This window comes from Maribrevibacterium harenarium (assembly GCF_006385675.1).
In the GTDB taxonomy this organism is placed as follows: Bacteria; Pseudomonadota; Gammaproteobacteria; order Pseudomonadales; family Marinomonadaceae; genus Marinomonas; species Marinomonas harenarium.
Genome location: NZ_VFRR01000008.1, coordinates 1 through 57,671, shown reverse-complemented (window position 1 = coordinate 57,671; position 57,671 = coordinate 1). Strand labels below are relative to the sequence as shown.

46 protein-coding genes and 1 tRNA gene (1 of these 47 running past the window's edge) are annotated in these 57,671 nt (G+C 48.9%); 23 read left to right on the top strand and 24 right to left on the bottom strand.

The genetic code is table 11. From position 1 onward, the window contains the following. The 4 genes from FJM67_RS06255 to FJM67_RS06240 form a co-directional block, all read right to left on the bottom strand. Nucleotides 1–1,069 carry the 5' portion of an ABC transporter ATP-binding protein gene (locus FJM67_RS06255; RefSeq protein ID WP_140587936.1) on the bottom strand. It extends 41 nt beyond the left edge of the window, so the window shows 1,069 of its 1,110 coding nt (coding positions 1–1,069); the start codon lies at nt 1,067–1,069; its stop codon lies beyond the left edge, outside the window. Between the two features lie 55 nt (nt 1,070–1,124). Then, a complete protein-coding gene (locus FJM67_RS06250) occupies nt 1,125–2,006 on the bottom strand; it encodes a carbohydrate ABC transporter permease (protein ID WP_140587935.1) in 882 nt (293 codons plus the stop codon). Further along, entirely contained in the window at nt 1,999–2,928 is a 930-nt protein-coding gene (locus FJM67_RS06245) for a carbohydrate ABC transporter permease (RefSeq protein ID WP_140587934.1), read from the bottom strand. Before FJM67_RS06245 ends, FJM67_RS06250 begins: the two co-directional genes overlap by 8 nt. 67 nt (nt 2,929–2,995) lie before the next feature. Continuing rightward, on the bottom strand, nt 2,996–4,243 hold the full coding sequence (locus tag FJM67_RS06240; RefSeq protein ID WP_140587933.1) for an ABC transporter substrate-binding protein: 1,248 nt from the start codon (nt 4,241–4,243) through the stop codon (nt 2,996–2,998). Between the two features lie 552 nt (nt 4,244–4,795). Here FJM67_RS06240 and FJM67_RS06235 point away from each other — a divergent pair. Beyond that, nucleotides 4,796–6,520: a putative bifunctional diguanylate cyclase/phosphodiesterase gene (locus FJM67_RS06235; protein WP_140587932.1), complete on the top strand. Its 1,725-nt coding sequence runs from the start codon at nt 4,796–4,798 to the stop codon at nt 6,518–6,520. Here the strand turns inward: FJM67_RS06235 and FJM67_RS06230 are convergent. Together FJM67_RS06230 and FJM67_RS06225 are read right to left on the bottom strand one after the other, a co-directional pair. Beyond that, nucleotides 6,506–7,954, bottom strand: a complete 1,449-nt coding sequence (locus FJM67_RS06230; protein WP_140587931.1) for an ATP-binding protein — start codon at nt 7,952–7,954, stop codon at nt 6,506–6,508. The genes FJM67_RS06235 and FJM67_RS06230 overlap by 15 nt on opposite strands. Next, on the bottom strand, nt 7,941–8,690 hold the full coding sequence (locus FJM67_RS06225) for a response regulator (protein ID WP_140587929.1): 750 nt from the start codon (nt 8,688–8,690) through the stop codon (nt 7,941–7,943). The genes FJM67_RS06230 and FJM67_RS06225 overlap by 14 nt, the downstream gene beginning before the upstream one ends. A gap of 192 nt (nt 8,691–8,882) precedes the next feature. Between FJM67_RS06225 and FJM67_RS06220 the strand changes: the two genes are divergently transcribed. The 7 genes from FJM67_RS06220 (at nt 8,883) to FJM67_RS06190 (ending at nt 17,966) form a co-directional block, all read left to right on the top strand. Continuing rightward, a complete protein-coding gene (locus FJM67_RS06220) occupies nt 8,883–9,854 on the top strand; it encodes a carbohydrate kinase family protein (RefSeq protein WP_140587927.1) in 972 nt (323 codons plus the stop codon). Between the two features lie 463 nt (nt 9,855–10,317). Next, nucleotides 10,318–11,679, top strand: a complete 1,362-nt coding sequence (locus tag FJM67_RS06215; protein WP_140587925.1) for an ABC transporter substrate-binding protein — start codon at nt 10,318–10,320, stop codon at nt 11,677–11,679. A 124-nt stretch (nt 11,680–11,803) separates the two neighbouring features. After that, nucleotides 11,804–12,814, top strand: a complete 1,011-nt coding sequence (locus FJM67_RS06210) for a carbohydrate ABC transporter permease (protein ID WP_140587924.1) — start codon at nt 11,804–11,806, stop codon at nt 12,812–12,814. Between the two features lie 2 nt (nt 12,815–12,816). Beyond that, on the top strand, nt 12,817–13,956 hold the full coding sequence (locus FJM67_RS06205) for a carbohydrate ABC transporter permease (RefSeq protein ID WP_140587922.1): 1,140 nt from the start codon (nt 12,817–12,819) through the stop codon (nt 13,954–13,956). A gap of 64 nt (nt 13,957–14,020) precedes the next feature. Further along, nucleotides 14,021–15,115 carry an ABC transporter ATP-binding protein gene (locus FJM67_RS06200; protein ID WP_140587920.1) on the top strand — a complete coding sequence of 365 codons (1,095 nt, stop codon included), beginning with the start codon at nt 14,021–14,023 and terminating at the stop codon, nt 15,113–15,115. Nucleotides 15,116–15,179: 64 nt separating this feature from the next. Further along, on the top strand, nt 15,180–16,799 hold the full coding sequence (locus tag FJM67_RS06195) for an alpha-glucosidase family protein (protein ID WP_140587918.1): 1,620 nt from the start codon (nt 15,180–15,182) through the stop codon (nt 16,797–16,799). A 93-nt stretch (nt 16,800–16,892) separates the two neighbouring features. Next, nucleotides 16,893–17,966, top strand: a complete 1,074-nt coding sequence (locus FJM67_RS06190; RefSeq protein WP_140587916.1) for a LacI family DNA-binding transcriptional regulator — start codon at nt 16,893–16,895, stop codon at nt 17,964–17,966. Here the strand turns inward: FJM67_RS06190 and FJM67_RS06185 are convergent. The 12 genes from FJM67_RS06185 to FJM67_RS06130 form a co-directional block, all read right to left on the bottom strand. Beyond that, nucleotides 17,947–18,621 (bottom strand): 3'-5' exonuclease, encoded by a 675-nt coding sequence (locus FJM67_RS06185; protein ID WP_140587914.1) that lies wholly within the window; start codon nt 18,619–18,621, stop codon nt 17,947–17,949. The genes FJM67_RS06190 and FJM67_RS06185 overlap by 20 nt on opposite strands. Further along, entirely contained in the window at nt 18,621–20,477 is a 1,857-nt protein-coding gene (locus FJM67_RS06180; RefSeq protein WP_140587912.1) for a DUF294 nucleotidyltransferase-like domain-containing protein, read from the bottom strand. Before FJM67_RS06180 ends, FJM67_RS06185 begins: the two co-directional genes overlap by 1 nt. An 11-nt stretch (nt 20,478–20,488) precedes the next feature. Then, nucleotides 20,489–21,091, bottom strand: a complete 603-nt coding sequence (locus FJM67_RS06175) for a TMEM165/GDT1 family protein (protein ID WP_456237910.1) — start codon at nt 21,089–21,091, stop codon at nt 20,489–20,491. A gap of 238 nt (nt 21,092–21,329) precedes the next feature. Beyond that, nucleotides 21,330–22,913: a BCCT family transporter gene (locus tag FJM67_RS06170; RefSeq protein ID WP_140587910.1), complete on the bottom strand. Its 1,584-nt coding sequence runs from the start codon at nt 22,911–22,913 to the stop codon at nt 21,330–21,332. A gap of 272 nt (nt 22,914–23,185) precedes the next feature. Next, complete coding sequence (gene hemW / locus FJM67_RS06165; RefSeq protein WP_140587908.1) at nt 23,186–24,361, bottom strand: radical SAM family heme chaperone HemW; 1,176 nt, start codon at nt 24,359–24,361, stop codon at nt 23,186–23,188. Continuing rightward, complete coding sequence (rdgB, locus tag FJM67_RS06160) at nt 24,358–24,966, bottom strand: RdgB/HAM1 family non-canonical purine NTP pyrophosphatase (protein ID WP_140587906.1); 609 nt, start codon at nt 24,964–24,966, stop codon at nt 24,358–24,360. Before rdgB ends, hemW begins: the two co-directional genes overlap by 4 nt. Before the next feature lie 9 nt (nt 24,967–24,975). After that, nucleotides 24,976–25,410 carry a DUF4426 domain-containing protein gene (locus FJM67_RS06155; protein WP_140587903.1) on the bottom strand — a complete coding sequence of 145 codons (435 nt, stop codon included), beginning with the start codon at nt 25,408–25,410 and terminating at the stop codon, nt 24,976–24,978. 14 nt (nt 25,411–25,424) lie between these two features. Further along, nucleotides 25,425–26,015 (bottom strand): methionine biosynthesis protein MetW, encoded by a 591-nt coding sequence (gene metW / locus FJM67_RS06150; protein WP_140587901.1) that lies wholly within the window; start codon nt 26,013–26,015, stop codon nt 25,425–25,427. After that, a complete protein-coding gene (gene metX, locus FJM67_RS06145) occupies nt 26,008–27,168 on the bottom strand; it encodes a homoserine O-succinyltransferase MetX (RefSeq protein ID WP_140587899.1) in 1,161 nt (386 codons plus the stop codon). Before metX ends, metW begins: the two co-directional genes overlap by 8 nt. Nucleotides 27,169–27,340: 172 nt before the next feature. After that, the gene (locus FJM67_RS06140; RefSeq protein ID WP_235889998.1) at nt 27,341–29,191 is read right to left on the bottom strand and encodes a methyl-accepting chemotaxis protein; all 1,851 of its coding nucleotides are present in this window, start codon (nt 29,189–29,191) and stop codon (nt 27,341–27,343) included. Between the two features lie 210 nt (nt 29,192–29,401). Continuing rightward, nucleotides 29,402–30,001, bottom strand: coding sequence for a 16S rRNA (guanine(966)-N(2))-methyltransferase RsmD (rsmD, locus tag FJM67_RS06135; protein WP_140587895.1), 600 nt, complete (start codon nt 29,999–30,001; stop codon nt 29,402–29,404). Next, on the bottom strand, nt 29,998–31,245 hold the full coding sequence (locus FJM67_RS06130) for a hypothetical protein (RefSeq protein WP_140587893.1): 1,248 nt from the start codon (nt 31,243–31,245) through the stop codon (nt 29,998–30,000). The genes rsmD and FJM67_RS06130 overlap by 4 nt, the downstream gene beginning before the upstream one ends. A gap of 168 nt (nt 31,246–31,413) precedes the next feature. Here FJM67_RS06130 and ftsY point away from each other — a divergent pair, with 168 nt between their 5' ends. The 4 genes from ftsY (at nt 31,414) to rpoH (ending at nt 35,456) form a co-directional block, all read left to right on the top strand. Then, a complete protein-coding gene (gene ftsY, locus FJM67_RS06125; RefSeq protein WP_140587892.1) occupies nt 31,414–32,745 on the top strand; it encodes a signal recognition particle-docking protein FtsY in 1,332 nt (443 codons plus the stop codon). Between the two features lie 37 nt (nt 32,746–32,782). After that, nucleotides 32,783–33,454 carry a cell division ATP-binding protein FtsE gene (gene ftsE / locus FJM67_RS06120; RefSeq protein WP_140587890.1) on the top strand — a complete coding sequence of 224 codons (672 nt, stop codon included), beginning with the start codon at nt 32,783–32,785 and terminating at the stop codon, nt 33,452–33,454. Further along, nucleotides 33,454–34,458 carry a permease-like cell division protein FtsX gene (ftsX, locus tag FJM67_RS06115; protein ID WP_235889997.1) on the top strand — a complete coding sequence of 335 codons (1,005 nt, stop codon included), beginning with the start codon at nt 33,454–33,456 and terminating at the stop codon, nt 34,456–34,458. Before ftsE ends, ftsX begins: the two co-directional genes overlap by 1 nt. 131 nt (nt 34,459–34,589) lie before the next feature. Then, nucleotides 34,590–35,456, top strand: coding sequence for an RNA polymerase sigma factor RpoH (gene rpoH, locus FJM67_RS06110; RefSeq protein ID WP_140587886.1), 867 nt, complete (start codon nt 34,590–34,592; stop codon nt 35,454–35,456). Between the two features lie 48 nt (nt 35,457–35,504). Here rpoH and FJM67_RS06105 read toward each other — a convergent pair whose 3' ends face one another. The 5 genes from FJM67_RS06105 to metK form a co-directional block, all read right to left on the bottom strand. Next, nucleotides 35,505–36,368 (bottom strand): energy transducer TonB, encoded by an 864-nt coding sequence (locus tag FJM67_RS06105; RefSeq protein WP_140587884.1) that lies wholly within the window; start codon nt 36,366–36,368, stop codon nt 35,505–35,507. Between the two features lie 3 nt (nt 36,369–36,371). Next, nucleotides 36,372–37,325 carry a glutathione synthase gene (gene gshB, locus FJM67_RS06100; RefSeq protein ID WP_140587882.1) on the bottom strand — a complete coding sequence of 318 codons (954 nt, stop codon included), beginning with the start codon at nt 37,323–37,325 and terminating at the stop codon, nt 36,372–36,374. A gap of 154 nt (nt 37,326–37,479) precedes the next feature. Next, on the bottom strand, nt 37,480–39,006 hold the full coding sequence (locus FJM67_RS06095) for a TolC family outer membrane protein (RefSeq protein WP_235889996.1): 1,527 nt from the start codon (nt 39,004–39,006) through the stop codon (nt 37,480–37,482). A gap of 124 nt (nt 39,007–39,130) precedes the next feature. After that, nucleotides 39,131–39,871, bottom strand: coding sequence for a 16S rRNA (uracil(1498)-N(3))-methyltransferase (locus FJM67_RS06090; protein ID WP_140587880.1), 741 nt, complete (start codon nt 39,869–39,871; stop codon nt 39,131–39,133). 51 nt (nt 39,872–39,922) lie between these two features. Next, complete coding sequence (metK, locus tag FJM67_RS06085) at nt 39,923–41,086, bottom strand: methionine adenosyltransferase (protein ID WP_140587878.1); 1,164 nt, start codon at nt 41,084–41,086, stop codon at nt 39,923–39,925. 367 nt (nt 41,087–41,453) lie between these two features. On the opposite strand from metK, the gene tkt reads away from it, so the two are divergent. The 11 genes from tkt (at nt 41,454) to serA (ending at nt 55,222) form a co-directional block, all read left to right on the top strand. Continuing rightward, nucleotides 41,454–43,454 carry a transketolase gene (gene tkt / locus FJM67_RS06080; protein ID WP_140587876.1) on the top strand — a complete coding sequence of 667 codons (2,001 nt, stop codon included), beginning with the start codon at nt 41,454–41,456 and terminating at the stop codon, nt 43,452–43,454. Nucleotides 43,455–43,541: 87 nt separating this feature from the next. Beyond that, the gene (locus FJM67_RS06075) at nt 43,542–44,561 is read left to right on the top strand and encodes a type I glyceraldehyde-3-phosphate dehydrogenase (RefSeq protein ID WP_140587874.1); all 1,020 of its coding nucleotides are present in this window, start codon (nt 43,542–43,544) and stop codon (nt 44,559–44,561) included. 40 nt (nt 44,562–44,601) lie between these two features. Then, a complete protein-coding gene (locus FJM67_RS06070; RefSeq protein ID WP_140587872.1) occupies nt 44,602–45,765 on the top strand; it encodes a phosphoglycerate kinase in 1,164 nt (387 codons plus the stop codon). A 246-nt stretch (nt 45,766–46,011) separates the two neighbouring features. Further along, nucleotides 46,012–47,079, top strand: coding sequence for a class II fructose-bisphosphate aldolase (fba, locus tag FJM67_RS06065; RefSeq protein WP_140587870.1), 1,068 nt, complete (start codon nt 46,012–46,014; stop codon nt 47,077–47,079). A gap of 103 nt (nt 47,080–47,182) precedes the next feature. Continuing rightward, a tRNA-Leu gene (locus FJM67_RS06060) sits at nt 47,183–47,267 on the top strand. Nucleotides 47,268–47,379: 112 nt separating this feature from the next. Further along, a complete protein-coding gene (locus FJM67_RS06055) occupies nt 47,380–48,483 on the top strand; it encodes a type 1 periplasmic-binding domain-containing protein (protein ID WP_140587868.1) in 1,104 nt (367 codons plus the stop codon). Further along, complete coding sequence (locus FJM67_RS06050; RefSeq protein ID WP_140587866.1) at nt 48,471–51,035, top strand: PAS domain-containing protein; 2,565 nt, start codon at nt 48,471–48,473, stop codon at nt 51,033–51,035. Before FJM67_RS06055 ends, FJM67_RS06050 begins: the two co-directional genes overlap by 13 nt. 8 nt (nt 51,036–51,043) lie before the next feature. Next, complete coding sequence (gene mtnN / locus FJM67_RS06045) at nt 51,044–51,736, top strand: 5'-methylthioadenosine/S-adenosylhomocysteine nucleosidase (protein ID WP_140587864.1); 693 nt, start codon at nt 51,044–51,046, stop codon at nt 51,734–51,736. Nucleotides 51,737–51,739: 3 nt separating this feature from the next. Beyond that, a complete protein-coding gene (locus FJM67_RS06040) occupies nt 51,740–52,675 on the top strand; it encodes a hypothetical protein (RefSeq protein ID WP_140587862.1) in 936 nt (311 codons plus the stop codon). A 78-nt stretch (nt 52,676–52,753) separates the two neighbouring features. Beyond that, entirely contained in the window at nt 52,754–53,848 is a 1,095-nt protein-coding gene (gene trmA, locus FJM67_RS06035; RefSeq protein WP_140587861.1) for a tRNA (uridine(54)-C5)-methyltransferase TrmA, read from the top strand. 144 nt (nt 53,849–53,992) lie between these two features. Beyond that, complete coding sequence (gene serA / locus FJM67_RS06030; protein WP_140587860.1) at nt 53,993–55,222, top strand: phosphoglycerate dehydrogenase; 1,230 nt, start codon at nt 53,993–53,995, stop codon at nt 55,220–55,222. Nucleotides 55,223–55,279: 57 nt separating this feature from the next. Here the strand turns inward: serA and FJM67_RS06025 are convergent, their stop codons facing one another. Next, nucleotides 55,280–57,244 carry a methyl-accepting chemotaxis protein gene (locus FJM67_RS06025; protein ID WP_235889995.1) on the bottom strand — a complete coding sequence of 655 codons (1,965 nt, stop codon included), beginning with the start codon at nt 57,242–57,244 and terminating at the stop codon, nt 55,280–55,282. Between the last annotated feature and the right edge of the window lie 427 nt (nt 57,245–57,671).

The window sequence follows — 57,671 nt, the reverse complement described above, 5'->3', positions numbered from 1 at the left end:
CGGCTTTTGAGGTATCAAACATCAATTCGATCACTTTACCCGGTGCTGCTGGGTAAGCGGGGTTACAGCGACAGTTCACTTCCGCATCTTGGATACGGGTGATGACCATGGTGTCGGCACCCATTGGTTCGGTCACTTCCACTTCCACATTGGCGGTAGTGACGAACTCTGCCCCTTCTTTATGGGGTTGTGGCTCGGTGATCATCTCTGGACGTAGACCCAAGAGAATCGATTTACCCACATAGGCGGCCAATTTTTCGGCTTTCGGGAATGGCACAACCGTTGGTGCCGCCGCTTGCAGTTCAAGCGCGTAAGAACCGTTTTGCTCTACCACTTTCGCCGGTACGAAGTTCATCGCCGGTGACCCCATGAAGCCTGCAACGAAGAGGTTGGCTGGGTTGTCGTAGATTTCCTGTGGTGTGCCCAGTTGCTGTACTTCACCGTCTTTCATTACCGCAATACGATCAGCCAAGGTCATGGCTTCGATCTGGTCGTGGGTTACATAGACGATGGTGGTTCCCAGTTTCTGGTGCAACTTCTTGATTTCTGTACGCATTTCTACCCGTAGCTTGGCGTCAAGGTTGGATAGGGGCTCATCGAACAAGTACATTTTTGGGCGGCGAGCTAGGGCGCGCCCCATGGCCACACGTTGACGTTGACCACCAGACAGTTGCGCGGGTTTACGTTTTAGTAGGTGACCGATTTGCAACATGTCGGCCACCCGTTGCACTTCTGCTTCACGCTCTTCTTTGGGCACTTTACGCATTTCCAAACCGAAAGAGATGTTTTCGGCCACGGTCATGTTTGGGTACAGAGCGTAAGACTGGAACACCATGGCGATATCCCGGTCTTTCGGGCTTGCGAAGGTCACGTCTTTATCACCGATAAGGATTCGACCTTCAGAGACGTCTTCTAGACCGGCGATGGAATTCATCAGGGTGGACTTACCGCAACCGGAAGGCCCCACTAGGATAAGGAACTCACCCGCCGCGATGGAAATATTAATGCCTTTGAGGATTTCAGTTTGGCCGTAGCGTTTTTTTACATTATCAATCGTTAAACTTGCCATGATCTTTCTCCAAATTCTGTAGCACGGCCCGCCGGTGTTGTGGCGGGCTCGAGGATTAACCTTTAACGGAGCCCGCAGTTAGACCGCGAACGAAGTATTTACCTGCCAATACGTAAACCACCAAGGTTGGTAGAGCGGCGATGATGGCGGCTGCCATATCCACGTTGTACTGCTTACCGCCGAAGCTGGTGTTGACTAGGTTGTTAAGGGCTACCGTCACGGGTTGGGTGTCGAAGCCAGAGAACGCCACGCCAAATAGGAAGTCATTCCAAATTTGGGTGAACTGCCAAATGACGGTTACTACGATGATGGGTGTAGAAACCGGCAAAATAATGCGCCAGAAGATGGTGAAGAACCCAGCCCCATCCAAACGGGCGGCTTTTACTAACTCACCAGGGATCGACTGGTAGAAGTTACGGAAGAATAGGGTGGTGAATGCCACACCGTAAACCACGTGAACGAACACCAGACCGGTAGTGGTGTTAGCGATACCTAACCAACCCAAGGTACGCGCCATAGGTAGCAAGATCACTTGGAATGGAATGAAACAGCCTACCAGTAGCGCCGCGAAGAAAAGGTCACTGCCCTTAAATTTCCAATGGGAAATGACATAACCGTTTAGCGCCCCCAGCAAGGTTGAAATAGCAACCGCTGGCAACACGATTTGGAACGAGTTCATAAAGTAAGGGCCAATCCCCTCACACTGACCACCGGTACAGGCGCTGGACCAAGCTTTGCTCCAAGCATCTAGGTTTAGGCTGCCGGGTAAAGAAAGCAAAGTACCGGTACGAATCTCTTCCACATCCTTTAAGGACGTAAGCAACATTACCAAGAATGGCGCTAGGTAAATAAAGGCAACCGATAATAGCGTGGCATACAGGGCAACACGCAACACTTTGTCGAGTGTTGAGGTTTGGCGTTTTGCAACATTACTCATGACGCTCACCTCGCAATTCAGAGTACAAGTAAGGAACCAAGATGGCTAACACACAGCCCAACATCACCATGGCAGACGCTGCACCTAAGCCGATTTGGCTACGAGTAAAGGCGTGGGCGTACATGAAGTTCGCCGGTAGATCAGAAGAGTATCCGGGGCCACCGTTGGTCAAGGCTGCCACTAGGTCGAAGCTCTTGATGGCAATGTGAGACAAGATCACCAAAGCGCTGAAAAACACCGGTTTTAGGGATGGCAAAATAATGCGGCGGTAAGTAGTGAAGATGCTCGCGCCGTCCAGTTGCGCGGCTTTGATCATCTCACCATCGACACCACGAAGGCCGGCTAGGAACAGCGCCATAACGAAGCCAGATGCCTGCCAAACAGCGGCGATAACCAAACAGTACACCACCATGTCAGGGTCGGTGAGCCAGTCAAATTTGAAGTCTTCGAAGCCCAACTCGATCATCATTTTTTCGATACCGTTAGTTGGGTTCAAAAGCCACTTCCATGCGGTACCAGTAACGATGAAAGAAATCGCCATCGGGTAAAGGTAAATAGTGCGGATCGCGCCTTCGACACGAATTTTCTGATCCAAAAAGATGGCTAACATAACGCCAAGGAACAAACAGATCAGAATAAACAGACCACCGAACACGCCCAAGTTAGATAGGGCAACCATCCAGCGATCATTGTTAAACAGTTTTTCGTACTGATCGAAACCAACAAATTTATAAGTTGGCAGCATACGAGAGTTAGTAAACGACAGTACGGCGGTCCATATCATATAGCCGTAGATACACACGATTGTCGTCACGACAGTCGGTGCCATTACTAATTTGGGCATCCAGTCAGCCAAACTCAGGCGTGCAGGACGACCAGCCGGAGTCGCTGCGGACTCAGCTTTGGCAGCGTTATTGTTCATAATGGGTGCTCTACTAAAAGTCGGGGAGAGGTGAGGCCAGCATGGCTGGCCTCGGTATTAACAAGGATTACATGCTGGCTTTAACAGCGCGAGCTAGCTTATCAACCGCCTGTTCAGCTGTCATAGCGTCATCGTTGAAGTAGTTAGTGACTACGTCATAGATAGCGCCTTGAACCATTGAGTTCACTGCCATGCCGTGAGCCATACTTGGTACTAGGCCACCGGTAGTGGAGCTAGCCAAGAACGCGTCCATAGACGAGTGCGCACAAGAGTCAAACTTGTCGCGCGGCATGTTTAGACGAGCAGGGATAGAACCTTTGTTCAGGTTGAATGTTTCTTGGAACTCAGGCTCTAGAATCAAGCGAGCAAGGTCTTGCTGAGCTTTTTGGGCATCAGCGCCATCAACTTGGAACATCGCCAAAGAGTCGATGTTGAAGGTGAAAGATTCGCTGGTGCCTGGTGCTGGGTAACAAACGTAATCAACACCGGCTTTTTTACCTGCGGCGGTGAATTCACCTTTCGCCCAGTCACCCATGATTTGCATTGCTGCATCACCATTGATAACCATCGAAGTCGCCACGTTCCAGTCACGGCCAGAGAAGCCAGCGTCTACGTAGTCACGCATTTTCTTGAAAGTAGAGAACACATCAACCATGTCGGCACTGCGTAGGGTTTGCTCGTCTAGACCAACAAACGCCGCACTGTAGAATTGTGGGCCTTTTGCCAATGCGATGGCTTCAAATAGGGTAGCGTCTTGCCAAGCCTGACCACCGTGAGCAAGTGGTGTAAAACCAGCCGCTTTGATTTTTGGTGCTACTTCAAGGAATTGTTCCCAAGTCGTTGGGATGCCAACGCCAGCTTTTTTGAATACTTCTGGGTTAGCCCACATCCAGTTCACACGGTGAACGTTTACTGGAGCTGCTACATAGTGACCGTCGTACTTCATCACGTCGCTAACCACTTGTGGTAGTACAACGTCCCAGTCGCCTTGTTTAGCAACAGCGTCAAGATTGGTTAGGAAGCCTAGATCGCCCCACTCTTGGATGGTTGGGCCTTTGATTTGAGCACTGGCAGGAGGGTTGCCAGCAATAGCGCGGGATTTCAGAACAGTCATGGCAGACTCACCGCCACCACCTGCAACAGCAAAGTCTTTCCAAGTGTGACCTTCTTCTTCCATCAAGCCTTTTAGTACGTTGATAGAAGCGGCTTCACCACCAGATGTCCACCAGTGTAGTACTTCTACTTCACCAGCGTGGGCAGTGGCTGCAGCTACAGAGATCGCAAGTGTGGATAAACCGAATGCAATTTTTTTCATGATAGTAACCCTTGTTATTGTTATTTCGTCTAGGAAAACGCTTCGAGCTTTTGCTCATTTCAGTCACATTTAAGACCATCAAAATCTAGCAAAGACCTAACAACAAGGGGGTAAAGTAGAGCAACCTATTGTAACGAAGTCTTGCAGAACGTGCTTTTGTCGTCCTGCGTTAGTAGTTTAATAAAGCTAACTAGATGATTTTGAATAACTTTATACAACGGGATTGGGTGGTGAAAGTTAAGGCTTTGTTGCAAAAATAGGCCGGAGTTGAGAGCAAACAGGTTTGATAAAACGCAAGTTGGGCTAGTGTTGCCTCGATAAAACAGGAAAGATGCTCTACATTGTTCATCAATTACGAAAAATAACTAAACATCTGATCAGAGTTTGCTCGAAGTCAATTAGGGTAGTCGCTTCTGTAAGACAATAGCCGATCCCATGGGTTTTAGAGCATGTTGGGTTGGTCATGACTTGTGGCTTTGATAGATCAGCACGTATTTATGGTTGTGTCCCTAGAGCGATGTGGCTTTGGTTGGCACGTTTCGGAGAACACCGATGGAAAAGCATTTGATCTCCCTCTTAGTAGTGGAGAGTGATCGGCAAGGTAGCCTAGAACTTCCTAGTATTTTAGAGCAAGCCCGCCACACCCAGTTCAACCTTACTTACGTCAGTCAATTTGATGGGGCTGTCCGTCATCTTTTATCTAACCGTTACGATGCGGTGTTGCTGGATTATCAATTAGGTACTTACTCTGGCACAGATTTTCTCAAACATGCTCAGATGGTGGGTAGTGATGCTCCGATTATTCTTGTCGCTACGGGCGACGCTACTTTGCTTAGTGAGAATGATCTTTCCTTAGCAGCGGCCTTGCGCCAGCTCGGGGCAGCGGACGTGATTTTTAGGCAAGAACTGACACCAGCGTTACTAGAGCGCAGTATCCGCCACGCTCTTGAACAGCGCCAATCTCAACGTCAAATCGCTCACTTGCTCAAACGGGATGCCCTAACTGGCCTCGGCAATCGCTTGATCTTTGAAGAACATGCCCAGTTGGCAATCGAGCGCGCCCGCCGCAACGGCACCAACTTGGCGGTGATGTTTGTCGATCTCGATCGTTTTAAGAATATCAACGATACCTTAGGCCACCATATTGGCGACCTGCTACTGACCTTGTTGGGTAAACGGCTAGAAAGTGCTCTGCGCAAAAGTGATGTAATCGCTCGTATTGGGGGTGATGAATTTACCATTTTGCTTGATAACATTGATGTGGAAGCAATCGATATTCTGGCCCACAAAGTGTTGCATATCGTGTCCCGTCCGGCGGAGTTAGAGACACATACCTTGGAAATGGTAGCCAGTGTCGGCATTGCAATTTATCCGCAACATGGTAGTTCCGTCATGGAGTTGATGCAAAAAGCGGATATGGCATTGCATGAGTGTAAATCCCAGCAAAATTGCTCCTATCAAGTGTTTACGGATGAACTAGAGCGTCAACTACAGCACAGTTTGTCACTGGAACAAGCGATTCTGCGCGGACTAGAACAGCACGAGTTCGCTTTGCATTATCAGCCACAGATTCATATGCCTACTGGCAAGCTTATAGGCGTGGAAGCCTTGATTCGTTGGCCCCAAGCCGATGGTTCCATGTTGATGCCGGGGGATTTTATTCCTGATGCAGTACGCAATGGTTTGATCGTTCCGATTAGTTTATGGGTGTTACAGGAAGCCTGCCGACAGCAAACGTCCTGGGCTCGGCAAGGGCTGGATATTTGCGTTTCGGTCAATATCTCGCCAAAACATTTGCGCCACCCAGACTTCGAGCAGCAAGTCATTGAAGTACTTAATGATTACGATGTGCAGCCGGGTGGATTAGAGTTAGAGCTGACGGAAGAAGCTTTTGTCGAAGCGGGCATGACCACCAGTTTTGCCTTGCAGTCTTTGCGCCAGCGCGGAGTTCGTATTGCCATCGATGACTTTGGTACCGGCTATTCTTCCATGCGTTATCTCAAAGTCTTGCCCATTGACCGTATCAAGATCGACCGCGGCTTTATTTCTGGACAGCGGGGCAACCCATGCATATCTGACCCAACTATTACTCAAGCGGTGATCTTTTTAGCCACGGGGTTGGGCATGGAAATCATGGCAGAAGGTATCGAAACCACACAGCAGGCGGATGAGCTAGTAGCGCAGGGGTGTGAGTTGGGGCAGGGTTACTTCTATGCCAAACCTATGAATAGCGACCAACTACGGGAATTGCTGGTGGAACACTTAGTGGCGTGGTAGCCACAAACGAGCTTCTAAACCACCCTCTGGACGATTCAACAGACTTACCTCGCCACCGTGTGCTCGGGCGATATTACGGGCGATACTCAATCCTAATCCCATACCACTACGGTGAGGGGAGCGTTCAGGATCGAGTCGAGTGTAGGGCTGGAATACCTTGTCCAGCTTTTCCACCGGGATGCCGGGGCCGTGATCACATACGCGAATTAATAATTCGTTCTCGTTGTCTTCGATAAACAGATCCACCCGTTGACCGTAATAGAGTCCATTATCGATCAGGTTGCCAAGGCAACGTTTCAACGCCAGAGGCTTGCCGACAAACGGGCTTTGCATCTCTCCGAAGACTCGTACCCGGTAACCGGTTAGATTAGCGCCATGCTGCATATCTTTAATCATGCGCATCGCGTCTACTTCGACACGATTTTCGTGGATATCGGTCTCTTTCACACTCTGCAATGCCCCTTTCACCAGCATGTCTAGATCTTCTAGATCCCGTACCATGGCATCGCGCATGTCGTCATCATCCAACATCTCGGCCCGTAGTCGCAGGCGTGTAATAGGCGTCTTCAAATCATGTGAAATCGAAGCAAATAGCCGTTCCCGATCATTTAAATAGCGCTGGATACGGGACTGCATATCGTTAAAGGCATGGGCCGTGTGACGTACTTCTAAGGCACCATCTTCCGGCAGGGGTTTCCAACCCCCTTGGCCAAAGCGTTCAGCGGCTTTTGCCAGTAGTCCTAGTGGGCGGGTTACTCGACGTAATACCAATAGCGTCAGTAGTAGCACTGTTACAATTGAGATCACCATGGTGAACACGCGATCTTGGCTGAGTACCGAATTCCCCTCCAAGAAATAAGGGTCTGGCATGAGGCTAGCGAGGTAAAGCCAATCGGTGCTATTGATCGGGATTTGAATGACAACGATTGGCGGGGTCAGTGGTTTCACCAATAGGCTATGGTGGCCCCAACGCTCCGGTAAATCCACTAACCGGGTATGGTTGTTGATAACATGCAAATCGTCCGGGCTGGAAAAGGCAATCAGGCCATTGGTAATGCCCAACTGGCGTGCGAGGGTAGCGTGGATTTCCTCTTTGACAATGTCTTGCAGTGGCGAGGGCTCGATGGGGTTAATGCGAATTTCTTCTTTGTTTAGAGTGACAAAGAAGCGGGTGCCCCCCATATCTTGTAGCTGATCAATGACGATATGACGGTAGCTTTGTGGCAAAGAAGAGAAATAGCTTACCGTTGCGGCAATGCGAAACGCCATATGCTTGGACACCTCACGCACGGTTTCTTCGGTGTCGGATTCAAGCTGTCGTAGCCAGATGCTAGCACTGATCAGTTGGGCGCTGGCGACACCAAAGGTCATGATCAATAGGATCTGACCGGTTAGAGAACTGGCCCAGCGCCGTATCCGCTTACCCAGCGGCATAATCCGTGCTTTCCACTGAGGCGGTGAAAATATAACCCTTGCCCCGTACTGTCTTGATCAACTGGGGGTGTTTGGCATCTTCCCGCAGTCGCTGGCGTAGGCGACTCACATGCACGTCGATAAAGCGATCTAGGGGAGTGCTGTCGCGCCCACGGGTATTTTCAGCAATATATTCCCGGGACAGTATTTCCCCTGGTGACGTAACGAATAGCATCAGAAGGGCGTAGTCCGCACCTGAAAGGGGCTCTTTTTCGGCGCCATTGATGAGTAACTCTCGGGTCAGTGTATCCACTACAAATTCGTTGAAGCGCAGATAGCGTGCTTGGCTACTTGGTTCACTTGCAGGAGCAGCGGGTTCGGTGTGTTCCATACGGCGATGGATGGCTTTTATTCTGGCAAGCAACTCCCGCGGGTTAAAAGGCTTCGCCAAGTAATCATCAGCACCGATTTCTAAGCCGATAATACGGTCCATCTCATCAGAATTAGCGGTCAGCATAATGACTGGCACCTGTGATATGGCACGAATCGAGCGGCATACAGAAAAGCCGTCATCCCCTGGCAGCATAATGTCGAGAATCACCAGATCCACATCATCCTGAGTGGGGAAGTCCCGCATAAACTCCTCGCCAGAGGCGGCGGCACGAACAAGATAATTGTGTTTCTCTAGGTATGACTTGAGCAGGGTGCGAATTTCATCGTCATCATCGACTACGTAAATGCACTTGTTTTTCGTCATCAATCATTCTCAGTTTGGAAAGCCATAAGCTAATGTTAACGGAGTCTATCAATATTAACGGCTTTAACCAATTTATGGATGATAGCGAAAGGTAATTCCTGACCCTTTAATTAAATAAATTGAGTTGATTTATTTCTTGGTGTCTGCATACTTTTTGCCCAGCTCTAATAACAGTAACAACGAGAAAGCATTATGACAGCGAAAGTGATGGCCTTTGGCGAGGCCTTAATCGATTTTTTATCTAACGGTGCCGTCGCCCCAGGTGAAACCGAAACCTTTACCAAATTCCCTGGTGGGGCTCCTGCCAATGTTGCCGTTGCGGTAGCCCGTTTAGGGGGTGACAGCCATTTCGCTGGCCAAGTAGGAGATGATGCCTTCGGCCACTTCCTCAAGTCCTCTCTAGAGGGCTACGGTGTTAAGACCGATAGCATGTTACTTACTAAAGCGGCGAAAACGGCTCTGGCTTTTGTCAGCCTCGATCAAACCGGCGAGCGCAGCTTCGAGTTCTACCGTAACCCGTCTGCCGATATGTTGTTTCGTCGGGAAGATTTTCAGTCTGAATGGTTCTATGCCCCACAGGGCGTGTTTCACACCTGTTCTAATACGCTGACCGATGAGCACATCGCTGGGGCGACCCAAATGGGGATTGCTATGGCGAAACAGGCCAGCTGGATCGTCAGTGTGGATGTGAATTTGCGCATTAATTTGTGGCCGGATCATAAAGTTAATGTCGAGCGCGTAATTGACTGGATGCAGTCAGCGGATGTGGTCAAAGCCAGCCTAGAAGAGCTGTCGGTATTAAGTGCGGATCCGTTGGCATTGATACAGGAGTCTTTGGCGGAGGGGGTATCCTTATTTATCCTGACCGATGGAGGTAATCCGGTGCGCTTCTTTACTACGGCTGGCGAAGGCCAAGTGGTTGCACCTAAGGTCGAAGTAAAAGACACCACCGCTGCTGGTGATGCCTTTGTCGGTGGTTTGCTGTACCAATTGGCAGAGCAAGGGGGTACCCGAGCTGCCCTAGAGCAGTTTGAGCAACACGAGCTGGAGCAGATTATTCGCTTTGCCGTGGCCTGTGGCGCTGACTCGGTGACTAAGCTGGGTGCCTACCCTTCATTGCCCACGCTAGAAGATGCCCAGCGACGCCTAGCTAGCTTTAGTTGAGTTGCTCCTTAGTACTTGAAGCACTATTCAATTAAGTCATAAGAAACGCCATTCTTAAAACGATTAAGAATGGCGTTTTCTTTTCTTCTTAAGCTGATTGCAATTTTTACAGATGACTCATGAGCTGCTAGCGCTTTTTCGACAAATTCCTGAATTGTGCAAATTTTGACTAAATGCTGTCTATTTTTGCTCTATTCTTATACCTAACTCCCTGAAATTACGATCAAAAATTATCTTCATCGTTATTTTCCCTGCAATTCTCTTATTAGTAGTACGAAATTTGTACTAGAATATTTTTTAAATTAAGAAAAATTTAAGGGCTAGACATCCTTGATTAGGTCTAATTGTTTGACAATAATTTAATTCCTTCTTAATCCTTAAAGAAGAAAATTTAACCAGTTTTAATTCCTGACTGATAATAACAATAACGGGCGATCGATACGAAAGCCGGTAAGGAGTAATCATGAAAAAGTCTCTTCTGTCAGCCGCAATCGCACTGACCCTTTCTGCTAACTATGCAGTAGCTGATAACCATGGTGGCTTGATGTTTGAGCCGGGCAAAGATGCCCGTTTCCACTGGGCCAGCTACGAAGCTCTCAAATCTTCTAATCTAAAAGGCCAGACGATTTCAGTATTCGGTCCTTGGATGGGTTCAGAGAAAGAACACTTCGAAAACGTGATCAAGTACTTCGAGAAAGCAACTGGCGCGAAAGTAGAATACGCAGGTTCTGATTCCTTCGAGCAGCAGATCGTGATCGATGCTCAGGCCGGTAGTGCCCCCAACATTGCTATTTTCCCACAGCCTGGTTTGGCTGCTGACTTAGCGTCTAAAGGCTTCTTGGCGCCGCTAGACGACAAAGTAGAAGCCGCGATCAAAAGTGACTATGCCGCAGGCCAGTCATGGGTAGATTTGGCGACTTTCGATAACCAAAACGGTCAAAAAGACTTATACGGTGTGTTTTATCGCGCTGACCTTAAGTCCCTCGTTTGGTATTCGCCAGAAAACTTTGAAGACGCTGGCTACGAAGTGCCACAAACCATGGAGCAGCTCAAGGCACTAACCCAACAGATCGTTGCTGACGGTGGTACACCCTGGTGTATCGGTTTAGGTTCTGGGGCGGCGACAGGTTGGCCAGCGACGGATTGGGTTGAGGACATGATGCTGCGTCTATACCCAGCTTCAGTCTACGATCAGTGGGTATCCAACGAGGTGAAGTTTAATGACCCTAAAGTGGTTGCTGCCATCGAAGAGTTTGGTTGGTTCTCACGTAATGATGCATACGTAGATGGTGGTGCAGCAGCGGTTGCTGCGACGGACTTCCGTGACAGTCCAAAAGGATTGTTTGCGTCTCCACCAAAATGTTACATGCACCGTCAGGCTTCCTTCATCCCTGCCTTCTTCCCAGATGGTGTGGAAGTGGGTCTAGATGCGGATTTCTTCTACTTCCCATCTTACGAGTCGAAAGACTTGGGTAACCCAGTATTGGGTGCAGGTACATTGGCAACCATTACTAATGACTCGAAAGGTGCTCGTGCCTTCATCGACTTCTTGCGTTCACCGATTGCCCACGAGTTGTGGATGGCGCAAACCGGTTTCTTGTCTGCTCACGCACAAGTGAACCCAGAGCTTTACGTCACTGAAACAGCGCGTAAACAAGGTGAAATCCTACGTTACGCGACTACCTTCCGCTTCGATGGCTCGGACCTAATGCCAGGTAAGATCGGTGCAGGTTCATTCTGGACTGGCATGGTGGATTACTCCGGTGGTAAGTCAGCTCAGGAAGTGGGTGATAGCATTCAGAAAACTTGGGATGCATTGAAATAACCCCCGTTGTGATCGGGCAGTCGAGCCTGACTGCCCTTAGCTATCTGTGTTTACCCGCCGTTCGCGGCGGGCTCTCCTTGATGGTACTTAGTACTGCAAATAACTTTTTATAGGTGGAAAGACGATGGGACAGCTCGCTTCAGCGTTAGTCACCATGATCCTTGGCGTGTTAGCCTGTGCAGCCTACTTCTATGGCTCCAATGCTTTGTTGGATTGGCTATTTCCAGGTAAGAATCGCCCTGCGGAGCAAATCGCCCGTAACCTACGTATCGCCAATCGTATTCGCCCCTGGCTGTTTGTTGGGCCGGCGGTATTGGTGTTGACCTTCTATTTATTTTACCCGGTGATCGACTCTTTCATCTTGTCGTTCCATGGTCGTACCGGTGAAGAATTCGTTGGCCTAGCCAACTACCAGTGGCTATTTGGGAGCGACGAGTTTTATGAGTCCTTCCGCAACAACATGTTGTGGTTAATTGTGGTGCCAACCGCAGCGACTTTCTTTGGCTTAGTGATCGCTTCCATGACCGACCGTATTTGGTGGGGCAATATCGCCAAGAGTCTCATCTTTATGCCGATGGCCATCTCTTTTATCGGTGCGTCGGTTATCTGGAAGTTTATCTATGACTACCGTAGTGGTGATGATCCACAAATTGGTTTGCTAAATGCGCTGGTGGTGTTCTTCGGCGGTGAGCCACAGGCGTGGATCACGATTCCTTTTTGGAACAACTTCTTCTTGATGGTTATTTTGGTTTGGATTCAAACTGGCTTCGCCATGGTGATTCTATCCGCTGCGTTGCGTGGTATCCCAGATGAAACCATCGAAGCCGCTGTGCTAGATGGTGCCAATGGCGTGCAAATCTTCTTCAAAATTATGGTGCCGCAGATTTGGGGTACGATTGCGGTGGTATGGACCACGATTACCATCTTGGTACTCAAGGTATTCGATATCGTGTTAGCCATGACCAATGGCCAATGGGGTACGCAAGTACTTGCTAATCAAATGTTTGACTGGATGTTCCGCGGCGGCGGTGACTTTGGCCGCGGTGCAGTAATCGCCATCGTGATCATGGTGTTGGTCGTGCCGATCATGGTGTGGAACATCAAACGCGCTAATGCAGAAATGGAGGGTCGCTAATCATGGTGACATCAAAGAAAGGCTCAGCATTAACGCTGGTGATGCACGCCTCGGTGCTGTTTTTAGTGATTCTATGGACGATTCCGACAGCAGGTTTGTTTATCTCTTCGATTCGCGACAAAGACCAGTTGTCGGTCTCAGGTTGGTGGACGGCACTGGCGACCTCTGAACAACGTTTGGTAGAGCGGGCGTTGGACCCAACTCACCAGCAATTCGAGGATGGTCGCTGGGTGATTAAGGGAAATTTACTCCCTGAGAGCGATGGTGAAATTGTGCGCTTTGGGGTGAGCTCGCTGGAGCCAGAAGCCTATGCTGTGGGTGAGCTAGTAGATCGCAAAGACAAACAAATTCAAGTGTTTGCCAACGGTGACTACACCATCAGTTCTGACCAGGAAATGAGCGGTCGTCGCGGTGATCGTATCTTCTTTACGGCCGAGATTCCGCCGCGTTTTACGCTAGATAACTATCGGGAAGTATTAAGTTCTGAGGGATTAGGGCAGTCCTTCATCAACTCGCTAACGGTGACCATTCCGGCGACCATTATTCCGATCTTGATTGCTGCCTTTGCCGCCTATGCTTTGGCATGGATGAAGTTCCCTGGTCGAGCACTTTTGATCGCTGGCGTAGTAGGCTTGTTGGTTGTGCCTCTACAAATGTCGTTGATCCCGCTATTGAAAACCTACAACTTGGTGGGTGAGTTCTTCGGGGTGGGATCAAAAACCTATGTGGGGATTTGGTTGGCTCACACGGGCTTTGGTTTGCCATTGGCGGTGTATTTACTGCGTAACTATATCGCCGGTTTACCGGGGGAAATTATCGAGTCTGCCCGTGTGGATGGTGCTTCGGATTTCGATATTTTCCGCAAAATTATTCTGCCATTGTCGTTCCCAGCGTTGGCTTCCTTTGCCATCTTCCAATTCTTGTGGGTGTGGAATGACTTATTGGTGGCCATGGTGTTCTTGGGTAATAACGAGGAACACCTAGTACTGACCGGGCGCTTGCGGGAATTGCTAGGCTCGCGGGGTGGCAACTGGGAAATCCTAACCGCATCGGCGTTTATTACCATCATAGTGCCCTTGTGTGTGTTCTTTGGCTTGCAGCGTTACTTGGTGCGTGGCTTGTTAGCCGGTTCCGTGAAATAACCTTCAGCAGCATAACAATAGGGGAGCAAGGTATGCTCCCCAGAGAAAAGATTGAGGCGACAACATGGCAGATTTAAAGCTAACGAATGTAAAAAAAGTCTACGCAAACCAAGTAGAGGTAATGCGAGACATTAACTTGGATATTAAAAAGGGCGAATTTATCGTCTTCGTCGGGCCGTCTGGCTGTGGTAAATCCACTTTGCTGCGTATGATTTCTGGTCTAGAAGAAATCTCTGGCGGTACTTTGGAAATTGATGGGCAAGTGGTGAATGACATCCCACCTTCCCTACGTGGCATTGCCATGGTGTTCCAAAGCTATGCCCTGTACCCGCATATGACGGTGTACGACAACATGGCATTTAGCTTGCAGATTGCCAAAGTAGAAAAAGGGGAAATCGATAAGCAAGTGCGCCGTGCGGCAGAAATGCTGCAATTGACTCCTTATCTAGATCGTTTGCCGAAGGCCCTATCCGGTGGTCAGCGTCAGCGGGTAGCCATTGGTCGCGCCATTGTACGTCGTCCGAAAGTGTTTCTGTTCGACGAGCCATTATCGAACTTGGATGCGGCGTTGCGGGTGGCAACTCGTATGGAGATCGCCAACCTAAAAGAAAGTATGCCGGATTCCACTATGATCTATGTAACCCACGATCAGGTGGAAGCCATGACCTTGGCAGACCGAATTGTATTGCTGTCTGCCGGTAACATTGAACAAGTAGGCTCGCCATTAGAATTATACGAACGTCCGCAAAATGTCTTTGTGGCGAAATTTATCGGCTCACCGGCTATGAATATTCTGCCTTGTACCATTTTGGCACCGGGAGCGCAGACACGCATTGCTCTTGCCAATGGACATCAGGTCAGTGTCCCTATTGATGTGCCAGCGGCAGATCAGGGCAAAGCTGGCTTCTTTGGGGTACGTCCAGAGCATTTGTTATTGGCTCAGGCAGAGGATGAAGTCCTATTGGAAGGCGAAGTGTCTTTTGTGGAATCCCTAGGAGAAGCAACCTTGCTGTATGTGCAAGTTCCAGGCGTTGAGGACATGGTGATCGCCAAACAAACCGGCACCTTGGCTATTCACAAAGGGGAGCATGTACGCCTTTGTGCCCAGCCAGAAAAATTACATCTATTTAATGAACAAGAGCACGCTTACCGTCAGTAAGGTGCGCCCCATTATTTACCTACTGGTCTACCGGTAGGCGTTGAGAGAACTTTGGAGAATGGTGATGAGTACCAATCTAAACTGGTGGAAGGGTGGCATTATTTATCAAATCTACCCACGCAGCTTCATGGATGCGAATGGTGATGGCATTGGTGATCTAGCTGGTATCACCAGCAAATTGGATTATGTGGCTTCCCTTGGAGTCGATGCGATCTGGTTATCGCCTATCTTTACGTCACCTATGAAAGACTTCGGCTACGATGTGTCGGATTACTGTGATGTCGATCCTATGTTCGGCACCTTAGCAGACTTTAAAGCCCTGACCGACCGTGCCCATGAATTAGGCTTAAAGGTGATGATTGATCAGGTGATCAGCCATACTTCTGATCAGCATCCTTGGTTTGAAGAAAGCCGTCAGGATAAAACCAACCCGAAAGCCGATTGGTACGTGTGGGCGGATCCGAAACCAGACGGTTCACCACCAAACAACTGGTTGTCGATTTTCGGCGGTAGTGCTTGGAAATGGGATAGTCGCCGTTTGCAGTACTATTTGCACAACTTCTTGGAGTCTCAGCCGGATTTAAACTTCCACAATGCAGAAGTGCGTCAAGCCAATTTGGATAACATGCGTTTCTGGCTCGACCTTGGTGTGGATGGTTTCCGTTTGGATACGGTGAACTTCTATTTCCATAGCCAAGGCTTGGAAGACAACCCACCGGTACCACCTGGTGAGCCGAAGACCATGGGCGCACCCCATGATAACCCCTACACTTATCAGCGCCATGTGTACGATTTAAGCCGTCCTGAAAACTTAGACTTCCTCAAAGATTTGCGTAAGTTGATGGATGAGTACCCAGGTACGACCACCGTGGGCGAAATCGGCGATGACTTCCCCTTACAGCGTATGGCGGAGTACACCTCCGGTGGTGATAAGCTGCATATGGCTTATACCTTCGACTTACTCAATAAGCCCCATTCACCAGAGTACATTCGTAATGTATTACAGAATATGAATGATATCGTCGGTGATGGCTGGCCTTGCTGGGCGTTGTCGAACCACGACGTAGTGCGTTCTCGCACCCGTTGGGGCGAAGGGGAAGACCCAATTGCTTACCCGTTAATCGCGACGGCACTGATTTTGTCATTGCGTGGTAGCGTGTGTTTGTATCAAGGGGAAGAGCTAGGCTTGCCGGAAGCGGATGTACCATTCGAGCGTATTCAAGACCCTTACGGTATTCCCCTTTGGCCAGTATTTAAAGGTCGCGATGGCTGCCGTACCCCCATGGTGTGGCACAACGGCGAGCAAGGGGGTTTTTCTGCCATTGAGCCTTGGCTACCAGTAGATAGTCGTCATTTGGCGCTAAGTGTGGCGGAACAAGAAGCCAACCCAGAAGCGCTATTGCATAAAATGCGTCGCCTGATTGGCTGGCGTCAGCAGCAGCCAACCTTGGTAAACGGAGACCTATCCTTAGTCGATGTGGGTAACGCAGAATTAGTTGCCTATGTGCGGGAGTATCAGGGTGAGCGTATCCTGGTGGTATTGAATATGACCGGCACTGAGTTACAAGGTCAGGTATCTTTGCCTGTGGCAGAAGTACTTGAAGGCCACGGATTTAGCTGTACATTAGCGGATTCCGTACTCACCTTACCGGCGTATCAGGCGTGTTTTGCTAAATTGGCTTAAACACCATAGATAGCGCTAGTTGAGTCATATTCGCGGGCAGTGCTTCGGCGGGATGCTGAAGGGCTGCCATGCTTTTGTAGAAGAAGATTGCGTATGACCAAACAGATCAAAAAACTCACTTTAAAAGATGTGGCAGAACGGTTGCAGGTGTCCACGGCGACTATTTCCAATGCCTTTAACCGCCCCGACCAGCTTTCTGCCACCTTGCGTGAGAACATTCTCAAGGAATGTGAGGCCATTGGTTACTACGGTCCGAATGCCGCTGCCCGTAGTTTACGTACCGGGCGTACCGGCATCGTTGGCATTGTCTTGTCGGATGAGCTCAGCTATTCCCTGAGTGATCCGGTGGCCAACCAATTTCTTAAAGGCATGGCAGAAGTGTTGGAGCAAAATGACTATAACATGCTGCTCCTTTCCCCCCATGATGCCGACCAAAACGTGCAAGTACGTATGCAGTCCTCCATGGTGGATGGCTTTATCGTTTACGGTCATAAACCCCAACAATGTCGTAACCGTAATGCCCCTTGGTTAGATCCACATCGCAATGTCATCATTGTCGATAGTGCGATTTCTGGCGCGCCAGCAGTTAACGTGGAAAACCGCAAAGGGGCTTATATTATCGCTAAGCACGCGCTAGCCCATCAGCCAGAAAGCGTGGCGATTCTTGGCCTAGCGCTGCTGGAAACCGATCGAGTATGTCGTATTCGTGATGATGAGCTGTTTGATGCGGCGGCCTCAATTTCCATTCAGCGTTTAGAAGGCTATCGACAGGCTCTGGAGGAATCCAATATGAGCGTACCGCCGGAGCGTATTTGGAATATTCCCCACAACAACCATAAGCTTGCCTATCAAGCGGCACGGGAAGCGTTGACTATGGCGGAACGCCCCCAATTGCTGCTGTGCATGAGTGATCGTATCGCTATTGCTGCGGCACAGGCCGCCTTACATATGGGCATCGCCGTACCCGAAGAATTGCAAGTAGTGGGCTTTGATGGTATTCCTGAAAGTGAAACCTTTCATCCGTCCATCACCACTATTTACCAGCAAACGGTCGCCAAAGGTCGTGTCGCAGCACAGATGTTTCTGGGGCTACGTACCCCAGAAGATGTGGAATTGGAAACGGAGCTGGTGATTCGTGAAAGCTGTCCTATAGCCAATAATCGCTAATGGGTGCTTGCGGATCTAAATGGTAGGCCACCTGAGCTTGGAATAACTCCGCGCAAGCAATCGCATCCATTAGGGCATGGTGGGCGCGGTAGCGTGGCAAACTGTAGCGCAAACGACTGGCTTCTAACCGCACCGAGGTACGCCGTCCAAACCGTTGCCACCAAGGTCGATAAAACTTTTGTTGCTCGATATCCATGGTGTCAATCATGGGGAAGTAAGTCGGAGAGCCAAATACTCGCTCACTGGCTCTGGCGAGAAACAGCCGCTCGATATGGTGAAAATGGGCGACCACGACTTTGCCTGCTAACAAGGGCAAAAGCTCGTCCATTACTGTATGTAGTGGTGGCGCTTTAGCCAAATCAGAGTGGGTGATCTCGTGAATCGCAACGGATTCCGACGAGAGATGACTTTTCGGCTTGGTTAACCAGTAGCGACTACTATTCAGTTGAATCCCCGATAGCGTGAAATCTACCAGCCCAACACTGACAATATCGTCGTTATCAAAATCGAGCCCGGTGGTCTCTATATCAAGCGCTACCAAAGGGCACTCAGCTAGCGGTGTATCCGCCGCTGGGCCTTCCGTCGGTAACCAAGGCTTTGGTTGCTCGCTACGATTAAGATACTGAAACTTCTCTGTATTACTAAACCAAGCCATCAATTACCCTTACCTGGGTAGCGGTATTTAAGGAAGTCCTGTTGCCGCGCCACGATGACAAAGGCATCACGTAAATGTCGCCGTTCGAACTCCGACAAGCTCTCCGGATCAACCTTGTTGTCTGGCTCTTCGCCCGCCGCCAATTGCTCCGCCTGATGGCGGATGCGCACCATGCCGATCATCTCTAAGGCGAGAATCAGATCACGGGCCCGACCTTTCGGCAGAATCTCAGCGGCTTCAATATCCGCCAAGCGTTCAAAGGAATTCAATTTGCTAGAACCCAATCCTAAAGAATGCACTCGCACCAGATCGATAATGGGGGCGATCCCTCGGCTTTTTAGGTTGAAGGTGCGCATTTGCTTACCTTCGCCATCGAGCACGAATTGGCGGAAGAAACCCAAAGGAGGGGTGCGTTTATTGGCATTTCGAGCTAAAGCAGATAGGAAGCCCTTTTGCTGCTGGGCCTGGCGACAAATATAGCCGTGTAGCTGCTTCGCTAACGTTAGGTCCCCGTAAATGCCGCGGATATCGAAGAAAATCGATACATGTAGCAGGGCTTCGGCGCGGGGTTCATTCATCCATTGATTGAAGAGGGCTTGCCACTCTTTTAGGGTTAAACGCCATTTTGGCGTCATTGCCATAAATTCGCCGGTACAAAGTGGGTAGCCACACTCGTCTAGGCCTTTGCAAACAAACTCCGACAATTTGGCGAAATACTCACCATGCTTGGCCTTGTCATAGCTATTGTGCAGGATGAGGGCGTTATCTTGGTCAGTATTAATGGTTTGTTCTTCCCGGGCTTGGGAGCCAAGTGCCAGAAAGCAATAGGGGATGGGTGCTGGCCCCAATTCCTGTTCTGCTAATTCCAGCAGGCGTCGAGTAAAGGCCACACCAATATGGGACATGGCATTGCCGATCATTTGCGTATTGGCATCAGCGCTCACTAGTTGGACGAAGGCTTGGGGTACCCGCTTGCTGATACGCTGCAACCCCGCCACATCATATTGCTTGTGGATATCACTGATCAGGAACACCGAGCTATTGCTTTCCCGTTGTACCAAATCGCCAGTACTGAGTACCCCTGCCACTTGCCCGTCACGTAGTACCGGTAGGTGGTGAATATTGGCCGACATCATTTTCAGCACTGCTTCGGAGGCATAATCTCCTGCATCAATGGTGATAGGATCAGGTGTCATAATGGTATGAACCGGATGGTGATAATCCAGCCCTTTCGCTACTACACGGTTGCGTAAATCCCGATCGGTCAACACGCCGACTAACTTGTCATCAGCGGTAATGAGCAAAGAAGAAACTCGCTCCTGGGACATAATATTGGCGGCAGTAAGAATATCTACATGCTGTTCTGCCGTAATCGGAGGGCGACGTAATAAGGTGTGAATCGGACAAGTCATCAGTGACAAATCCGATGCTTGGCTAGCCATGGCCGCTTTCAGGCGCGCTTCTCGGGATAGTTCAAAGAAGTCGGAAAAGGCATCCACTTCATTGTAGTAATGCAAGAACCAGCGGGACGGTATGCAATACACCAAGGTGTCTTCCACCGCCATCATGGACAAGGTAGAGCGCCCACCCCGTAGCAGTGAGGAGTAGCCGAACACTTCCCCTTCCTGCATCCGATGGGACAATTTACCATCCTTATTGCGGGATTCTACCGCGCCACTACGAATGAAGAATAGAGCGGTGTTGCGCTCATCCGGCGCAATCACCACCTGCCCCTTGCGCAGATACTGAATCTCAATATCGCGCACCATATCATTGAGTTGGGAGTCTTCCTGTAAATAGGAAAACGGCTCATATTCACATAAGGTATCGCGTATTTCGATCAGTTCCGTGTCCATAATGATGACCTCTAAAAACTAGGAAAGACGATGGCGGCTATCCCTAACAATACAAATAAAATACAGGCAGCAAGACGAGTTTTGTCAGGGTTAATGCGTTCCATCAGCCATTGTCCGGCATAAACGACGGGAACATTGGCCAGCAGCATACCGATGGTGGAGCCCAAGGTCACCGCAGTGATCGCTTGATACTTCGCCCCCAAGATCACAGTCGCGATTTGGGTTTTGTCACCGATTTCTGCCATAAAGAATAGGATAAAGGTAGCAATGAATGCGCCGGATTTCATTACGCTATTGTCATCGCTATCGTCTTTATCCGGGATAAGAATCCATAAACCGACGGCAATAAAACTTGCTCCAATCAGCCAATGAATCCAAGTAGGGGGGAGCCAATCGGCCACCCAGGCACCGAGCCAAGCAGAGGCTAAATGGTTGGCGATAGTGGCAAGTAAAATACCGAGCACGATTTGGCCTTTGGCGGCGAAACGAGCCGCAAGAAACAAGGCCAACAACTGGGTTTTATCGCCCATTTCGGCAAGTGCAACAGTGGAGATTGACGTTAAGATGGCTTCCATCAGCAGTTCCTTCGGTGGGCGATCAACAAAAGACAACATGCCCGTGCCCACCAGAGACAGGATGTTGTCTTAAGTCTCATCAATCCCAGCGCGGTGCGCGTGGACTCCTCTACCATGGGCATGGGGCCCAATTATGTTGACAGAGGATCACCAAGATAGGGCTTACGCCACAAGGTGAAGATTACTCCCTTAAGAGTGGGTGTGATGGTAATACACAACGGGTCACGCGACAACAAAAGCAGCCGCAAATGGCCACTTTTGTGTCGCGTTTACCGGATTAGCGGACGAATTTCAGATCCGACTGCAAGCCTTTCCAGAGACTGATACACATGACCAGCATCAGCAGAGTGAACGGCAAGCCGATGGTAATCGCAGCGGCTTGAATCGCGGTTAAGGCTTCAGCGCCCCCACCGATGAGCAAGGCCACGGCAATAATACCTTCTAACACGGCCCAAAATACCCGTTGCGCCATTGGCGCGTCGGTTTTGCCACCGGCGGTAATGCCATCGATGACCAAGGAGCCAGAGTCAGACGAGGTGACAAAGAACACTAATACCAACACAATGCCAACAAATGAAATTAACGAGGTCAGCGGTAACTGCTCAAACATCTGGAACATCGCCAAAGAAGCGTCGCTGATACCATTTGCTAAGGCACCCACACCGTTTTCAACCTGCTCGATTGCAGAGCCACCGAAGATCGCCATCCATACCAAGGATACGAGAGTTGGCACCAATAGCACCGCGATAATAAATTCACGCACTGTACGACCACGGGAGACGCGGGCGATAAACATACCGACAAATGGCGACCAAGAAATCCACCAAGCCCAGTAGAATACCGTCCAGCCATGGTAGAAGGTTTGGTCTTCTCGACCGACCCAATTACTTAGAGGAATAATGTTTTCCACATAGCCGAGGAAGAAGGTTCCAATGGCACCAAAGATAGCGCCCGTGTGACCGACAACGAGAATAAAGACCGCAAGCAACGCCGCTATCAACATATTGATATTGGAAAGCAGTTTCACCCCACCATCTAAGCCTCGCGCTACTGAAAAAATAGCGACACCAGTAACTACCGCAATGACGATAATTTGAGTCATTAAGGTATTGGGAATCCCAAACAGAAAATGCAGGCCGGAAGTGGCTTGCTGGGCACCAAAGCCGAGGGACGTTGCCAGACCGAAAATGGTCGCAATCACAGCGAGAATATCGACAAAATGACCTAAGACGCCCCATACGCGCTCACCGAATAGAGGGTAAAACGCCGAGCGTATGGTCAATGGCAGCCCTTTGTTGTAAGCGAAGAAGGCCAAAGCTAGGGCCACGACACCGTAAATCGCCCAAGGATGTAAGCCCCAGTGGAACATGGTAGCGCCCATGGCGAGTTTCTCCGCCGCTGGGGTGTTGGCCTCCACATTGAGTGGCGTGCCGTACCAGCCCGTGTAGTAAGCAACCGGCTCTGCCACACTCCAGAACATCAAGCCGATACCCATACCGGCAGCAAACAACATGGCGAACCAAGTGATGGTGGAGTGTTCTGGCTTAGCTTCGGTGCCGCCAAGGCGAATCTTACCCATTGGCAAAAAGATCAGTGCCAGACAAAACAACACGAAGAAGTTACCGGCAATCATAAAGAACCAGTCGAAGTTGTTGATTGACCAGCCTCGGGCAGACATCAACAGGTCTTTGGCATCACCAGGGAAAGCGATGGAACCGATAACAAAAGCGAAGATAATTGCCGCGCTAATACCGAATACAAGGTTGTGTACATCTAGACCAAGAAACTGGACATTGTCTTGCCCAGCTTGATAGGAGGTGCTGTATTCGTCACGGCCCTTGTGCGGGGTGTTTGCACTCATTTGCGTTCTCCATAAACAATCGAAGTGACGCAATTGGAATAAATACAGGAGTGCAGCAAGCGGCACTGTCGGCGTATTGTGATTTATTCCAATTGCAGTTGAAATAGGGTGACTTATGGTCACCAATCAAAATACGTAACAGCGCCCGCAGCGCCATCTAAATGGCGGTAGAAATTCGCGAGATGAAACGAAAACTAACTCTGAGTTAACGCCAGAGTCCGTAAAATATTGACAGAAATAGGGTTTCAGGTCAAAAAAAGTTTCAAGTCTAACTAATTTTCTGGCAGGAACAGTTCCAATAACTCGTTTAAAAACAGTTTGCCTTTAGGGGTAGTTTGCACAATGTGTTGTTGCCAAGCGTCCAGCTCTAACCAACCTTGTGCCAGTGCTTGTTCGCAGCCGGCGAGTAAGACCGGAGCGTATTGAGGCTCGGCATAGCGCAAGTATTCCTGTAGTGGAAAAGCTTCGAACAGGCGCAGGCGATTCATCATAAATTCCAACGGTAGATCTTCAGTAGCAATCGCTTCGGTCGTTGCCAAAGATGCTGGGATGGCATTCAGATAATGGTTCGGATGGCGGGTCTTACGGGTACGTAGAATACGACCATCGCCAAGGGTTACTTTTCCATGTGCTCCGGCACCGATGCCCAAATAGTCACCAAAGCGCCAGTAATTGAGATTATGTTGGGCCTGATAGCCAACTTTGGCGTTGGCAGAAATTTCATATTGGTGATAACCGTTTGCTTCCAGCAGGGCAAGGCCTTCATCCTGAATATCCCACAGGGTATTGTCTTCCGGTAAGGTCGGCGGGCGGCGGTAGAACTCGGTATTGGGCTCAATGGTTAACTGATACCAAGACAAATGTTCCGGTGCTAAATCAATGGCTTGCTGCAAATCTGCCAATGCCATAGCCAAGCTTTGTCCCGGTAGTCCATGCATCAAATCAATATTGATATTATCGAAACCAGCTAAGCGAGACTTTTCCACAGCCCCAATGGCTTCTGCCGGGTTGTGGATTCTTCCTAGGGTTTTCAACAGGTTAGCCTGATAACTTTGGGTGCCGATGGAAAGGCGATTGATGCCCGCTTGACGAAAGTGGCGAAACTTCTCTTGTTCAAAGGTACCAGGGTTCGCTTCCATGGTGATTTCAGCGTTATCGACCCAGGTGAGTTTTTCTCTTAACGCATCCATCAGGCGATAGTAAAAGTCAGCGCTCATCAGACTGGGGGTGCCGCCACCGATAAAAGCGGTTTGAATTGCTCGACCTTGTACATATGGCAGGTCACAGTCTAAATCCGCGAAAAGTTGCGTGAGATAAGCATCTTCTGGCAGCTCGCCGGCTTCATGAAAACGGTCTGCTTGGTGGGAGTTGAAGTCACAATAGGGACACTTACGTACACACCAAGGCAGATGAATATAAAGACTTAGGGGAGGGAGGGCAGCACTCATGGAATGATATGCTGCTCACGGAAAAGTGCGATTAACTGCTGTAACGCCTTGGCCCGGTGGCTGAGTTGGTTTTTAATTTCTTTTGGCAAACTGGCTGCGCTGCAATCGGTTTCTGGCACATAGAAAATCGGGTCATAGCCAAAACCTTCGTTACCGGCTGCATCCTCTAAGATACGACCTTCCCACACGCCGTGGGCTATGATGGGTGTTGGATCGCTGGCATGACGCACATAAGCCAACACGCAATGGAAACGAGCAGTACGCTCATGGCTGGGTACTCCAGCGAGCTTTTCAAGCAGTAGGGCATTGTTAGCCCCGTTATTGCCATGTTCCCCAGCAAAGCGGGCCGAGTAAATTCCCGGCGCGCCATTGAGATAATCCACTGCGATACCGGAATCATCGGCGATAGCGGGCAAATCAGTATGGCTACTGGCGTGGCGCGCTTTGAGAATGGCGTTTTCAATAAAGCTCAGGCCAGTTTCGTCGGCGTCGCTTACCTGCCAATCCCCTTGGGGTTTGATAACCAAACCGTAGTCGGCAAATAGTTGGTTAAACTCGTTAATTTTGCCGGCATTATTGCTGGCAAGCACAATTGTTTGGCTCATAAGTCTGGCTTAGTCTGTGTATACGTGACGTTGAAATTCTACTTGCATGGGGGTGGCATCAGCATTGAGCTTGGCGGAGACCGAGAATTTTAGAATTTCATCGTTAGTTTTGGTGAACGGGGCAATGTAGTAAATCGCGTTCCCTTCTTCGATAGTGGTAAATTCCAGTTTTACCCGTTGCCCAATCAGATTGGTCACTGTCGCCGTGACGATAGCTGCTTGGGGCGCCGGTGTTTCACCTGCTACGTCTTTGGTAACCGCAACGTTCAATAACCCAGTACCTTTGCTGCGTACAAAACCATATTGGCTAGCTATGTTGGGCTGAAGAAAGGTCGACTCAAAGGTATTGTAATGGAGTTGATACTGACCAAAACGAGTGACTTGCTCACTGGCTTGGGTTACGCCAGCCAAAAGACTCACAACAATAAGAAAAAGACGCATCATAAACACCTCGCAAATTATCGGGTAACGTGAAATACGGCGGTTTCACTCAGCAAATTCGGCATAAGGCGAGTCCACCAGTGATCCTGCAATTTACCATCCACTGCCGCCCACTTAACGATTTTAATACCTTTAGCATGACATAAATCGCGGAAGTCATCGAAGGTACAAAAGTGAATATTGGGGGTGTCGTACCAGTTATACGGTAGGAACTCAGAAACAGGCATACGCCCATGTAAACCAAGATGCATACGGTTACGCCAATGGCCGAAGTTCGGGAAAGTAATAATGGCTTCTTTGCCTACCCGTAACATTTCATCCAGTAGCAGGTCAGGCCGGCGGAATTGCTGTAACGCATGGGCCATAACTACCAGATCAAAGCTTTGATCATCAAAATTATGTAGACCTTGGTCCAAGTCTTGTTCAAGTACCGGAACGCCTTTCTCCACGCAGCCCTGAATGCCTGCGGCATCAATTTCTAAACCGTAGCCAGTCACTTGTTTGTGGCGCATCAAATGATCTAACAAGGCTCCATCACCACAGCCTAAATCCAATACTTTAATATTGGCTTGAATCCAGCGATTGATAAATTCCAAGTCACTACGCATGGCTATTCTCCTGAGTTACTGGGCTCACCCGTTGTAAGAAACCACGTAGCGCATCCATGTATCTTGGGATGGGGAAAAGAAAGGCATCATGTCCTTCCACCGCTTCAATTTTGGCGTAAGACACCCGTTTCCCTGCTTTAACTAGCGCATTGACGATTTCTTCACTACGTTGAGGAGAAAAACGCCAGTCGGTGGTAAAGGAAACCAGTAAGAAATCACATTGGGCCGGAGCCAGCGCCTTGGCCAAATCATGGTCATGGTCAGCCGCTGGATCGAAGTAGTCTAGGGCTTTGGTCATCAACATATAAGTATTGGCATCGAAGCGTTTGGTGAAGGCTTCCCCTTGATAGCGCAGGTAACTTTCTACTTCAAATTCAATATCATAGTGGTACTGAAATTGGTCATGGCGCATCTGGCGACCAAATTTATTGCCCATGGAGTCGTCGGACAAGTAGGTAATATGCCCAAGCATGCGTGCCAAGCCCAAGCCATTGGTCGGGATGGTGTCATGATCCATATAATCCCCGTCGAAGAAATCTGGGTCACGGCGAATGGACTGACGTGCGACTTCATTAAAGGCGATATTTTGGGTCGATAGTTTGGGAGCAGAGGCAATAATTGCCGCAGCCCGTAACCGTTGTGGGTAACGAATACTCCAAGACAATACCTGCATACCGCCTAAACTGCCGCCGATAATAGCGGCGAACTGCTGTACACCGAGGCGGTCCGCTAGGCGCGCTTGACTTTCAACCCAATCTTCCACCGTAACCATGGGGAATTTCGCCCCCCATACTTTGCCCGTTGCTGGGTTGATACTGGTTGGACCGGTACTGCCGCAACAACCACCTAAGTTATTTAAACTAATAACAAAAAAGTGATTGGTGTCGATCGGTTTACCGGGGCCAATCGCGCTATCCCACCAACCCGGTTTACGGTCAGCCATGGTGTGGTAGCCAGCGGCATGATGATCGCCACTCAACGCATGACAGATGAGAACAGCGTTACTGGCGTCCCGATTGAGCTGCCCGTAGGTCTCGTAAACCAGTTGGTAATTTGCCAGTGTTTGGCCGCAGGCGAGCGCGAGAGGCTCGTTAAATTCAGCAACCTGTGGGGTAACAAGACCCACGGAATCAACAGGTATGGTGTCCGGCATAGTGAAACTGTGTCCTAAGAAATCAGGTGACCCCAAGTGTGCGGGAAGGCCGTTTAAGGTGCTTATCAAAATGAAACGACAGTCTAGCGCCTGACCGCATGGGCTTCAAGTAAGCAAACGCCCTTTCACCTAGCGGTGAAAGGGCGTATTCGGTGTCTTGAAAGCGCTGACTTTATAGACGGAAAATGCGGGTTTTATCCGCTAAGCTATCGGTCATATTGTGAATGGACTGGGCTTTATCCACGATCACTTCAATGGAGTGAGTATCTTCACTCAACTGGTGGGCAATACGTTCCATTTCCGTGCTCATTTGTACCGCAGTGGCTGCCACATCCTGAATGGCTCCTGCCATGGAGTTGGCGGCGCTGGAACTGGTTTGCGCATTATGTTCTATGGTGCGCATGGCTTCTTCCGCTTGACCACCATTTTCTTCAATCAGATGCAAACGCTGCTGACCCTGCTGCATCGTTGCTATGGCATTCTGGGTGGAATTTTGAATGGTGCTGACAATCTCCGTAATGCGGGAAGTGGCATCCACGGTTTTTTCGGCTAAGGAGCGCACTTCATCGGCGACCACGGAGAAGCCACGACCTGCTTCACCGGCACGGGCGGCTTCGATGGCGGCGTTCAGAGCCAATAGATTGGTTTGATTGGCCAAATCGTTGATCATGCCGATTACATTGTCGATGTCGGCAGAAAGGGTACCAAGCTCGTCTAGCTGTTGGCTGGTGCGATTCACGGCTTCGACTGTGCCACTGAGGTTCTCTAATACCGCGCGAATCGTGCCGGCACCGGCCTTAGCAGAGTTGTAGGTTTCGCTAGAATGTTGCTGTAATTCTGCCGTAGTGGCAGACAAGGTCGTGATGCGGCTGGAAATATCATCGGTGGCAACCGCCAACGAATTGGTACGGGAACTCACCGAGCGGTTGTTAGTGGCAATACTACCAATTGCACCGTTAAGTTCATCCACCATAGTGGAGACATGGGTGGAAGTTGATACCACATCGTGTAATACCCCATGTAAGCCGCTGGTCATGGCGTTAAGGGATTTGCCCAAGGCGTCGAACTCGTCATTACGTCGTTCATTTACATGGGCTTTGGCGGTCATATCCCCATCTTTAACTTTCGTTAAATCGGCGATAACTTGGGAAAGAGTATGACGTGCACTGCGTCCGACACTGATCATCAAGATCGCCGCAATGACAGTCACCGCAATGCTCACGATAATAAGTGAAGCGTAAGCCTGTTGGGTTTGCTGTTCCGCGGCAGCTTGGGCGGCCAGAATATCTTGCTCAAGCAGATTGCTCAGTTGTGTCTGTTGTTCATCAAAGCTCGCCTTGGCGACACCATATTGTTGCTCGGCCAGTTCCAGTAGGGCAAAGGCTTCAGGGTAAGCTTGGATTTTTTCTAGGTATGCCGTAGCTGACTGACCAATGGTGTCATTGAAACCAAAGTTGTCGACTCGCACCATAAAACGTTCATAGCTGGCCATCAGTGGCGCTAAGTTTTCTTCCGTGGGCTGTTGTAGATAATTCGCCTCTTCTTTGCGCACATTGACAAATTCCCGGCGTAATAAGGTCAGGGTTTCTACCGCAGCGCTCAGTTCATTCCCGAGCCGGGTGATATCCCCTTGTAGACCAAATTCGCTGGTGAAGCCAACGGTATGGCGCTGTTCGGTGAGAAAAATCAGCGCACCGATATATTCAGCCAGAGCGGTGCTCACATGCTCCACGGCCGCTTGTAGATTTGCCTGTGGAATGCTGGCTCCGTTTTCATCTAAGCGACTAATAAAACGGTCACGATCTTGGGCTAATTGGGTTAAATAGGCGGTAAAACCCTCTTCATTAAGATTACGTAGGGTATCGGCGTATTCCAGCACACCGATGCTGACCTGCTCGGTAGTCGATTGCAGATTGGCATAGTTACGTAGTAACCGGGAGGCGTCCTGTTGCGCATTCATACTATTGATGGCAACCACGGTGACTAGAGCAAAACCGAAAATAGCGCAAAGTAGTAAACTCATGAGCTTTGCGCGAAAGGTGAAATTCCCCAGCATAAAAACCTCGAATAAAAGGACAAAAAAGGGTGTATCCAAAATCCACACTAGATGAACACAGTCTGCAATTAGCGCGCCAGCTAAATAATTGTAAAAGCACCATATTTGTGACCTAAGTGGTCATAAGTTGAACTGATATGGTGCTCGTGGTGGTGTTTTTGCCCTTTTCTGGGGCGCTTATGGCTGGCGTTGGTAGAGGCTATAAGTCAATTGTCCTGCCCGCTTTTCTTTGCGGCACAGCCAACTTGCTGGCAGTGGGGGTAATTCCGCTTCACTTTCACGTTCAAGATAGATATAAGCATTATCGTTTAGCCAAGCGTCGTTAAGCAGAGGCAAGACCTGATTCAGCCAGTCATGACGAAACGGCGGGTCCAAGAACACGACATCGAACTTGGATGCTGGCGCAGATTGTAAAAAGGTGACCGCGCTGGTGTGATGGACCTCGGCATGGTTCGCACCTAACGTGGTTAAGTTGGCTTTAATTTGTTTTGCCACTATGGGGCTGGCATCAACAAAACTGCACCAAGCCGCTTCCCTTGATAAGGCTTCAAGACCGAGCGCTCCTGAGCCACAGAACAGGTCAAGACAGCGAGCGCCGGGAATTTCAAAATTCAACCAGTTAAATAGGGTTTCCCTGACTCGATCTGGAGTCGGGCGTAACCCTTCCAACAAAGGTACGGGCAACTGTCGTGAGCGCCATTGTCCGCCAATGATACGTAACTTTGAGGCCCCTGAGGCAGACTTGGTATTGCCCGTTTTAGCAGAACGTTTTGTCATTGAAAAACCTGTACCTGTTGCAGTGAGTCTAAAGTTACCAATTGAGTAATATGCCGCTGATAAGTTGCTTGATCCAATGAGGTTAGGGCACTCACTAATTCATTGGCAATTGCCTCGTAACCCGTCAGACGACTTAATTCTAACATGCTTGTTCCCCACCATGCGGGGTCTTGACTATGTTGCTCTAGGCTCAATTGCAGTTGTTCTTTGAGACGGTTAAACGCATCCCTATCCGTGAGGCTGGGTAATTTATCCTTATCGATCCAACGTTGATATAGGGTTGGATCATATTCTTGTCCGGCAGGAATCAAGACCCGCCATTGAATAGTAGGAGCTACCGGCGCTAACACGAGTTGCCAAGTGGCAATGTCGGCTTGCAGCGTTAGTTTCTGCTGTTGCAGAGCGTCTGCTATCCAGATTTGCAATGCTAACCATTGTTCAGGTGTGGTCAGTGGCGGCAGCATAATGGCGCCGAGGGACTGCTGCCAGTGTCCTGTACCGAGTTCCACCGTACTTGCAGACAGCGGCGATTTGGATTGTGTCGTTGTTTCTAATATGGGGGCGACAACAAAAGCTTGGACGAGTGCTTGGGCGATCTGCTCCTTTCGCTCTGCCGGAACCGCACCGGCAATGACTATTCGTTCGAGGCTATGACACAGCTGTGATAGTGCTTGTTGCAAGTCGTCCACGGAAATAACTGGAATAGATGGGGAGGAGCCTAGCAAGAGTTCTAATTGTTGGGCGGCAGTATCTTGTGGTCGCTGTTGTTGCCATTGGCTTAGGGAGCGAGGTTTGATTTGTGCCTGTTGCCACCAAGTGGTCAGAGTTTTCATGGCGCCATTAAAGTAGTCCTCACGGCTACTAACCGTAATGGTAAACCGTTGCCGTTCATTATTGTGTTGGCTAGTCACCTTGGTGGCGACAGCGGTGAGGCGCTGGTTGAGGGTGGCGGTACTCAATGGCAAGCTATCTTTTAACAACAGAGCTAATAGAGCTTCAGTGACTAAACCTTGGTCTGGCGCGTTAAATTCAAGGCTGATGACCATTTTGTCGCCTTCTTGCCAATCGGCATGTTCTAGCCAAATCAGGTTGACGCCTGACTCGGTTTGCCAGCGCGACAGCTCAGGAATCAGCAGCCGAGGTGTCGGTGCCGTCATATTTAAGAGCCAAATTGCCAAGGTAGAAGCGACCATGATCACCGCCAATACGGGGCGGCTAAAAAGGGGGCGGTCTGTTTTTAACATAGTAAGTCCTGACTAAGTGGGCGTAGTCGCAGAATTTTTCGGCAATATCGGGGCTTCTTGCCCCTTAGAATGATGCTAAAATCATCACCTTTGACACGTCTGCGTGCTCTAATACATGGTGTTTTGGGCACATCTGTCCCCGTTTTCGTATAACCAAGAGACATTTTGATGGAACTTGTAAATCAGTTTATTACTTATCTAACACCGTATTTCGGTGATTATGCGCGTTTCGCTCCGATTGCCATCGGTGTCATTCTAGCAATCCTTGCTTTTGCGATTAAGCGTAAAGTGATCAAAAGCATGGATAATGATATCCGTAATGGCAAACCAACGTCTGCACCCAAGGTGGCGGAGGCTCCTACAGCCTCAGACGAGCAAACTGATGCAGAAACTCGGGTTGAGCCGTCTGCTGTTGCTAAGGTCAATTCGTCTGCAGAGACTCAAACTGTCGCTGCCGTACCATCGGAGCCAGTGGAAGAAAGCAAGCCGCAAGCTCAGCCTACCGCGGAAAGTCCATCCCCAGCACAAACGGTTCAAGAATCACCACGCCAAGAACCAGTCGCACCAGCGAAACCGACGTTATCTTGGTCACAGCGAATTAAAGCTGGCTTGTCCCGCACTCGCAGTGGTCTAGGCGATGGTTTGTCCAGTTTGTTACTGGGTAGTAAAAAAGTCGATGATGATCTGTTGGAAGAACTAGAAACCCAGCTGTTAATGGCCGATGTAGGGATGGATGCGACCCAGGCTTTGGTTACAGGCATTACCGATAAGCTGGGGCGTAAGGAGCTAAAAGACAGCAATGCGGTAATGGCTTCTCTTAAAGCGGATATGCGCGCTATTTTAGTAGATTCAGAACAACCACTATCCCTTGAGAAATCCGACGGCCCATTCGTAATCCTTATGGTGGGTGTCAATGGTGTGGGTAAAACCACCACCATTGGTAAGTTAGCGAAAAAATACCAAGCGGAAGGCAAAAGCGTCTTGTTAGCGGCAGGAGATACCTTCCGAGCAGCCGCAGTTGAACAGCTTCAGGTTTGGGGTGAACGCAATCAGGTGCCAGTGATTGCGCAACACACAGGGGCGGATTCGGCGTCCGTTATCTATGATGCGATCGAGTCGGCCAAGGCACGTGGCATTGATGTCGTTATCGCGGATACCGCTGGACGCTTGCAGAATAAAACCAATCTTATGAATGAGTTGGAAAAAGTCGTGCGAGTAATGAAAAAGCTCGATGTGACTGCCCCCCATGAGGTGATGTTGGTGTTGGATGCCGGTACTGGGCAGAACGCTTTATCTCAGGCTAAGCTGTTTACCGAAGCGGTTGGTGTCAGTGGTATCACCCTAACCAAACTGGATGGTACGGCCAAAGGCGGGATCATTTTTGCCATCGCAAAACAGTTTGGTTTGCCGATTCGTTATATCGGTGTAGGGGAGCAAGCGGAAGACTTACGTCCCTTCAATGCACAGGAATTTGTTGACGCCTTGTTCGATAGTGAGTAACAGTTGATATCAGCGTCGGCACGCTTAGGAGCGTCAGGTGGAAATCGAGTTTCAACAGGTCGGTAAAAAATACGAAAGTGGTCAAGAAGCCTTGTCGCAGGTGAGTTTTCATTTGCAGCAGGGGGAAATGGCTTTTTTAACTGGCCACTCAGGTGCAGGTAAGAGCACCCTAATGAAACTCATCATGATGATCGAGCGTCAAAGCTACGGCAAAATTCTGATTGATGGCGTGGATTTACGCACTCTCGGTGCGGGCTCCATTCCCTACCATCGCCGGCGAGTTGGTGTAGTGTTCCAAAATCACCAGTTATTGTTTGATCGCAGCGTCTTTCACAATGTGGCGTTGCCATTGATGATCAGCGGCGCTGAGCCTGAGCAAATTGCCAAGCGTGTGCGTGCCGCCCTGGATAAAGTGGGACTACTCGGCAAAGAGAAATTTAACCCGCAAGCCTTGTCTGGCGGGGAACAGCAGCGGGTAGGCATTGCCCGGGCGGTTGTTAACCGTCCTCAACTGCTATTAGCAGACGAGCCCACCGGCAACCTAGACCCGAAACTCTCTGCCGAGATTATGAATCTGTTTCAAGAGTTTCATCGTCTTGGTACGACCGTGATGGTGGCCACCCACGATTTGGCCTTAGTGGCACGGATGCGTCACCGGGTGCTGACTCTGAATAAAGGTCGTATTGTGAATGATGGAGGATTTGGCTGATGTCCAAACTCTCCCCCCGTGGTGCAACCCGTCAATCGATGGTGCAGAGCAAAAATAAATTAAAGGATAGCCAGCCATTCTCTTTGGCTCAGCATCTGCGCCACCACCAGTCGGTATTAATGGAGAGTTTTGCTCGCCTTACCTTATACCCCTTGGCTACGGTAATGACGGTGCTCGTGATCGCCATCGCATTGTCACTGCCAGGCGCTTTGTTTGTGCTGTTAAAAAATGTGGAATCCATAACGGATCGCTGGGAGCAGCAATCGGTGATTGGTTTGTATTTGTTTTCCAGCCTCGAAGATACGGAAGCCTTGGCTCTGTCCCATCAGCTATCTAGTCGCGCCGATGTGGAACGTGTCGATTACATCTCCAAAGAAGAAGGTTTGCGTTATTTCGAGCAATCCAGTGGTTATGAAGACATCCTTTCGGCGTTACCAGAAAATCCGCTACCCATTGTATTGCAGGTGATTCCGAAAGCAGTGGTGTCATTGGAAACGCTGCCAGGGTTGGAAACCCTTCGAGCCGATTTAGAGGCGCTACCTCAAGTGGAGTACGCCCAGTTAGATGCCCAATGGTTGCAGCGGCTTGCTTCCATATTGGCATTTGGACAGCGCTTCATTTACGGTGTTTCGGCGCTTTTGCTCGTCGCAGTGTTCCTTATCGTGGGTAATACCATTCGTACTGCCGTGGAAAGTCGTCGGGATGAAGTGATGGTACTCAAGCTGGTTGGTGCCACCAATGCTTACATTCGTCGCCCATTTTTATACATGGGGCTTTGGTTTGGGGTGCTGGGTGGATTGTGTGCCTCGGTTGGTATCGTGCTCTTTTCTTGGTGGATTAGCCAACCTGCGGAGCGTTTGATCGCCTTGTATCAAGCAGATTTCGAGCTACTCGGTTTCAATCTTAATAACATCTTGGTGTGTATCTTTATTAGTGCCATTGCTGGCGTGATTGGTGCTTGGATTTCCGTTGGCAAGCATATAAGAGATATGGAATTGCAATAAAATATGGCTAAAATAATGTCGCGAGGTTGACACAAACGGGAAAACTCTCCACATTTGTGTCACACATAGGTTACGCAAACTTGCTAGTATTTTTGCCATACTTTCCAAGAACAGTTAGAGGTACGATAGAGATGGGTAAAGCTCTCCAACCAATTGACATGATGATCCCAGGTCAGAACCTGGAATCTTATGTGCAGGCGGTGAGTACAATTCCAATTTTGTCCGCCGAAGAAGAGCAGGCGCTGGCAGAACGTCTTTATTACCAAGGAGACCTAGAGGCCGCTCGGGCTCTTGTCATGTCTCACTTACGCTTTGTTGTCCATATAGCGAAAAGCTACTCCGGCTACGGTTTGAACCAAGGGGACCTGATTCAAGAAGGTAACGTCGGTTTGATGAAGGCGGTAAAACGCTTCAATCCTGAAGTCGGTGTGCGTCTCGTTTCTTTCGCTGTTCACTGGATCAAAGCGGAAATTCACGAATTTATTCTGAAGAACTGGCGTATCGTTAAAGTCGCCACGACCAAAGCGCAGCGTAAGATGTTCTTTAATTTGCGCAGTGCTAAAAAGAGCCTGTCTTGGTTAAGCAACTCCGAAGTCGAGTCGGTTGCTAGTGATCTTGGTGTTTCTCCTGAAGTCGTGCGTCAGATGGAAGGGCGTATGAGCTCCACTGATATGGCATTCGACGCAGGCGCGGACGATGACGATGACAGCGCTTTTCAGGCGCCAGCTAACTACCTAGAAGATAATCGCTATGATCCAGCTATGTTGTTGGAGAATGGTAACTGGGAGGCTGACTCTAACCGCCGCCTTGAAGAAGCGATGCTAGCGTTAGATGAGCGCAGTCGTGATATTCTGGTGAAACGTTGGTTGAACGAGCCAAAAGCTACCTTGCACGATCTAGCGGCGGAATACGGCGTATCCGCAGAGCGTATTCGTCAGTTAGAAAAGAATGCGATGAAAAAGATACGTGTTGCTATGGGTGAAGAGCAGTTCCAGTAATATCTGTCTTTGATACTAGAAAGGCGTGCTGTTTCCAGTACGCCTTTTTTATTTGCTGCGCAGTTGGTCCCCCGGCACAAATTGCCAAGTACGGATAATTTCCAAACGATCCACTTCTTTCTTTAGCTCGTTAGGAAAAGCATCAAACGGCTCGGCTAGGCGTACGATGCGCATGGCGGCATCATCTAAAATACGCACACCAGAGCTTTGTAGCACTTCGATATCTTCCACATAGCCGTTGGGGCGAATCAATACGGCTAGGCGAAGCTGCCCATAAATATGATTGCGTTTGGCTTCTGCCGGGTAGTGAATATTACCAATCCGTTCAATGCGTCGTCGCCAATCATCTAAATACTGAGCGTCCAGTGCTGATTTTGCCGACACAGAGGTTAAGCGACGGATACGTGGGCGTTTGGCATAAGCTTGGCGCTGTTGATCCAGTAAGGCTTCTAGGGAAGCAATATCCGTAGTGAGCTGGCTCGGTATTTGTGTTTCGCCAAGAAACTGCTCTTCTAATGTCTTAGGTTGTTGATTGGTCTCGTCTAAGACGCGAAAGACTGGGTCATCACGGCGGCTTTTCAGTACATCTGGTTCTAGTACTGGTTGGCTGGAGGCCAATTGTGGTTGCACCGGGGGAGTGATTTCCTGTATCTCATCGGCCAGAAATTGAGCGGTTTCGGTGGTGGTGAGCTTCTGTTTACGCAGTTCACTGCCACTACCCATCTGATCTGCTTGAGCCAGAAAATCCGCTTCTTTTGGCGCTTCGGTTTTATGCTGCACTAAGGTGATTTCTAGAGTGCGCTGGGTGGCTGGGGTACTAAGAGAAAAATCAAAGCTGACCAAAAGCACCGCCATCAGATGCAAGCTGATGGCGATGAATAAAGCGATAGAAAAACGATCAGCTAAGCGCATGTGTTAACGTTGTGACAGTTTCTCTTCAATGGCGTGCATGAGATCCATGGCGATATTTAAACCAAATTGCTGGTCTAGCTCACGTACACACGTTGGGCTGGTGACGTTAATTTCCGTGAGGTAATCACCAATCACATCTAGGCCAACAAACATCAGCTGTTTTTCCATTAGAGTCGGAATGACTTGCTCACAGATCCAGAGCTCTCGCTCCGTAAGAGGTCGGCCCTCGCCACGACCTCCGGCGGCTAAGTTGCCGCGAGTCTCGCCAGAAGAAGGAATGCGAGATAAACCGTAAGGTACAGGCTTGCCATTGACGATCAAAATGCGTTTATCACCGTCCACTATCTCGGGAATAAACTTTTGCGCCATGATTTGCTGGGTGCCTAATCCGGTCAGGGTTTCGATAATCACACTAACGTTGGGATCATCCTGTTTAACGCGGAAAATACCCGTACCACCCATACCATCAAGGGGCTTAAAAATGACATCGCCATGGGTTTGGTGAAATTCCCGCAGCAAGTCTGGGCGGCGCGTAACCAACACTGGGGGGCAACACTGTGGGAACTGGGTAGCAAATAGCTTCTCGTTACAGTCCCGCAAGGCTTGGGGGTTGTTTACAACTAAGGCTCCATCTTTTTGTGCCTGCTCAAGGATCATGGTGCTGTAATAAAATTCGCTGTCGAATGGGGGGTCTTTACGCATCAAGATCGCGTCTAATTCCCCAAGCGCCATTTTGCTGCTGTCGCCGAGTTCGAAAAAATGCTCTGGGTCGCGAAATACTTGCAAAGGAGTAACGACACCATAGGCTTTACCACCATTTAGATAAAGGTCCTTCTGCTCCATGTAGTAGAGTTCCCATCCCTTGTCGGCTGCAGCCCAAAGCATGGCAAGTGACGTGTCTTTTTTGAACGTAATGGAGGCAATCGGATCCATTACAATCCCGAGCTTAATGGTCATGGTCGGTTCCCGTTCACAACAAAATGATCCGTCATTCTAGCGCGTGATGCGTCATAACATAAGCGCTATTGGGGGAAATTTAGCGTAATCCCTTATGATTGGAAATGGCGCTTCTGGGGGGCAAGCATTTTGCTTGTCCCCCAGAAGGAAGTTGTTACCAAGCTCCGCCTTCTTCCGTAGCATCGAGGAAGAGTACTTCATCCGCTGGGTTTGGTGTTGCAGCGGGCGCAGGGGGAGTGGCCGTTGCTTGAGGCTTAGTTGCGCTAGGTGTGGGCGCTGGAGCCACAACCGGGGTTTCCGCTGCTTTCAGCTCTTCGATGGGAGATTGCCCAATTGGTGCCGGCATATCTTCTTCGAACTCGTCAGCAAAGCCTAATACGGGTGGGCGATAAATACGGAACGCGCGCATTAGCTCGCCTTTGGCGTTAAACAAACGAAACTCAGAGAACAGCTCATCATAGTCCGCATTCACGTAATCTTGGCGTGCTTGGAATAACTCATTTTCACTATCAAGCACGTCCAGTAGGGTGCGTCGTCCAAGGCGAAATTGGTTTTCATAGGCAATTTGGGATTCTTTGGTAGCGATTACGTATTCACGCAAATACTCCTTAGATGCCAAAGTAGCTTCATAGGCTGCCCATGCTAGGCGTACTGTGAGTTCCGTTTCACGAGTTGTATTGCGTTGGATTTCCGAAGCTTGGATATTCTGCTGTACTGCAACTTCGTAGCGGCGTTTGTCAGTATTACCTTTGTAGATATTGTAGTTTAAGCGCACCATGGCGATCAGATCTTCAGATGGCCCTTCACTACCATCTAGGTTGTTATTGAAGGTTTTTTCAAGCACAAAGTTAACTGACGGGTATTTGTTCGATTCTGTGGCTAATTTGAAACTCTCGGTCGCTTTTGTATCCCACTTGGCACCTTCAATAGCTGGGTTTTTTTCCATCGCGCTAACAATGGCTTCATCCAGCGTTTTAGGTAATAAATCTCTATCTGGCACAGGATAAATCATATCTGGAGGCGGTAACTCGCCAACCAGCTTCTTGTATACCGATTCGGCATCCCGTAGGTTGTTCACTGCAGACAGGCGATTTGCCTGTGCTTTCGCGACCCGCGCGGTGATTTGGCTAAGGTCCGATTGGCGTCCGACACCAGCATTACTTTTCAGTTTGATTTGTTCGTAAATACGCTGGTGGGTATCTAGGTTGATATTGGCTAGGTCTACCAATTCCCGGTGGCGTAGCACGTTAGCATAGGCCTCTGCCACTTCAAGAGCGGTGTTTTCAACAGCGATCAGTGCTTCCCAACGGTCGGCTTCGTTTTCTTCTCGCAAGCGCCGCGTATCATATTTGGACATGAAGCCATCGAATAGCGGTTGCTCTAAGCTCAGAGAAAGCTCGCGCCGTACTAGGCTGACATCTTCCCCAGTCTGGTTGTAGTCAAATGTAGTTTCATGGCCTAGACCGGCACTCAAATCAATTTTGGGATAAAGGCCGCTACGGTAAGAGATTTCCGCATTCTCAATGCCTTCACGATACTTGGCTAGCGCTTGGCGTACGTTCGGACTGTTTTCGATCGCCATGTAAGTGGCTTCTTCTAGCGTAATGCCATGGGCAATACCAGAGGCGATGGCAATGCCAATACACATACTTAGCTTTAGCTTGCGTAGTGGTTTTATCACAACGAAATTCCCTCGATTCTGTTTCTAAGTTCCATGGTACGAAAAGGATGCCAAATTACTGTAGCGACATTGTTACCAACTCTGTCATTTGAGCACCATGACCGATCAAATGACGTTGCTAGTGCTACGCTGGCTGTAAATCTCCCCACATTAAGTTAACGGCCGTTAGTATGACAACTGGAGCTGTTTCAGTGCGTAATACTCTAGGACCAAGAGTAAGAGGCAAAAATCCGTGAGATTTTGCTATTTCCACCTCATTTTCCGTTAATCCACCCTCTGGACCGATTAATGCGGCGATAGTGTGATCGGTTGGTGTTTGTATTTGTTGTAGTGGCACTGCGCAGTGATGGTGCATTACAAACTTTAACGACTGATTACATTTTGTTACCCAATCGCTTAGTAATTGTGGTTCTAGTATCTGCGGTACGATGCCGCGACCACATTGTTCAGCAGCACTAATGGCGACTTGTTGCCAGTGCTGCAGGCGTTTATCGAGGCGAGCTTCCGATAATTTCACTTCACAACGTTCGCTGAAAAGAGGTTGGATGGCAAATACGCCAGTTTCTACCGCCTTTTGAATAGCATAGTCCATGCGCTCGCCACGGGAGAGACTTTGACCGATGGTCACTCGCAATGGAGACTCGTTTTCTAGGTGTCGAAAAGCGCCGATACGTACTTGTGCTTTGCGTTTTTCCACGTTGACTAATTCCGCTTCAAACTCACCGCCTTGGCCGTTGAAAAGAATTAGAGGGTGCTGATCTTTTAAGCGCAGCACTTTGCAGCAGTGTTGAAAGGCACTGTCGGGTAGGTCGATGGTGTGGTCGGTTGCCAGATCGCAAGCCACATAAATTCTCGGTATACGCATACAAAAAAGGCTCTCATTAATTGAGAGCCTTTATAGCGGAAAGTGACCGAATTATAAACCAGCGGCTTTGCGTAGCGCTTCAGCTTTGTCGGTTTTTTCCCAAGTGAAGTTATCTTCTTCACGACCGAAGTGGCCATAAGCTGCAGTCGGTAGGTAGATTGGACGTTTTAGATCAAGCATTTTTACTAAGCCTGCTGGGCGAAGTTCAAAGTGCTCACGTACTAGCTGTACAATAACGGCATCACTTACTTTACCAGTACCAAAGGTGTTGATACTGATGGAAGTCGGCTCAGCCACACCGATCGCGTAAGACACTTGGATCTCACATTTGTCAGCCAGCCCTGCAGCAACGATGTTTTTCGCCACATAGCGACCTGCATAGGCCGCAGAACGGTCTACCTTAGATGGATCCTTACCAGAGAAAGCGCCACCGCCATGACGGGCCATACCGCCGTAGGTATCCACGATGATTTTACGACCAGTTAGACCGCAATCACCTACCGGGCCACCGATGATAAATTGGCCGGTCGGGTTGATGAAGTATTTGGTTTCTTTAGATAGCCACTCAGCTGGCAATACCGGCTTGATGATTTCTTCCATGACGGCTTCGCGTAGATCGGCTTGCTTCACCGCAGCACTGTGCTGAGTAGATAGGACGACTGCGTCGATAGCGCATGGCTTGCCGTTTTCGTCATAACGGAAGGTGACCTGACTTTTCGCGTCTGGACGCAGGAAGTCTAAAGTACCGTTTTTACGCACTTCTGCTTGGCGTTGAACCAGGCGGTGTGCATAAGTAATCGGTGCAGGCATCAGTACATCGGTTTCATTGGTGGCAAAGCCAAACATGAGACCTTGGTCACCGGCACCTTGTTCTTTCTCATCGGCTTCGTCAACACCAACAGCGATATCGGCAGACTGCTTACCAATTGCGTTGAGGACCGCGCAAGATTCCCAATCAAAGCCCATCTCGGAGCTGTTATAACCGATTTCACGAACAACACTGCGAGCGATTTCTTCAATGTCGACCCAAGCATTGGTGCGCACTTCACCAGCTACCAATACCATGCCGGTTTTAACTAGGGTTTCACAAGCAACACGGGCTTCGGAATCTTCTGCCAAAATGGCGTCAAGGATCGCATCAGACACTTGGTCAGCGATTTTATCTGGGTGGCCTTCAGAAACGGATTCTGAGGTAAATAAAGAGTATTCGGACATGTTTGTGCCTCTATCAAATTCTCATGATTCTGGGCCAAACAGGCATAAAAAAAACCCGCTTAGCATGATGGTTTGGCTAAACAGGCTCTCTGTGCTTCTGTTTAGCTGCTTTTATATAGCGTCCGCAAGCCGAAACAAATCGACGCTGTTGGCGCAAATGATGGACTACATACGTACGAATTTCAAGCAAGATCACTTTATTTAGGGGGTGTTGTTGATGCTTTTTTGCTAAACTTGCGTCCATCTTTGTGCAATTTCATTTTCTTTGCCCAATTTTGCGTCGCTAGACCTGCGTAAGCGTTGCAAGGCTTGGTGGGAGCATGGAAAATGAAGGTCTATCTCGACAGTAACCAGGAGCGAACAAACAATGCCATCTCGTAAAGATCTCGCGAATGCCATCCGCGTGTTAAGTATGGATGCCGTGCAAAAAGCCAACTCGGGTCACCCAGGTGCCCCAATGGGTATGGCGGATATTGCAGAGGTGTTATGGAATGACTTTCTAAAACATAACCCTGCGGATTCCAAATGGGCGGATCGTGACCGTTTTATTCTGTCTAACGGCCATGGCTCCATGTTGATCTATTCCTTGTTACATCTATCCGGTTACAACCTACCCATCGAAGAACTAAAACAGTTCCGTCAGCTACACTCAAAAACTCCTGGTCACCCTGAGTATGGTTATACCGATGGCGTAGAAACCACCACAGGTCCACTAGGTGCTGGTATCAGTAATGCGGTGGGCATGGCGGTGGCAGAAAAGACCCTAGCCGCACAATTCAACCGCGAAGGTCATAACGTAGTTGATCACTTCACTTACTGCTTTATGGGCGATGGCTGCTTGATGGAAGGTATTTCCCACGAAGCTTGCTCCCTAGCTGGTACCCTTGGGTTAGGTAAACTGATTGCCTTCTGGGATGACAACGGCATTTCCATTGATGGTCACGTAGAAGGCTGGTTCACTGACGATACACCAAAACGTTTTGAATCCTACGGCTGGCATGTCATTGCTGATGTCGATGGCCATGACCCTGTTGCTATTAAAGCTGCTATCGAAGCAGCGCAAGCAGAAACATCTAAGCCAACGCTGATTTGCTGCAAAACCGTGATCGGCTTTGGTTCTCCTAACAAGTCAGGTTCTCATGACTGTCATGGTGCGCCACTAGGTGATGCAGAAATCGCCGCAGCCCGTGAATTCCTGGGCTGGTCTCATGGGCCATTTGAAATTCCTGAAGACGTTTACGCGGGTTGGAATGCCAAAGATAAAGGTGCAGCCGCACAAGCCGCTTGGGAAGAAAAATTAGCCGCGTACAAAGCCGCTTACCCAGAATTGGCTGCAGAATTTGAACGCCGTGTATTGAAAGGTGAATTGCCAGCTGACTTTGCAGAAAAAGCGGCAGCCTACGTGAAAGAGTGTCAAGAAAAAGGCGAAAGTATCGCCAGCCGTAAAGCGTCGCAAAATACCATTGCTACCTTTGGTGCTTTGTTGCCAGAACTGCTAGGTGGCTCAGCTGACCTTGCCGGCTCTAACTTGACCATGTGGTCTGGTTCGAAAGGTATCCAAGACGACGCAGCCGGTAACTACATCCATTATGGTGTACGTGAGTTCGGTATGGCGGGCATGATGAATGGTATCGCCTTGCACGGTGGTTTTGTTAACTACGGTGCAACCTTCTTGATGTTCATGGAATACGCTCGTAATGCAGTACGTATGGCGGCTCTGATGAAACAACAGAGCATTTACGTATTCACCCATGATTCTATCGGTCAAGGTGAAGATGGTCCGACGCACCAGCCTATCGAGCAGATTGCAAACTTGCGCATGACGCCAAATCTATCTGTCTGGCGTCCTGCTGATGCCACTGAAACAGCAGTTGCTTGGAAAGCCGCTGTTGAACGCCGCGATGGCCCTACAGCCATGGTCTTCAGTCGTCAAAATTTGCCTGCGTTAGCACGTACCGAGCAACAAGTCGCCGATATTGAAAAAGGTGCCTATGTGCTAGTTGATTGTGATGGCACTCCTGAGCTGATCCTGATCGCAACGGGTTCTGAAGTGGCGCTAGCGCGAGACGCAGCTGCGGCCCTGGCTGAGAAAGGCACTAAGGTGCGTGTGGTGTCTATGCCATCTACGGATGCTTTTGATGCTCAAGATGCAGCGTACAAAGAAGCGGTATTACCAGGTGCGGTGACTAAACGTGTTGCCATCGAAGCGGCTCATGCTGACTACTGGTACAAGTACGTTGGCTTTGGTGGCGATGTTGTGGGTATGCGTACCTTCGGTGAATCGGCCCCAGGTGGCGCTCTGATGAAGCACTTCGGCTTCACTGTCGACAATGTGGTTGCGACAGCAGAGAAACTATTGCAGGCTTAAGCCCGAACTTAAAAGAGGAGCGTTAAGCTCCTCTTTTTCTTCCTGATTCAGGCCCCAAAGATTGTTTGAGGTAGTTATCACGTCACTATGCTGCGCATTGCCATAAATGGATACGGACGTATCGGCCGCTCGGTACTCAGAGCCTTGTATGAAGGCGATTATCGCGACCAGATTAAAGTGGTTGCTATCAATGAGCCGTCGGACATCGATACCATGGCTTATCTTACCCGCTACGACACGACCCACGGGCGTTTTCCTCGTCCAGTGTCCGTTAGCGAACAACACTTGCAGATCGGCGAAGATCTGATTCCTTGTTTTCACGCCCATCATGCGAATGATGTTGATTGGAGCGCCTTAAATCTCGATATGTTGCTCGAATGCTCCGGTAGCTTCAGCGAGCGAGCTGGGGCGGAGGACTTTATTGCAGCGGGTGTGCCTAGAGTGTTGATGTCACAACCGGCTTCTGCCGATGTGGACGCAACCATTGTTTATGGTTATAACCAAAGTCAGATCGAGCAGCAGCATACGGTGGTTTCATCTGCGTCTTGTACAACCAATTGCGTTATTCCGGTATTGGATGTGATGCAAGCCCTATGTGGTGTAGAGCATGGCACCACGCAAACAGTGCATTCGGCGATGAATGACCAGCCGGTGATTGATGCCTATCACACCAAAGATCTACGTCTAACTCGGGCAGCGCTGAGTTCGGTGATTCCCGTGGATACCGGTTTAGATCGAGGCATCACTCGGTTGATGCCAGAGCTTTCTGGCAAGATTGGCTGTAGTGCCATGCGTGTGCCAACGCTGAATGTGTCGGTGATCGATATGGTGTTACGCACTTCAAGACCTGTCACGGTCGATGAGGTAAACACGGCGTTACAAGATGCAGCAGCCGACAAATATGCCGGTTTAATGGGCTTTACTCAAGAAGCCCATGCCTCGGTGGACTTTAATCATGACCCCCGTTCCGTCATTATTGATGGCACCCAAACCCAAGTAATTGATGGGCGTTTGGTGAAGTTGTTGTGCTGGTTTGACAATGAATGGGGCTATGCCAACCGTATGTTAGATGTTGCCAAACACTGGCAGCGGGTACTGAATACTTGAAAAGCGAATTTCAATTTAATCAACGACGAGGAACTCGTGCATGACCGTAATTAAAATGACCGATTTGGATCTGAGCAACAAGCGTGTGCTGATCCGTGAAGACCTAAACGTGCCGGTAAAAGATGGTAAAGTCACCAGTGATGCGCGTATTCGTGCGGCACTGCCGACTTTGAAATTGGCCCTAGAAGCGGGTGCTAAGGTTATCGTGATGTCCCACCTTGGTCGTCCAACGGAAGGGGAATACGCGGAAGAGTTTTCTATGCTGCCGGTTGCCAACCACCTTTCCCAATTGCTTGGTCAGGAAGTACCACTAGTGAAAGATTGGCTCGATGGCGTGGAGGTCGAGTCAGGTCAATTAGTGCTAGTTGAAAACGTGCGTTTCAACAAAGGTGAGAAGAAAGACGACGAAGCCTTGTCGCAAAAAATGGCGGCTCTTTGCGACATCTATGTGATGGATGCCTTCGGTACTGCGCACCGCGCCCAAGCTTCAACCCATGGTGTTGGTAAATTTGCCCCAGTAGCCTGTGCTGGTCCCTTGTTAGCAGCGGAGCTTGAGGCATTGGAAAAAGCCCTAGCGAAACCTGCACGCCCAATGGCCGCGATCGTGGGTGGTTCAAAAGTATCTACCAAACTTACCGTTCTAGAGTCCTTGTCTGATACAGTGGATCAGCTAATTGTCGGTGGTGGTATTGCCAATACCTTCCTCGCCGCAGCGGGTTTCCCAGTAGGTAAATCTCTTTACGAAGCTGATTTGATTCCGCAAGCGAAAGCCTTGATGGAGAAAGTGTCGATTCCGCTACCGGAAGATGTTGTTGTCGCTACCGAGTTTGCCGCTGATGCGGTTGCTACGATAAAAGATGCGAAAGACGTTGCTGCGGATGACATGATTCTGGACATTGGCCCGAAAGCGGCGGCACAGCTTGCTACTTTGCTAGAAAGTGCACAAACCATCATTTGGAATGGCCCAGTAGGTGTGTTCGAATTTGACCAGTTTGGTGAAGGTACAAAAGCCCTGTCCATGGCGATTGCCAAGAGCTCAGGTTTCTCCATCGCTGGCGGTGGTGATACGTTAGCTGCCGTAGATAAGTATGAAATTGCCGATCAGGTGTCTTACATTTCTACTGGCGGCGGTGCTTTCCTAGAATTCGTCGAAGGAAAAGTGCTGCCTGCGGTTGCTATGTTGGAATCACGAGCGCAAAATTAGTACGATAAAACGACAAAAGATCGTTAATTATTATAAAGGCGTAAAGCCGTATGCTGGGTGTTGTCTTGCAGCACCCAGACGATTACCAGAGAGTGACCGGTCTGTCATAGACAGCATATGACAATAAAAGACGGCTAAAGCCGCTTGTACATACATGCTTAAAATTAGTGAAACCAGAGAGTTACCGATTAACACTCCAGTCTTTTATGCAACCCATAAAAGTACACATTGTCAGAGGAAACCTTTATGCCTTTAATTAGTATGCGTCAGCTACTAGACCACGCCGCTGAGCACAGCTATGGTCTACCGGCTTTTAACGTCAATAACATGGAACAGGTGAAAGCCATCATGGAAGCGGCGGACGAGATTAACTCGCCGGTTATCATGCAGGCGTCTGCTGGTGCACGTAAATATGCAGGCTCTCACTTTTTGCGTCACTTGATTGCGGCAGCGATCGAAGATTACCCACATATCCCAGTAGTCATGCACCAGGATCACGGTACTTCTCCTGCAATCTGTCAACGCTCTATCCAGCTAGGCTTCTCATCTGTCATGATGGACGGCTCTTTGATGGCCGATGGTAAAACCCCAGCAAGCTACGAGTACAATGTTGATGTTACCCGTCGCACAGTAGAATTTGCCCACGCTTGTGGTGTGTCTGTAGAAGGCGAGCTAGGTTGCCTAGGTTCACTCGAAACAGGTCAAGCAGGCGAAGAAGATGGTGTTGGCGCGGAAGGCATTCTAGATCACTCGCAAATGTTGACTGACCCAGACGAAGCGAAAGAATTCGTAGAGGCCACTGGTATTGACGCCTTGGCGGTAGCCATCGGTACTAGTCATGGCGCGTACAAATTCACCCGTCCACCAACCGGTGACATTCTAGATATCGAGCGTATTGGCCGTATTGCTGAGAAATTACCAAACACTCATATCGTGTTGCACGGATCTTCTTCTGTTCCTCAGGATTGGCTACAAATCATCAATGAATTTGGTGGTGAAATTCCAGAAACCTACGGCGTACCAGTAGAAGAGATTGTGAAAGCGATTCGTTACGGTGTGCGTAAGGTAAACATTGATACTGATTTGCGTTTGGCGGCCACTGGTGCAATTCGCCGCAGCCTAGCCGAGCACAAAGGCAACTTCGACCCACGTAAATACTTGACCGAAAGCATCAAGGCTATGAAAGCGGTTTGTCTTGATCGTTATGAAGCATTTGGCTGTGCTGGCCAAGCTTCTCGCATCAAAACCATGGATCTTGAAGAAATGGCAGTGCGCTACGAGCATGGCGAATATGCCAATGGTCGTTTATTCTAAGTTTGCATAGTTAAAGAATAGCGAGCAGATAAATATTTTTTAAAAAAAGACAGAAAAACTGTTGACGTTAAAAATGAGTTACCTATAATGCTCGCCATTCCAAGCGGGAGTGGTGGAATTGGTAGACACGCTGGATTTAGGTTCCAGTGCTTCACGGCGTGAGAGTTCGAGTCTCTCCTTCCGCACCAAATACGAAAAAGCCGACTTTATGTCGGCTTTTTTTCGTTCTAAGCTCATCTAAGTATTCTTTCCATATTTCAGTCGTTACAATAACCCATCGTTACAAACTCTGGTTAGCGCATGGGACACCTTATCTTTTCAGGCATTCTCTTACTGTTTACTTTGCTAAGTACATCAGCAGGTGCTTACACCTTTGCGCAACCACGCTTTGCTTTGGAGCGCTATCTTGAGGCTAATCCTTCCCAGCAAGCATTAATGGATCAGTTTGCGGTAAGAGTGCATAACCAGCCTAATACCATGGGGGGAGTACGAACCCGTGCTGTCCGTATTGGGATGCTATTTACTCGACCACTGTCTGACGTGGTTTCGCAGCGCTCTTTAGTGGCTTTTAAACGTCGTCTACAAGAGATAGGTGTGGATTTTAGACTTGACCTATTCGAGTTGGATCAAGATCCGATAAAATTACAGCGCCAACTAGTCCGAGTGTCGACGTCAGGGTTTGATTATCTTTTGCTGGATGACGTTACCCCAAACTTGGTGCCCCAGATACAACGCTGGCTGCTCAAGCGACAACCGAAGCTGTTGTTAGGGGGGCTAAGCGCACCGCTAGACGCATGGCGCCATACGCCGCCGCTCATTTATCTTGGGGTGCATGAGTCTAGAACAATGAATCAGTTAGCCAGTTTGGTGGCTAGAGAGTTCGAAAATCGTACTATTGATGCGATGGTATTACCTGCTGGCAAAATTGCAGAACAACGGTGTGCGGCATTTCTCAATGGGCTCGCGCTAGCGGGAAGTGCGGTCCGTCATAATTATGCTGTATCGGATTCAGAACAAGCCTCTTATGTGGCAGCGAAGTCTTTGTTACAACAGAATACCCCCCCGAGTTTTCTATTTTCTTGTACTCAAACCCAGCAAAAAGGAGTAGTGCAAGCCATACAAGAACTTGGTTTAGCGCAGCAAGTAAAAACCAATAATTGGGGTGAGCAGAGTTGGGTGGAGCTTGTTGAAGATCGGGTATTCGGTCGGTTTACATTGCTCTATCCAATAGATGACTTGGCCATCGCCGCGGCAGAAGCATTACGAGCTGACCTAGAAAATCGTTTGTTGCCACAGGTTTACCTGGAGTCGGTACAAATAGCGACAGCAGCGATGGACTTGGAGAGTTTGGAACTCATGTATGGTCAGTCCAACCGTTATGGAGGCGATGTGTGGCGCCCATAAGCTTAAGTCAGGTATTTTTCCGCAAACTGTCTGTCCCTTTCCTACTGATTGCTCTGCTACTGGTGCTGCTGACAGCGGCCTTGGATGCCTATTTACGCAATCAAAAATTGGCCGAGGATCTGGCGCAACGGGTTGTTCAGCTAAATGATGTCATGGCTTCCTACCTCGAACGCTCTGAATTCGAAGCGCGTTTTATCGCCCAGCAGATTGTTGCTGGAACCCCAAGAACAGGCACTGAGCTGGAAACTATTTTCGAGAATCACGATGTGTTGCTGTTTGGCGGGCTAGATTTCTTTGTGGTGCAGATGAGTGATGGTAGAGAGTTAATTGACCCGAGAGCACGTTTGTATACCGATGATGATTTAGCATTGCAGCTAGAGTCCGCCCGTTACGGTTATTGGGTTCGAGTGTCCAGTTCACAGGGAGTTGATATGTTAGTGTACAAACAACCCTTGCCTAATCAGTCCTCTGTAAGCGCACAACCTCGAGGTATTTTGTTCGGTTTTATCGTGCTGAGCCAAAATCTTACCTTGGCCAGCGAACTGCTTGATGCCGCTGCCGTAGACCGAATCCGTCTGTTAGATCAGGCTGATGAGGTACTGATGGAGACAACTGGTAGCGCATTTGACCCAGCGGAGTCGAGCATCGAAGTTTTGCGCCCACTGATCGTAGGGAATTTAGATGAAGCAATGCAGATTGAATTTGCCCTACATCGGCCGGTCGCTGAGGCGTTTACTGAATTCGCATGGTGGCGGTTCATTACCATCTTTGTAACGCTATTGATTCTCTTCGGAATCACAATAAAAGTCGTACAACGCTACGTATTCACGGAAGTAAATAAGCTGCTTACTCAAGTTGGAGGACATGAAAATGCCTACCAAGAGTTCAAGCCGCTGCTATCGCAGCTACATCAGTATCAACTCAGAATGCGCTCACAAGAGCAGCTGTTTGAACTCCTCATGAATTCATTACAGGTAGCCGTTGTGTTTTGTGATGAGGGAGCCAGAATCACGCGGGTAAATAAACAAGCGGAAGCCGTGCTACGGCCTTTGACACCAGGAGCAAAAATCTTTGATGTGACGCCAATTGACTGCCACCGCTTTTACCGTAAGGCAATGCATGGTGAATCAGGCGTCAGTGTCGAGCTACAAATGCCAGGGGTAGAGCGAGTAGTGCGCTGGTACTTTATTAGCTTTGTTAATGAGTATGCATTCCGTAATGTCGTCATGCTTGGCTATGATGTCACCGAAGCAAACCGTTTGCAGTGGCAGTTAGAGCAGATGTACCCAGCGAAATCTTTGGTACGTCCCTACCCAAATGTCGATGTGCTGATGTCAGAGTTTCATAGTGTCGCCTATGACCCCAGCTACACAGTGACACGTAATAGCGTTGCTTGGTTTTCTACCTTGGCGGAGCTGATTGATGAATTAGCGCGAGTCCCGGAATCAGAACCTCGACATCGACCTTTAGGCCAGCTTCTTACCGAGGCCTATCATAAAGTAGATAGATTGCTGCCTCTCGGGGAGCCGAGCACCCAATTCGACTATCAATTTAGTTTGGAGGATGCGTGTACCAAGGTGAGTTGGCAGAAGGATCATCTTAATTTAATTGCATTGGCAATTATGGCGTCATTGGCCAGTAATTTATCTGGCCGAGGGGTCGAGATATCTCTGGTTGCGGGACGATTGCAGGTGCTGGTGGTTGGGGTCGATGCGCACCGTCCCTTGTTGTTATGGTTACTGGAAGCATTATGTCGAGTGTTGACGGGGTCCTATGCTATCGGAAACGATGGTCACATAGAGTTGGGGGTGACTTTAGAGAAAGATGGGCAGGAGACGTTAGCAGCCTTGGACGGTAAACAAGTGGTGTTTATAAGCAATGATTACAAGTATACCGATACTTGTGTACGGTCTTTGTCCCAACTGGGCGTTATGGTACATACTTATACCTCTTTTACACAGTTTGCGAAAAGTCATTTGAATTTAGGTCAGCATTATCATGGCCTGCTGATTGGTACGGATTCTAACTTAGCATTTTTAGACGTAGTGAAGCAGTTAGAAGCGTTAGATCCAGCCTTACAGGGTAAGGCGATTTGCTTGGGTGGTGATAGTGAACTCGATGGCTACCTGCATATCAAACACTATCCATCGGCTTACGTTTTGGGTAGTCAGTTGGCGGGATTGTCAGAAGAACATTGGTTGAATCTTGAGCATTTACAAGATGCTACGCTTGGTCAGTGGTTTATTATTGGCGGCGGCGATGTGTTACAGGCAATTTGGCAGGCAGAACTGGGTCGTTTTGAGGTGTCTAGTCGCATCGGGATTTCCGCCCATGATTTGGAGGCTTTACTGAATACCGGCGTTGCGCGCAAAGTGTTGGTATTGAGTGATGAGGTTTATGATTTATTGGGTGAGTTAATTCATAACACAAAGGATAATGTTACCTGGGTACTCGTGTCGGAGCGTCAACCAGTGACTGGTATGCGAGTAATAAACAATGTCACGTTCCCCTTATCGCGGGAAACATTCACGCTATTTTTAGAAAAGACTTAGGGGGTCATATGGCATTAATTGGTTTGGTTGGGGCGATGGATGAAGAAGTCGCAGTGATAAAGTCTTGGTTAACGGATGTCCAAGAGAGTGAGCAGGCAGGTTGCGAGTTTTATACTGGCAAGCTAGATGATACGCCAGTTGTGTTGTTAAAGTCTGGAATAGGTAAAGTCAATGCCGCTACTTCTACGACGTTATTGTTATCTCGTTTTGCGCCAGATGCGGTTATCAATATTGGCTCTGCCGGTGGCTTTGACCCCGAATTAAACGTCGGTGACGTTATTATTTCCTCGGAAGTGGTGCATCATGATGTGGATGTGACGGCGTTTGGTTACCCATTAGGGCAAGTGCCGAGTATGCCTGCGACATACTTAGCAGACCCGGCATGGGTAGAAAAAGCAGAGCGTGCGGTGATGAATATTGGGCGTGTCAAAGCCAAGCGTGGCTTAATAGGTACTGGGGATAGTTTTATGTGTGATCCAGAGCGAGTTGCTCTAGTACTTAGCCAATTTCCCCAAATGATGGCGGTCGAGATGGAAGCCGCTGCGGTGGCGCAAGTGTGTCACAAATTTGGTACGCCGTTTGTGGTGGTGCGTTCGTTGTCCGATGTGGCAGATAAAGAATCACCGGCCTCATTCGAAGAATATTTACAAGTTGCTGCGCAGAACTCATCACTGATGATACGCGCCATGTTGGCGGAGTAATCAATGACTATTTACAAGGACGTTACGCTCGTTGCTGGCTGGTCGTTGTTGCTCTGTACATTTTGTTATGCAGATGACAGCGACACACTCTGGCTCGATCAAACTCATCAAGAAGTTTCCTCTATCGTTGGCTCCTGGAGCAACGGCCTTGATGCTTATTTATCGGGTCGCCAACCAGCTGAAACGAATTTAAGCTATATCAGTGTGCGCTTCGGCCCCATCATTGGCGAGGAGTCAACGACTGGCTTTTTCGACTTTAATACCCGCATCCGTTTACCAAATACCCAAAACCGCTTGAACTTCGTCATTGAGTCAGATGCGAAGCAATTGACTGAAGAAACTCAAATCGGACCACGTGGTAGTGACGAAAGTATTGCTGAGTCGGCCCGTAATATTGAGCTTGCGGCAGCGATTCGTTATGTAGAGCAGGCATTAAATGCAACGGTAGATGCCGGTGTGTTATTGGCTCTTCCCCTTGATCCATACCTAAAAATTCAATTTACCCAAAGCGGCGATCTGGGTCAGTGGCGTTGGCAGCAGTCAGAGCAGGTTTTCTCATACTATTCCTTAGGTAAGGGGGGGCGCTATGGCTTTGGTTTGCAACGTCCTTTAAACGATCGCTTTGAGTTTGGTGTTGATCTGGGGATTTCCCATCTTGAACAAGAAGGCACCACCGCATGGCGGGAAAATGCATTCGTTAATCATGCTTTCGATGAAGATAATAAACTGCGCTACCAGTTTAGTGTTCTCCAAGAAGGTTGGCCGCGAGCGAGCCAAGAAGCATTTTTATACTTTGTGCAGTGGCAACATCGTTTGTATGGCAAGTGGTTGATTGGTCAGGTTCAACCCCAGATAACCCACCAGCGCAGCGATGATTATGCCGCCTCAGCCTCTTTAACCTTGTCCTTAGAGCTATTATTTGGCGAAGACTACCTCTAGCTTCCCTGGCGCAGTCGCAAACAACTTGCATTGGTCGTATAATTCGCCGCCAATTTGTCATTGTTCAGAGGCTTTTCTATGCGACCAGACGAAATCAACCCGGAGTTATACGAGGCACAGCTGACGCAAAAGCAGCAAGCGTTGCAGGAGCTAATGGCTGATCTTGCTATGCCGACTTTGGAAGTCTTCGCCAGCGAGCCTGAACACTATCGTATGCGCGCCGAGTTTCGCATATGGCATGAAGGCGATGATTTATACTATGCCATGTTTGACTCAGCCAATCCCCGTCAACCGATACGAACGGATCAATTTTTACCAGCCTCCACGCTGATCAACGAATTGATGCCTGCACTACTCGCGGCTATCAAAGAGGTGGATGTGCTGCGTCATAAACTATTTCAAGTGGACTTTTTGACAACGACTACCGGCGAAGCGCTGATTAGCTTGTTGTATCACAAGCCAATTGACGAGCAGTGGCGCCAAGCAGCAAATACCTTAAATGATGCCTTTCCGGCTTGCCATTTTATCGGTCGAAGTCGGAAGAAGAAGATGATTCTGACACGGGACTTCGTGATGGAAACACTGACAGTAAACGGGCGTAAATACCACTATCAACAAGTCGAAAATAGCTTCACACAACCTAATGCTGGCATTAATGAGAAGATGCTGAGTTGGGCGCTGGATGTAACCTCAGATTGTGCTGGGGATTTGTTGGAGATGTACTGCGGGAATGGTAATTTTTCGATTCCACTGGCTCGCCACTTCGACCGGGTGATAGGAACAGAAATCGCTAAAGTGTCGGTGCAATCTGCGCAACTTAATATTGCTATGAATGGTGTTGATAATGTTTCTGTGGTGAAAATGGCCAGTGAAGATGTATCGGCGGCATTAAACGGCGAAACTGAGTTACCAAAAACCCTTAAACAGGCTGGTATGGATACACTTGCACCAAGTGTGGTGCTGGTTGACCCGCCTCGTGCTGGGCTCGATCAAGCTACGGTAGAGCTAGTACGTAAGGTTGATCGAATACTGTATATTTCCTGTAATCCAGAAACCTTGAAAGACAACTTAATGGCCCTAAGCGACACTCATCATGTGGCGCGTTTTGCCATGTTCGATCAGTTTCCCTATACCCATCATGTGGAGACAGGCGTTTTGTTAACGCGCCGATAGAGGTTATCCCTCCTAGGTTTTTATCGGATTCTTGAGTTTTGTTCCGCTTTGGATGAAAGACATTTGTGTGTCAGCTCTGTGAGGGCTGACGCAGTGTGGTAATATAGCCATACCCATACCACCCAATTGAGAAGTCATAAATCCATGAGTAACACCTCTCTAGACAAAGATAGAATCAAAATCCTATTGCTTGAAGGCGTGCACCAATCTGCAGTGGATGCACTCAACGCAGCAGGTTACACCAATATTGAATACCATAAAGTCGCTCTGTCAGAAGAAGAGCTGATCGAGAAGATCGGTGAAGTGCATTTTATTGGCATTCGCTCCCGTACACAGCTAAATGCCAAAGTGCTAGAGCAAGCTAACAAATTAGTTGCGATTGGCTGTTTCTGCATTGGTACTAACCAAGTTGATTTGGAAGCCGCCTCATCCAAAGGTATTGTGGTCTTCAATGCCCCTTACTCCAATACTCGCAGTGTGGCGGAATTGGTATTAGGCGAGCTAATTCTGTTATTGCGTGGCATCCCAGAAAAAAATGCGGTTTGTCATCGCGGTGGCTGGATGAAGTCTGCCGTGGGCTCGTTTGAAACCCGTGGCAAACGTTTAGGTATTATCGGTTATGGCAGCATCGGTACCCAGCTAAGTGTATTGGCAGAGTCCTTAGGCATGGATGTATGCTTTTACGATATCGTCACCAAGCTGCCGTTGGGTAATGCGCGTCAGGTGAAGTCCTTAGAAGAGCTATTGGCAACTAGCGATGTAATCAGCTTGCATGTGCCAGAGACAGCAAGCACCAAAATGATGATTGGTCCAGAGCAGGTCGCTCAGATGAAGAAGGGAGCTATCTTTATTAACGCATCCCGTGGCACCGTTGCGAATCTAGAGTCCGTCGCTGAGGCGCTTAAAACGGGTGCACTAGCAGGCGCGGCGGTCGATGTGTTTCCAGTAGAGCCTAAAGGTAATAACGAAGAGTTTGTATCGCCATTGCGCGGTCTAGATAACGTTATTTTGACGCCCCATGTTGGTGGATCTACCATGGAAGCGCAAGCTAACATTGGTGTGGAAGTTGCCGAAAAGCTTATTCAGTACTCTGATATCGGTACCACGACGGCAGCGGTCAACTTCCCAGAAGTGGCTCTGCCCGCTCAGGCTGGTCAGCACCGTATTCTTCATATCCACGAAAACCGTCCAGGCGTATTGTCGAAGATTAACGCTATTTTCTCCGACAATAACATCAATATTTCTGGTCAGTACCTACGTACCACAGAGAAATTAGGCTACATGGTTATGGATGTAGCGGCCGATGCTGGCGAGTTAGCCTTAGAGAAGATTCGCGAAGTGGAAGGCACTATCAAAGCGCGGGTATTGTTTTAGTAGCCATTGCTAGTGATAGAAAGCCCAGCAGCTCAACCGTTGCTGGGCTTTTTTGTTTTAGCTAATACCAAGTGTGGTGGTGATGTCATCAATCTTGCGAGAGATCTGCATCTTCATGTCGTTGAGGAAGGTTTCGGTTTCATCAGCTTGCTCCCGCACTTTGGCGATAGTGCTGTTTAGTTGGCTTACCGTGCGTTTTTGTTCGGCGGCGTAGCCAGTTGCCTTTTGCGATAAACGAGAGGACTGCTCGGACTTTTCTTTTACTTCCTGTGCTGACTCCCCTAGATCGGCGGTTAGGGTGCGTTGCTCAGAAGTAGCAGCTTCAATCAATTCGAGGTTTTTTCTTAAATCGGCAGTGGAGGTAGTGAGGCTGTCGAAAATAGAAGTGATTTCCCCAAGCGATTGCTGTGTGCGACCAGATAAGGTTCTGACTTCATCTGCTACCACCGCAAAGCCACGGCCCTGCTCGCCCGCTCGTGCCGCTTCGATCGCGGCATTTAATGCCAGCAGATTAGTTTGCTCAGCAATATCTCGTATACCTCCAACGATGGAGTTGGCACTCAACACGGAGGTCTCTAAGTTCTCAAGAGCACCTTTGCTGTTTTGTAGGCGAGTAACCGTAGTCTCATTGGCAGAGCTCAGGGTTTGTACCTTGGTTAAGCTAAGGTTCATCGCTTTACTGGTTTCGTGGGCGTAGGACTCCACTTCTTTGGCTCTCACTTCTGCCTTGCTGGCCAATACATCGACTTGTGTGGCTTGCTCTACAGTGCCCTCTAGGGCTGACTTTGAATTCAGACTGATTTGGTGAACCTGATCAAAGGCGCTAAGCATGTCATTTAACGACACTGAAATGTTTTTCAATTCAGTATCTCGTTGTTGTCTTTGTACGGCGATTTGTTCCAGGTAGCGGTTCATGTAGCGTGCGACCTCAGATAACTCGTTTTTACGCTGACTGACGTTAATGGTTTGAATATCGTTATTTTCAACTAGTGCTTTGACGGCGCTATTTAGTTCGCGGGCACTACTGACAACGACCTTGCTCTGGAACAGATGTGTAATTGCTGTTGTAACAAGCATCACAATCACAAAGGCTGAAAAAGCAATTAGCGTATTGCGCTCAGTGTGGGCGGTGGATTGTTGTATAACTGCGGTACCGTTTTCTAATCTTGTTGCTAATTCCGCAATCAGTTCACGTACACGTTGTTTGGTTTTTTCCGATAGATCGATAGTGGCAAAGCTATTGTCTACGTCTTTCAGATAGCGTGCTGACCAAGTATGTAACTCATTCTTAGTTTCTTCCAGCAAATCTGTTGCGTCAGCTTCTTCGGTTGTATCCCCCCATCCCATTAAAGACGACAAATCATCTGCTGCCGAGTTTGTGCTACTACCGCTATCGGTTAATGCAGGCAGTGCAGCGAGTACGTCTACTTTTTCGATTAGCAGATCGCTCACTCGTTCCAGCACGACCCTATTATCTCTTGATGGCGTGTTGAGGTAATCGCTACGAGCTTGGGTCAACGCTGCAAGAGCAGCGTAAATATCTCCCTGAACTTTAAGGTATGCACGCACACTTGTTGCATCCAAATTGTCATTTTTTAGGGTGGTGTTAAGGTAATCGAGGGACAGTAGCATTTGGCGTTCGTTATTCTCGATAAGTGCGTACTGATTGCCGGATAGCTTGCCTGCGGCCCTCACTTCATTTTGTAAATAATCGCTTAACGCTGCGAGACTAGGTGATATGGAGTCAGATAAATCTTGGGGTAAAGTGGCAAGCAATGGGTCGATAGTCTCACCGATGAAGTTTTCAGCAGCCTGTAATGAAGAAGCTTCTCCGGAGCTTAAGTAGGCTTCTACTAATTGCTTTAGGTCGATAGCGCTTGCTTCCCAGACCTTTGAGAAAGCCTGGCTTTGATCAAATGCCTGCCGGTATTTATTCATGCTCCATAGCAAGAGCGCTACTAGGGCAACACCTATTGCTAAATAGCTTAATGTGGAAATGCGGGTAACATAAGAAATCTTCAAGGTTTTATCTCTCAACCAGTTGGCTACTGCGACACTGTATGAGGGAAATGTTGCAGTAATATTGCAACTGTGAACTAACGTTCATCTGCTGTGTGTTTTTTGTCCTATTGTAATTATGTGTAAACTCGGGGTGTTGAAGGAATAAGAAGCAGTAGTGGCTCATCTTGAGTGTCTGATTTCTATTGGTAGGTATGACGACCTATAAAGCTCAATAAAATGAAAATAATTGAAAAAAGTGCTTGCGTTAAAAAATCGCGACGGTAATATACGCACCCACTGACACGGCAGGCCATCACGGGCTGCAAAACACTAGCTAAAACAGCTGATGTTTGAAGTGTCACCGCTCTTTAAAATAGATAATCAGATAATTTGTGTGGGCGCTCGCTGGAGACTTCTCAAAAAACTTGAAGTCTTATACGAGTGACCA

Bases quoted from the DNA above. Each gene is read 5' to 3' on its own strand.
- FJM67_RS06250 (WP_140587935.1), bottom strand. From the start codon at position 2,006: ATGAGTAATGTTGCAAAACGCCAAACCTCAACACTCGACAAAGTGTTG.
- FJM67_RS06245 (WP_140587934.1), bottom strand. From the start codon at position 2,928: ATGAACAATAACGCTGCCAAAGCTGAGTCCGCAGCGACTCCGGCTGGT.
- FJM67_RS06240 (WP_140587933.1), bottom strand. From the start codon at position 4,243: ATGAAAAAAATTGCATTCGGTTTATCCACACTTGCGATCTCTGTAGCT.
- FJM67_RS06235 (WP_140587932.1), top strand. From the start codon at position 4,796: ATGGAAAAGCATTTGATCTCCCTCTTAGTAGTGGAGAGTGATCGGCAA.
- FJM67_RS06230 (WP_140587931.1), bottom strand. From the start codon at position 7,954: ATGCCGCTGGGTAAGCGGATACGGCGCTGGGCCAGTTCTCTAACCGGT.
- FJM67_RS06225 (WP_140587929.1), bottom strand. From the start codon at position 8,690: ATGACGAAAAACAAGTGCATTTACGTAGTCGATGATGACGATGAAATT.
- FJM67_RS06220 (WP_140587927.1), top strand. From the start codon at position 8,883: ATGACAGCGAAAGTGATGGCCTTTGGCGAGGCCTTAATCGATTTTTTA.
- FJM67_RS06215 (WP_140587925.1), top strand. From the start codon at position 10,318: ATGAAAAAGTCTCTTCTGTCAGCCGCAATCGCACTGACCCTTTCTGCT.
- FJM67_RS06210 (WP_140587924.1), top strand. From the start codon at position 11,804: ATGGGACAGCTCGCTTCAGCGTTAGTCACCATGATCCTTGGCGTGTTA.
- FJM67_RS06205 (WP_140587922.1), top strand. From the start codon at position 12,817: ATGGTGACATCAAAGAAAGGCTCAGCATTAACGCTGGTGATGCACGCC.
- FJM67_RS06200 (WP_140587920.1), top strand. From the start codon at position 14,021: ATGGCAGATTTAAAGCTAACGAATGTAAAAAAAGTCTACGCAAACCAA.
- FJM67_RS06195 (WP_140587918.1), top strand. From the start codon at position 15,180: ATGAGTACCAATCTAAACTGGTGGAAGGGTGGCATTATTTATCAAATC.
- FJM67_RS06190 (WP_140587916.1), top strand. From the start codon at position 16,893: ATGACCAAACAGATCAAAAAACTCACTTTAAAAGATGTGGCAGAACGG.
- FJM67_RS06185 (WP_140587914.1), bottom strand. From the start codon at position 18,621: ATGGCTTGGTTTAGTAATACAGAGAAGTTTCAGTATCTTAATCGTAGC.
- FJM67_RS06180 (WP_140587912.1), bottom strand. From the start codon at position 20,477: ATGGACACGGAACTGATCGAAATACGCGATACCTTATGTGAATATGAG.
- FJM67_RS06175 (WP_456237910.1), bottom strand. From the start codon at position 21,091: ATGTTGTCTTTTGTTGATCGCCCACCGAAGGAACTGCTGATGGAAGCC.
- FJM67_RS06170 (WP_140587910.1), bottom strand. From the start codon at position 22,913: ATGAGTGCAAACACCCCGCACAAGGGCCGTGACGAATACAGCACCTCC.
- hemW (WP_140587908.1), bottom strand. From the start codon at position 24,361: ATGAGTGCTGCCCTCCCTCCCCTAAGTCTTTATATTCATCTGCCTTGG.
- rdgB (WP_140587906.1), bottom strand. From the start codon at position 24,966: ATGAGCCAAACAATTGTGCTTGCCAGCAATAATGCCGGCAAAATTAAC.
- FJM67_RS06155 (WP_140587903.1), bottom strand. From the start codon at position 25,410: ATGATGCGTCTTTTTCTTATTGTTGTGAGTCTTTTGGCTGGCGTAACC.
- metW (WP_140587901.1), bottom strand. From the start codon at position 26,015: ATGCGTAGTGACTTGGAATTTATCAATCGCTGGATTCAAGCCAATATT.
- metX (WP_140587899.1), bottom strand. From the start codon at position 27,168: ATGCCGGACACCATACCTGTTGATTCCGTGGGTCTTGTTACCCCACAG.
- FJM67_RS06140 (WP_235889998.1), bottom strand. From the start codon at position 29,191: ATGAGTTTACTACTTTGCGCTATTTTCGGTTTTGCTCTAGTCACCGTG.
- rsmD (WP_140587895.1), bottom strand. From the start codon at position 30,001: ATGACAAAACGTTCTGCTAAAACGGGCAATACCAAGTCTGCCTCAGGG.
- FJM67_RS06130 (WP_140587893.1), bottom strand. From the start codon at position 31,245: ATGTTAAAAACAGACCGCCCCCTTTTTAGCCGCCCCGTATTGGCGGTG.
- ftsY (WP_140587892.1), top strand. From the start codon at position 31,414: ATGGAACTTGTAAATCAGTTTATTACTTATCTAACACCGTATTTCGGT.
- ftsX (WP_235889997.1), top strand. From the start codon at position 33,454: ATGTCCAAACTCTCCCCCCGTGGTGCAACCCGTCAATCGATGGTGCAG.
- rpoH (WP_140587886.1), top strand. From the start codon at position 34,590: ATGGGTAAAGCTCTCCAACCAATTGACATGATGATCCCAGGTCAGAAC.
- FJM67_RS06105 (WP_140587884.1), bottom strand. From the start codon at position 36,368: ATGCGCTTAGCTGATCGTTTTTCTATCGCTTTATTCATCGCCATCAGC.
- gshB (WP_140587882.1), bottom strand. From the start codon at position 37,325: ATGACCATTAAGCTCGGGATTGTAATGGATCCGATTGCCTCCATTACG.
- FJM67_RS06090 (WP_140587880.1), bottom strand. From the start codon at position 39,871: ATGCGTATACCGAGAATTTATGTGGCTTGCGATCTGGCAACCGACCAC.
- metK (WP_140587878.1), bottom strand. From the start codon at position 41,086: ATGTCCGAATACTCTTTATTTACCTCAGAATCCGTTTCTGAAGGCCAC.
- tkt (WP_140587876.1), top strand. From the start codon at position 41,454: ATGCCATCTCGTAAAGATCTCGCGAATGCCATCCGCGTGTTAAGTATG.
- FJM67_RS06075 (WP_140587874.1), top strand. From the start codon at position 43,542: ATGCTGCGCATTGCCATAAATGGATACGGACGTATCGGCCGCTCGGTA.
- FJM67_RS06070 (WP_140587872.1), top strand. From the start codon at position 44,602: ATGACCGTAATTAAAATGACCGATTTGGATCTGAGCAACAAGCGTGTG.
- fba (WP_140587870.1), top strand. From the start codon at position 46,012: ATGCCTTTAATTAGTATGCGTCAGCTACTAGACCACGCCGCTGAGCAC.
- FJM67_RS06055 (WP_140587868.1), top strand. From the start codon at position 47,380: ATGGGACACCTTATCTTTTCAGGCATTCTCTTACTGTTTACTTTGCTA.
- mtnN (WP_140587864.1), top strand. From the start codon at position 51,044: ATGGCATTAATTGGTTTGGTTGGGGCGATGGATGAAGAAGTCGCAGTG.
- FJM67_RS06040 (WP_140587862.1), top strand. From the start codon at position 51,740: ATGACTATTTACAAGGACGTTACGCTCGTTGCTGGCTGGTCGTTGTTG.
- trmA (WP_140587861.1), top strand. From the start codon at position 52,754: ATGCGACCAGACGAAATCAACCCGGAGTTATACGAGGCACAGCTGACG.
- serA (WP_140587860.1), top strand. From the start codon at position 53,993: ATGAGTAACACCTCTCTAGACAAAGATAGAATCAAAATCCTATTGCTT.